This is a genomic window from Pseudomonas sp. LBUM1661 (genome assembly GCF_059695925.1).
In genome coordinates this window covers 5,730,817-5,786,516 of record NZ_CP166794.1, presented here as the reverse complement: position 1 = coordinate 5,786,516, position 55,700 = coordinate 5,730,817, and the positions used below count along the sequence as shown (strand labels likewise).

The following is a 55,700-nucleotide window of genomic DNA, read 5'->3' as shown; positions in this document are numbered from 1 at the left end:
CTGTCTGCTGTCCGATCGAACCCCCCGGCCGGTAGAAAAAACCGGACTAATGTTGCAAGGTGTTGGATCTTCTCCCGAGCCACGAAGGCGACCCACAGTATGGATATGTTCCCTCTAAGCTACGCCGCTCCCTTATTGTCATTGGCGCTGTTGTGGACGGTTGCGGTGGTGACGCCGGGGCCGAATTTTTTCAACATTGCACAATTGGCGGCCAGCCAATCCAAGCGTCACGGCGTAGTGGCCGCGCTGGGTGTGGCGACCGGCACAGTGCTTTGGGGGCTTGCGGGCGGGCTGGGAATCAAGTCGCTGTTCAGCGCGGCGCCGACGCTCTACCTGAGTTTCAAGATTGCCGGTGGGTGTTACCTGATCTATCTGGGGTTGAAGCAATTCAAGCGCAAACCAGCGTTGGTAGCGGGTGATAGCGGCTCGGTGGGCGGAGCGGGGCGCACGTTGTTGTCGGTGTATGGCCAGGGCTTCCTGGGCAACATGACCAACCCCAAATCCGCACTGTTCGTCGCGACAATCTTCGCGACGGCCATGCCCGTTTCTGTGCCGCCGATGTTGCTGGCGCTGGCGGTGCTGACCATGGCGACCTTGTCCTTCAGTTGGTATTGCAGCGTGGCGCTGCTGTTTTCCAGCCGTCGGGTTGCGGGGGGTTACGAGCGCTCGCGAAAATGGCTGGATCGCTTTGCCGGCAGTTGCTACCTGCTGTTCGGTGCACATCTGGTGGCCAGTCGCTGAGTGGCGGCAGGTCACTTCTTTCTCTGATCAACATTGAGGCCTGGTAATGAGCAAGCTGCGTGTGGGGATTATTTTTGGCGGGCGTTCGGCTGAGCACGAAGTGTCGCTGCAATCGGCGAAGAACATCGTCGACGCGCTGGATCGCTCGCGCTTCGAACCGGTGCTGATCGGTATCGACAAGCAGGGCCACTGGCACCTCAACGACCCGTCGAACTTCCTGCTCAACCAGGAAAACCCGGCGCTGATCGCCCTCAACCAGTCCAACCGCGAACTGGCCGTCGTGCCGGGCAAGGCCAGTCAACAATTGGTGGAAACCTCCGGTCAGGAACTGCTGGGCCACGTCGATGTGATCTTCCCTATTGTCCACGGCACCCTGGGGGAAGACGGTTGCCTGCAAGGCCTGCTGCGCATGGCCGATTTGCCGTTTGTCGGCTCCGATCTGCTCGGTTCGGCTGTCTGCATGGATAAGGACATCAGCAAACGCCTGCTGCGAGATGCCGGGCTGGCCGTCACGCCGTTCGTGACGCTGACCCGTGCCTCGGCGGCGCGGACCGGATTCGCCGAGGTGAAAGCCAGACTCGGTCTGCCGCTGTTCATCAAACCGGCAAACCAGGGTTCTTCCGTGGGCGTGAGCAAGGCGACCGACGAAGCTGAATACACGGCAGCGGTTGAACTGGCCCTGGGGTTCGATGAGAAAGTGCTGGTCGAATCCGCCGTCAGCGGCCGCGAGATCGAATGCGCGGTGCTCGGCAACGAGGACGCCATCGCCAGCGGCTGTGGCGAAATCGTGGTGCGCAGCGGGTTCTATTCCTACGAGAGCAAGTACATCGACGATAAGGCTGCTGAAGTGGTGGTCCCGGCCGACATCAGCGTCGAAGCCAGCGAACGCATTCGTGCCTTGGCCGTCGAGGCCTTTCAATTGCTAGGCTGCTCCGGACTGGCGCGGGTCGATGTGTTCCTGACCGACAGCGGCGAAGTGTTGATCAACGAAATCAATTCGCTGCCAGGCTTCACCCGTATCAGCATGTACCCCAAGCTCTGGCAGGCCGCCGGCATGACTTACAGCGAACTGGTCAGCCGCTTGATCGAGCTGGCGCTGGAGAAACACAAGGCACGGCAGGCGCTGAAGATCTCGCGCTAGGTTGAATATCCGAGGTGACGGCTGGTGAACGCTGAAATGGTGATCCAGCTCGACGGCGGCACCGAGATTTATTCGATCGTGACCCATGAGGCTGTTACGGAACCGGGCCTGGCGCCGGGTGTGAGCGCGATGGCGGTGAGCAAGGCGTCGCCTATTATTTTGGGTGTGCCGGCTTGAGTTGAGGTTTATCGACTGTGGCCCACCGCGATCAGTTAAGCCATTACGCGACCTGTAGCAGCTGGCGAAGCCTGCGTCCGGCTGCGCAGCAGTCGTAAACCCTGAGTGCGCGGTAGTACTGACGAACCGCACCGCCTGACTTTACGACTGCTGCGCAGCCGGACGCAGGCTTCGCCAGCTGCTACACGATATGCATTGCTACTGAAATTCGCTTCTACATACTTCTCAATCCCCCAACGCTTCCCCCTCGCGCCGCGGATCTGCTCCACCTGCCAACGAAGCCTTCCCCTGCGCATCCTTGACGCGAACAATCGCCTGGGTCCCGCTGGTCATGTCGATCTCGTTCACGTTGTGCCCTTTGTCTTTCAGCGCCTGAATCAGCGCCGGGCTGAATTGCCCTTGTTCCAGTTCGGTCGGGCCGTTGCGGCTGCCGAAGTTGGGCAGGTTGATCGCGGTTTGCGCGTCGAGGTTCCAGTCGAGCAGGCCGAGGGTGGTTTTGGCGACGTATTCAATAATCTGCGAACCGCCGGGGGAACCGAGGGTGGCGAGGAATTCGCCGCTCTGGCGGTCGAAGATCAGGGTGGGCGCCATGGACGAGCGTGGGCGTTTGCCGGGTTCGACGCGGTTGGCGACTTTTTGCCCGTTCTCTTCGGGGATGAACGAAAAGTCGGTCATCTGGTTGTTGAGGAAAAAGCCCTGGACCATCAGGTGGGAGCCGAACGCCGATTCCACGGTGGTGGTCATCGACACGGCGCCGCCTTCGTCATCGACCGCCACCACTTGCGATGTGGAGATGCGCAGTGGCGAGCGGTCCGGCGCGTAGGCGACCTGAATGCCCGGCGGGGTCCCGGGGTTGGCCGTGCCCATGCTGCGATCACCGATCAGGGCGGCGCGGCTGGCCAGGTAGGACGGGTCCATTAGGCCGTTGACGGGGACAGGCACGAAGTCGGTGTCGGCCACGTATTGCGCGCGGTCGGCGTAAGCCAGGCGTTCGGCCTCGGAGATCAGGTGCACGGCTTCAGGCGCCGGTTCGATGCCCGCCGGTGTGTGGGTTTTGAGCGGTTTCAACGGCGCCAGGGCAAAGCGTTGATCGCGCGTCTCCAGCGCTTGCAGGGTACCGAGAATCTGCGCCACGGCGATCCCGCCCGAGGACGGTGGCGGCATGCCGCACACCTGCCAGCGTTTGTAATCAGTGCACAGCGGCGCGCGTTCCTTGGCGCTGTAGCCTTTGAGGTCGTTCAGCGACAGGCTGCCGGGGTTGGCGTGGCCCTGAACCCGGCTGACGATTTCTTGGGCGATAGGACCTTTGTACAGCGCGTCCGGCCCTTCCTTGGCGATGCGTTTCAACGCGCCAGCCAGTGCCGGGTTTTTCAGTGGGGTGCCGGCCGCTTTCGGGCTGCCATCGGCATTCAGGAAATACGCGACCATCTCCGGCGAACGCTGCAGGGACGAATCTGCAGCGATCAACCGGTGCAGGCGCGGCGAGATGGCGAAGCCTTGTTCCGCGAGCTTGATGGCCGGCTCGAACAGTGTTGCCCACGGCAGGCGACCGTGTTTTTGATGGGCCAGTTCAAGCGCTCGCAATACGCCCGGCGTGCCCACCGAGCGTCCACCGATCTGCGCTTGAGTGAACCGCATCGGTTGGCCATCGGCTTGCAGGAACAGCTTCTCGGTGGCGCCGGCCGGTGCGGTTTCGCGCCCGTCGTACGTGCGTACCGTCTTGCCATCCCAGAGCACGATCAACGCGCCACCGCCAATGCCCGAGGATTGCGGCTCGACCAGGGTCAGCACGGCCTGCATCGCAATCGCGGCATCAATCGCCGAGCCACCCTGGCGCAGCATCTCCCGCCCGGCTTCGGCCGCCAGCGGGTTGGCGGCTGCCGCCATGTGTTTCGCCGCGTGCCGGGTCTGCAAGTCGGTGCGGTAACCCGAGGCGGCTTCCGGCGCGACCGGCAACGTCGAAGAGGGCGGGGCAGTGCACGCTGCGAGGGTCAATGCGGCAGCGATCAGCGACAGGGCTGACCGGCGATAGCGGCTCAAGTGGAAGGCTGAGAACACGCGGGGCACTCCATCCGTGGGAAAAGATCCTCGGACTTTATCGGCCGACAGGGTGGGACGCAAACCAGGTCCCGCGGCGACGACACTTTTGCCCTTCATGAATGGGAGGATTTTCTGTAGGGTCGAGGGCATCAGACTGGCCAGAAGATCAACAAGAGGCAGACATGCAGACCGAGTTTCCCACCCAGGCGAGTTACCGCACTCAGCGAGAACAGTTCCTGGCGGCAGCGACTGCGGCCGGCGCGACGCTGACCGAATACCCGCATCCGCTCAAAGGGCCTTTCGATGAGTCCCTGAGCACCGATGTGGCGGTGCTGGGCGATCCGCGCGCCAAGCGGCTGTTGATTGCGCTGAGCGGCACTCACGGGGTCGAAGGCTTCTACGGCTCGGGGTGTCAGATCAAGTGGATGCAGGAACTGGGCAAGCGTTCATTGCCGGCTGATGTCGCGGTGGTGATGATCCACTTGATCAACCCTTGGGGCACGGCGTGGTTGCGTCGGGTCAACGAAGACAACATTGACCTGAACCGCAATCACCTGAACTTCGATCGTCCGCTGCCGGACAACCGGGCTTACGCCGCGCTGCATGAAATCTATGCCTGCACCGAGCTGCAAGGCCCCGAACGTGATCGCGCCGACGCCCTGCTCGACGAACAGATTCGCGCCCACGGTTGGCCGGCGGTGATGTCGATTGTCGAGGGCGGTCAGCACAGCTATCCCGATGGCTTGTTTTATGGTGGACGGGCACCGAGCTGGTCGAACCGGACGCTGCACCAGATCATTCAGAAGCACGTCGCTCACGCCGACGTCGCGATGTGTTTCGACTTGCACACCGGCGCTGGCGAGTACGGTCATCCGATGTTGCTCACCATTACCGAGGCGGCCTATCCGGCGCTGGAAGAGGCCCAGGCCATTTATGGTCCGTGGCTCTACACCTTGCACACCGGCGCCGACACGCTGAGTGAAACCGGTGTGGCGGCGACCGCCACCGGTTACACCTCGCAGGCCTTGATCAATGCATTGCCGCAGGTGCGGTTGATGCCATTCGTGATCGAGTGTGGGACGTATCCGGGGGCTGAGGTTCATCGTCATCTGCGCGATGATCATTGGCTGCATCTGCATGGCAATCCGAATGATTCAACGGGGCGTGGGATCAAACTGAATCTGCTCGAGCAGTTCTATCCCGCCGACAGCGACTGGCAGGCGATGGTCTGGTTGCGTACCTGGCAGATTTGGGAGCGGAGCTTGTCCACGTTGGCAACACTTCGGACCTGATACGAATCAAGTGCTTGCCGCGTTGCGCGGCAGCACTTTTCTCGAGGCATAAAAAAACGGCCTACCTTTCGGTAAGCCGTTTTTAGTACTTGGTGGCTACACAGGGACTTGAACCCCGGACCCCAGCATTATGAATGCTATGCTCTAACCAACTGAGCTATGTAGCCAAGTGGCGCGCATTATTGGCTCGTAACGATGATGTGTCAAGCGTAAATCTAAAATATTTCTCTACGCTTTCAACCGCTTATCCTCCTGACCCGAAAAATCGGGATCGGGGAGGGCATCAACTGAGCTGAAATCTCCCGGTATTGGCACTCAAGGCCTTGCTGCCCTGGCTCAAGGTGTCTGCCGCGAGGTTCACCGCCCGCGCGCCTTCGAGCAAGCGTACCGCTGCCTGATCGACTTGCTGGATGTTGCCGCTGACCTCGTCGGCGGTGGTCGCTTGCTCGTCGACTGCTGTGGCGATCTGCGCCAAGGTGTCGGTGACGCTCTGCACGGCGCTGGCAATTTCCCCCAGGCGTTCGCCGAGACCGGTGACGGCTTGCGCGTCGGATTGCGCCTGGCCACAGGCGGCTTCCATCAGGCTCACGGCTTCATTCACCGTGCTGCGCAAGCTGTCGACTGTGCCGGCGATTTGCGCAGTCGAGGACTGGGTGCGTTGCGACAGGCTGCGCACTTCGTCGGCCACCACCGCAAAGCCGCGACCTTGTTCGCCCGCGCGGGCCGCTTCAATGGCGGCGTTGAGCGCCAACAGGTTGGTTTGTTCAGCCACTCCGCGAATGGTATCCACCACCAATTGAATCTGCTGCCCTTGTTCGCTGACCCGGCCGAGCGCTGCAGCCGTCTCGTTCAAGCGCTGATTGAGTTGCTGGATGCTCGCCGTCGTGCGCTGACTGTCACGGCTGCTGTCGGCTGCGATGCGCTGGGTGTGCTGAGCGCTGCCGGAGGCTTGTTCGCAACTCTGGGCGACCCCTTGGGAGGTGGCGGCCAATTGCGTGGCCGCAGCGGCGATCTGGCTGATCTGCATCTGCTGCGCCTCGACTTCCCCGAGGGCACCGCTGGAGTGATGGTTGAGCGTGCGCACCGCGTTGCTCAGTTGCAGGGTTTCGTGATCGACCCCCAGCAGGCTGTTGCGCAGTTGCACCACGGCGACGTTGAGGGCGGTGCTGATAGCGGCCAGTTCGTCGCGGCCCTGTACCGGCACTTGCAGGCTCAGATTGCCGTCGCGCAATGCTTCGGCCAACACAGTGATGCCGCTGGCGCTACGACGGATCGAGGCCTGCAAACAGATAAACAGGTACAGCGCGGCCAGGAGCAGACAGCCAAAGATCGTTGCCACCAGGATGAACTGGCGAATCGCCGAGCCGTGGTAATAATCCAGGCGCTGATCCAGCGACACCAACGATTGCTGGCGTAGTGAAGCAAGGTCGGTGAGCAGCGTGTCGAGGCTGCGTTCGAACTCTTCCGGCTTGAGCTTGATGCTGCCGCCGAACACACCTTCATCGAGGACTTTCAGCTCGGCGTCGAGGTGCTTGAGGCTGTCGTGGTATTGCCCGGCCCAGGCTTGCAAGGCGCTGGGCAGCCGCGCTTCGAGCAGACTGGCGGTTTTTGCCAACTGCTCCCGGGCATCACCGATGCGGCTGCGCAGGTCGCGCAATTGCAGGCGGCTTTGCAGGGTGAACTGTCCGGACACCACCGACGCCTGGCCGACGCTGGCCAGACGACCGACCCGTTCGATCAGGTCCGGCGCGTGCTGCGTGGAGATCTGCGTCAGCAAATAGGTTTCCAGCCACGGTGCGAGCGTCAGGCGATTGTCCATGGCGATCTGCTCGCGCAAGGCTTGCAGGGCGCTCAGGGCATTGGTGAAACGATCATAACCATCCGGCCACCAGCCGACGCTGCTCAGGCTTTTTGAATCCAGGCCGTTGAGCGCTGTTTGCAGGGCTTGAAAACGGGCCAGGGTTTCACCCTCGGCGCCTTCGGTTTTCAAGGCGTTGCCGAGGTCCGTGGTGGCTTGGGCGACGGCGGGCTGCACTGCATCGAACGCAGCCATCGCGGCGAGCGTGGCCGGTGTCGGTTGGCGATTGGTTTCCGTGGCACGCCAGCGGGCAGCACGGTCACGCTGGGCGGCGAGCAGGTTATCGAGCGCATCAAGGGCGAGCAGCTGACGAACCCCGGCACGCTCGCCGGAGATCAGGTTCAGTTTGTCGCGATAGTCCTGACCGATCATCAACAGGCTGCCTGCCAGCGGCAGGATAAACAGCAGAAACAACAGCTGAAATTTGCGTGCGAAGCCAAATCGCCCCAGCAGCCCGATCCCCGGTGATAAAAAAGCCTGCATGCCCCATGACTCCTGTAGACACCACGCACCATTGGCGTGCGTCGAGGTCGTTGCGACCGCGACCTGTGCCCCTTTAAAAGGCCTCGAAAGTTCACCCTCGCCAGCTCTGTAGGCCGACTCTGTGGCGAAACTTCCCATTCTCGGTCCCCTTTGTAAGGGGCCGCGTTGAAGCGGATTAACAAGGCAAGATTCAGACCATGGCGTTGCGCTATCACCGTTTCAGCGATGAAAAACGAGGTCGTTAGCAGGCTAAGGGGATGGCGCTGCTGCACTGAAAAATGGCACATTGACGCACCTGCCCGTGTGCACCCATCTGTTGTACGGAAACTCCTATGGCTATCAGCAACGCCCAAGCCGGTACCGCGCCGGCGTCCGCGACTTCACAAAGCAGCCCTTTGGTCATGCGCATCATCGGCGCGGTGGCGCTGGCGCACTTGATCAACGACCTGATTCAGTCGGTGCTGCCGTCGATTTATCCGATGCTCAAGGCCAATTACGGCCTGACGTTCACCCAGGTCGGATTGATCACCCTGACGTTCCAGCTAACGGCCTCGCTGCTGCAGCCATGGGTCGGCTACTACACCGATCGCCACCCAAAACCCTGGCTGCTACCGGCGGGGACGGTCTGCACGCTGATCGGTATCTTGATGATGTCGGTGGTCGGCACCTTCCCGTTGATTCTGCTGGCAGCGGGGTTGATCGGTATCGGCTCCTCGACCTTCCATCCCGAGGCATCTCGCGTGGCGCGACTGGCCTCCGGTGGGCGGTTCGGCCTGGCGCAATCGACCTTTCAGGTCGGCGGCAACGCGGGTTCGGCTTTCGGTCCGTTGCTGGCGGCGGCGATCATCATTCCCTACGGTCAGGGCCATGTTGCCTGGTTCGGCCTGTTCGCGGTGTTTGCGCTGTTCGTGCTTTACCGGATCAGCCGCTGGTACGCCAATCACTTGAGCCTGTTCAAGCTCAAGCAAGGCCAGGCGGCGACCCATGGCTTGTCGAAGAACCGCGTCATCAGTGCGCTGGTGGTGCTCGGGTTACTGGTGTTTTCCAAGTATTTCTACATGTCCAGCCTCACCAGTTACTTCACCTTCTACTTGATCGAGAAGTTTGACCTGTCGGTGGCGAGTTCGCAGTTGCACCTGTTCCTGTTTCTTGGCGCAGTAGCGGCGGGGACCTTCTTCGGCGGGCCGATCGGCGACAAGATCGGGCGTAAGGCGGTGATCTGGTTCTCGATCCTCGGGGTCGCGCCGTTCACGTTGCTCCTGCCGCATGTCGACCTGTTCTGGACCAGCATTCTCAGCGTGGTCATCGGCTTCATCCTGGCCTCGGCGTTCTCGGCCATTGTGGTGTATGCGCAGGAATTGGTGCCGGGCAATGTCGGGATGATTGCCGGGGTGTTCTTTGGATTGATGTTCGGTTTCGGCGGGATTGGCGCGGCGTTGCTTGGGCATCTGGCGGACATTCACGGCATTGAGTACGTGTACTTCCTGTGTTCGTTCCTGCCGTTGTTCGGAGTGCTGGCGATCTTCCTGCCGCGCACCAAAAAAGCCTGACCCCCCGCATTGGTTCGGTGGTGTGGTGGAGGAATATTTCAGGCACAAAAAAGCCGCGTATCAAACGCGGCTTTTTCGTGAGCAGAGGTTTTACACGTTGAAACGGAAGTGCATCACGTCGCCGTCTTTAACGATGTAGTCCTTGCCTTCCAGACGCCATTTACCGGCTTCTTTGGTGCCGGCTTCGCCCTTGTACTGGATGAAGTCGTCGTAGGCGATGACTTCGGCGCGGATGAAGCCTTTTTCGAAGTCGGTGTGGATCACGCCCGCAGCTTGCGGCGCGGTAGCACCGACGCGGACGGTCCAGGCGCGGACTTCTTCGACACCGGCGGTGAAGTAGGTCTGCAGGTGCAGCATTTCGTAGCCGGCGCGGATCACGCGGTTCAGGCCAGGCTCTTCGAGGCCCAGGGCTTCGAGGAACATGTCTTTTTCTTCGCCGTCTTCCAGTTCGGCGATTTCGGCTTCGATCTTGTTGCAGACCGGAACCACCATGGCGCCTTCTTCTTCGGCGATGGCCTTGACGATGTCCAGCAGCGGGTTGTTTTCGAAACCATCTTCAGCGACGTTGGCGATGTACATGACCGGCTTGGTGGTCAGCAGGTGGAAACCACGAATCACTGCCTTGTCGTCGGCGCCCATGGTCTTCATCAGGGTGCGCGCAGGCTTGCCGAGGGTGAAGTGAGCGATCAATTGCTCGAGCAGGCCTTTCTGGACCACGGCGTCCTTGTCACCACCCTTGGCGTTGCGCGCGACTTTCTGCAGTTGCTTCTCACAGCTGTCGAGGTCGGCGAAGATCAGTTCCAGGTCGATGATCTCGATGTCGCGTTTCGGGTCGACGCTGTTGGAGACGTGAATCACGTTCTCGTCTTCGAAGCAGCGGACCACGTGGGCGATGGCATCGGTTTCACGGATGTTGGCGAGGAACTTGTTGCCCAGGCCTTCACCTTTCGAGGCGCCGGCAACCAGGCCAGCGATGTCGACGAATTCCATGGTGGTCGGCAGGATGCGTTTTGGATTGACGATGGCCGCCAGGGCTTCCAGACGCGGATCCGGCATCGGCACGATACCGGTGTTCGGCTCGATGGTGCAGAAGGGGAAGTTCTCGGCCGCGATCCCGGATTTGGTCAGGGCGTTGAATAGGGTGGACTTGCCGACGTTAGGCAGGCCGACGATGCCGCAATTGAATCCCATGGTGTTTTCCCCGAGGAGTGAGTCAGGCCTTCTGGCTGTGCAGGTTTTTCATCGCGCGGTTCCATTCCCCGGCGAGGATATCCGGCAGCACGCCGAGGGCAAAATCGATGCTGGCATCGAGTTTTTCCTGTTCGGCGCGTGGCGCACGACCCAGGACGAAATTTGAAACCATACTGGCAACGCCCGGGTGGCCAATGCCAAGCCGCAAGCGGTGAAAGGTATTCTGATTGCCCAGTTGCGCAATGATGTCGCGCAACCCGTTGTGCCCGCCATGGCCGCCGCCCTGTTTGAGCTTGGCGACGCCGGGTGGCAGGTCGAGTTCGTCGTGCGCCACGAGGATTTCTTCAGGCGTGATGCGGAAGAAACCGGCGAGTGCCGCGACGGCCTGGCCGCTGCGGTTCATGTACGTGGTGGGAATCAGCAGACGAACATCCTGACCCTGATGCGAATAGCGCCCGGTCAGGCCGAAATACTTGCGATCTGCCACAAGGTTTACGCCTTGTGCGTTCGCGATGCGCTCAACAAAAAGGGCCCCTGCGTTATGCCGGGTCTGTTCGTATTCAGCGCCTGGATTTCCCAGGCCAACGATCAGTTTGATGGCGGTCACGATAGGGGCCCTTCCTTGGAGTGGTGGATAACATCGCCGCAATCAGGGAGTGCGGCGAAAGTGGACGACAAGTGCTCATTTACCATTATGTAAACTCCGCGTTCTCGCCCGCTTTCTCGCTACGCTCTAGTCCGCGATGTTTCCGGTCACTCCGGCGAACAGAGTGAAATTACTCTGCTTCGCCTTCTTCAGTAGTCGCTTCTGGAGCAACACGTGGAGCGTGGACGTTGGCAACAGCCTTGTCATCACCGTGTGCCAGAGCAACAAACTCAACGCCTTTAGGGGCTTTGAGGTCGGACAAGTGAATGATCGAGCCGATTTCGGCGTCAGCCAGGTCGACTTCGATGAATTCAGGCAGGTCTTTAGGCAGGCAGGTCACTTCGATTTCAGCAACAACGTGCGAAACTTCGCCGCCTTTCTTGATCGGAGCTTCTTCGCCAACGAAGTGTACAGGCACGATAGCGGTCAGTTTCTGGCCAGCTACAACGCGTACGAAGTCAGCGTGCATCACGTGGCCTTTAGCCGGGTGACGCTGCAGCGCTTTGATGATGACGTTTTGCTTGGTGCCGCCAACGTTCAGCTCGATGATGTGGCTGTAAGCCGCTTCGTTTTCGAGCAGTTTGGCAACTTCTTTAGCCAGCATGCTGATGGATTCAGGGGCTTTTTCGCCACCGTAAACTACAGCAGGTACCAGGCTTGCGAGACGACGCAGGCGGCGGCTCGCACCTTTCCCCAGGTCGGAACGCACTTCAGCATTCAGAGTAAAATCGTTCATGTTGTATCTCCAAAATAACCACATTCGCCCCAGCGTTTGCGACCAGCGCTAAAGGCGATATGGGCAAAAAAGCCCCGCCCCGACAGGAATGCCGGGGCGGGGCGCTTTTCGTCAACGAGATGATCGAGAAGGGCAGGGCCCTTAACGGAACATCGCGCTGATCGATTCTTCATTGCTGATGCGGCGGACCGCTTCGGCAACTACCGGCGCGATATCCAGTTGACGGATACGCGAGCAGGCTTGAGCAGCAGCGGACAACGGGATGGTGTTAGTCACCACCAGTTCGTCCAGCATGGAATTTTCAATGTTTTCGATCGCCCGACCGGACAGCACAGGGTGTGTGCAGTAGGCGAAAACCTTGGCAGCGCCATGCTCTTTCAGGGCCTTGGCCGCGTGGCACAGAGTGCCGGCGGTATCGACCATGTCATCGACCAGAATACAGGTACGCCCTTCGACATCACCGATGATATGCATCACTTCAGAGTGATTGGCTTTCTCACGGCGTTTGTCGATGATCCCGAGGTCCACGCCCAGGGACTTGGCAACAGCACGTGCACGCACGACGCCACCAATGTCCGGGGACACGATCATCAGGTTTTCGAAGCGCTGATCTTCAATGTCATCCACCAATACCGGGGAGCCGTAGATGTTATCTACCGGAATATCGAAGAAACCCTGGATTTGGTCAGCATGCAGATCAACCGTGAGAACACGGTCGATGCCGACTACGGTAAGCATGTCAGCAACGACTTTCGCGCTGATAGCCACACGTGCGGAACGCGGACGGCGATCCTGACGGGCATAACCAAAGTAAGGAATAACAGCAGTGATACGAGTAGCCGAGGAGCGGCGGAAGGCATCAGCCATCACTACCAGTTCCATCAGGTTATCGTTGGTCGGAGCGCAAGTCGGCTGAATAATGAAGACATCTTTACCGCGGACGTTTTCATTGATCTCGGCAGTAATTTCGCCGTCGGAGAACTTACCGACAGAGATGTCACCGAGAGGGATATGCAGCTGACGTACAACACGCCGAGCCAGATCGGGGTTAGCATTCCCCGTAAAGACCATCATCTTGGACACGCGCAGTACCTAGAGGCTGAGGGTAACCTGGATGAGTATAGAAAATGGCAGGGGCGGCTGGATTCGAACCAACGCATGGCAGGATCAAAACCTGCTGCCTTACCGCTTGGCGACGCCCCTGTATCTGTTGCAACGATTACCCAGTAATCGGTTCCTTTAGAGCAGACTTTGCAGCTTGCGATGCAACATCGAAACGTTGCTTCCTTTTGCTACAAACCCTGTAAGGGTCTCTGTAAGAAGGGCCGAGACTTTATCAGCTTCAGCTTTGCTTGGGAAGCCCCCAAACACACAACTTCCAGTTCCGGTGAGTTTTGCTTCGGTAAATTTACCTAACAAATTCAAAGCGTTACGTACATCTGGGTAACGCCTTGCTACCACCGGCAAGCAGTCATTACGACTGTTTCCCTTGGGAACGGGGCGCACTTTAATGGGAGAAGAGTTACGTGTCAACAACGGATCTGAAAAAATTTCTGCTGTACTTACAGATACTTGCGGCACCAGCACGAGATACCACGGTTCCTCGGGGTAAACGGGGGTGAGTTTCTCTCCCACACCCTCGGCGAAAGCCGCGTGGCCACGCACGAAAACCGGGACGTCGGCGCCGAGTGTCAGGCCCAGCACGGCCAGCCGATCTTCATCCCAGCCGAGTTGCCAGAGGTGATTCAGACCGAGAAGCGTTGTCGCGGCATTTGAACTGCCGCCACCGATACCACCGCCCATGGGCAAGATTTTTTCGATCCAGATGTCAATGCCGAGCGAACAACCGGATTGCTCCTGAAGTTTTTTCGCGGCTTTGACAATCAGGTTGCTATCGTGCGGCACGCCGTCAAATTCGGTGTGCAAACGAATCACGCCATCATCGCGAACGGCGAAGGTGATCTCATCGCCATAGTCGAGAAACTGAAAGATCGTCTGCAGTTCGTGGTAACCGTCTTCACGGCGCCCAAGAATGTGCAGCATCAAATTGAGTTTGGCAGGCGAGGGCAGGGTCAAACGAGGAGCAGTCATGTTCACTGCCCCAGTTTGCGAGGTTGCCATTCCTTGATCACCAGCGTGACATCAAGGTCGGTGCCATGCAGTTTGATCCGCTCGGGCAGCCAAAAGCCGTTTTGCTCGACATAGCTGAGGTATTCGACCTGCCAGCCATCCTGTTCCAGATTGGCCAGGCGGCTGTCGGCGTCCAGTGTCAGGCGGCTTTTGCTGGCCGGCGCCGGGAGCCCGCGAACCCACCAGGCCAGATTGGACACCGGTAACTTCCAGCCCAATTGTTCTTCGACCAACACTTCAGGTGTCGGCGCTTCATAGCGACCTTGATTGGCCACTTCCAGCGAGACTTTGCCGGGGCGACCGGTCAGGCGTGCGGCGCCGCGACCCAGTGGGCCGGAGAGGCGAATGTCGTAATAATCCTGGCGTTGCAGCCAGAACAGCGTGCCGCTGCCGGAGTCTTTCGGTGCGCGAATGCCGATCTTGCCGTTGATCTGCCAGCCGTCGAGGCTGGTCATTTGCTGTTTGTACTCGCGCCATTGGGCCGGGTTGCCTTGACCCTGGACCGATTCGCGGGCGCCGAAGCCCGCGCAACCGGCGAGCAGGGCGATGAAACTGAAAACGATAAGGTGGCGCAAAAACATAATCTTAAAGAGTCTCTGATCCGGTCAGGCGCTTGATGGTGCTGCGCAGGGTTGGGCTATCAGGCTGTTCCTTGAGGAATTTGCCCCAGATTTGCCTGGCTTCTTTTTGCTTGCCGTTGGCCCACAGGACTTCGCCCAGGTGAGCGGCGACTTCCTGGTCGGGGAAGCGCTCCAGTGCCTTGCGCAGCAGGCGTTCGGCTTCGTCGAGATTGCCCATGCGGAAGTTCACCCAGCCGAGGCTGTCGAGTACCGCCGGGTCTTCCGGATTGATCTGGTGCGCCTGTTCGATCAGGGCCTTGGCTTCGGCATAGCGCGTCGTACGGTCGGACAGGGTGTAGCCGAGGGCGTTCAATGCCATCGCGTTGTCCGGGTCGCGCTTGATGATCTGTCGCAGGTCCTTTTCCATCTGCGCCAGGTCATTGCGTTTTTCCGCTTGCATGGCGCGGGTGTAAAGCAGATTCAGATCGTCCGGGTATTGCTGCAAGCCTTGCTGCAAGACTTTCCAGGCCATGTCGCCGTGTTTGTTGGCGGACAGGGTTTCGGCTTCGATCAGGTACAGCTGAATCGCGTAATCGGGTTGTGCTTCACGCTCTGCCGCCAAACGAGTTTGGGCTTCGGCGGTCTTGCCGTTGTTCATCAGGATATCGGCCTGACGCAATTGTGCCGGCAGATAGTCGTTGCCCGGGCCGACCTGGGCGTACTCGATCAACGCGCCCTGCGGGTCGTTGCGCTCTTCGGCGATACGGCCGAGGTTCAGGTGCGCCGAGTCGACATGACTTTCCCGGGCGATCAGGTCTTCGAGGTAACCCTTGGCCTCGTCCCAGGCCTTGGCTTCCAGGCAAACCAGCGCCAGGGAGTAACGCAGTTCGTCGTCTTCCGGGTATTGCTGGACCAGGCTCGAAAACTCGGCTTTGGCGTCGTCCATGCGGTCTTGTTCGACCAGCATGCGCGCGTAGGTCAGGCGCAGGCGTTTGTCGTCCGGGTACTTTTTGATGCTTTTTTGCAGCAGCGGCAGGGCTTCATCGCCGCGGTTGAGGGTTTGCAGCAGGCGTGCGCGCAGCAGAATCGGTGCGATTTCGCCTTCGTCCGGCGGATTGTCTTCCAGCAAGGCCAGTGCGCCTTTGGAATCGCCGTCCTGTTGCAGCAGCAAGGCCTTGCCGAAAATCAGCTGGCTGTTGTTCGGATGACGCTGCAATAAACGGTCAAAACTTTTCATCAAGCCGTTGCGCGTGTCCTGGTCGGTATCGGCAGCAGACAGGGCGAGGAAGTCGAAATGGGTATCGCCCTTGCCTTGCAGGACTTTCTCCATATAGACCATGGAGTCGTCGTAACGCCCGGCGCGAGCCAGTTGCACGGCAGCGGCCCGTTGCGCTTCGAGGTCGTCCGGTGCGTTTTTCGCCCAGATCAACGCGGTATCCAGGGCGGCCTGATCGGCGCCCAGGTACTCGGCAATACGGAATGCCCGCTCGGAGATGCCCGGATCCTGAGTGTTGATGGCCTGGGTCACGTAGTTGTCCAGGGCAATGTCGAAACGATTGCGCTGGCCAGCCAGTTCGGCGCTCAACAGGCTGAAGACGGTTTCCTCACTGAATGAGCTGTAGACCTTGGGCTTTTCAGGGGCTGGAGTGCTGTCTTCGACCGGCGGCGTACCGTCCGACGAAACGGGCGCCAAGGCCTGGCAGCCGCTGAGGAAGACAAAAGCGAGGAGCAACGCGGAAGATCTATTCATATAGGAAGAGGACGACTAACCTGCGGTCGGATCATCATGACACAAGCCTTCGGCCAAACATAACCGGCCTGTCAATTTGCGCGAACGCCAGCTCCGACAGGTCTTTGCCTTCTTAATAGGCGTCCGGTATCAGGACAATAGTCAGCGGTAGTTGTTCTGGCCCCGGCGAAGTAGGACAATTGCCGGCTTCACGTCACCATCAGCGACCTTGAATGGCCTTCCTTGCACTCGGTATTAACCACAAGACTGCTTCAGTAGACGTCCGCGAGCGCGTGGCCTTTACCCCTGAGCAGCTGGTGGAGGCCTTGCAGCAGCTCTGCCGACTCACCGACAGCCGCGAAGCTGCGATCCTCTCCACCTGCAATCGCAGTGAGCTTTATATAGAGCAGGACCACCTTTCGGCGGACATCATCCTGCGCTGGCTGGCCGATTATCACCATTTGAGCCTCGACGAGCTGCGCGCGAGCGCTTATGTGCATGAAGATGATGCGGCAGTTCGTCACATGATGCGGGTGGCCTCCGGGCTCGATTCGCTGGTGTTGGGCGAACCGCAGATTCTCGGCCAGATGAAATCGGCCTACGCCGTGGCGCGCGAGGCTGGCACCATCGGCCCGCTGCTCGGGCGCTTGTTTCAGGCGACGTTCAATGCCGCCAAGCAAGTGCGCACCGACACCGCCATCGGCGAAAACCCGGTGTCCGTGGCGTTTGCCGCGGTCAGCCTGGCGAAACAGATTTTCAGCGACTTGCAACGCAGCCAGGCCTTGCTGATCGGCGCGGGCGAGACCATCACCCTGGTCGCGCGGCATCTGCACGAACTGGGTGTGAAGCGCATCGTGGTCGCCAACCGGACGCTGGAGCGCGCGAGCATCCTGGCCGAACAGTTTGGCGCCCATGCGGTGTTGCTCTCGGACATTCCGGCAGAGCTGGTGCGCAGCGACATCGTCATCAGCTCCACGGCCAGCCAGTTGCCGATTCTCGGTAAAGGCGCGGTGGAAAGCGCCTTGAAACTGCGCAAGCACAAGCCGATTTTCATGGTGGATATCGCCGTGCCCCGGGATATCGAGCCGGAAGTCGGCGAGTTGGACGACGTTTACCTGTACAGCGTCGACGACCTCCACGAAGTGGTCGCCGAGAACCTCAAGAGCCGTCAGGGTGCAGCCCAGGCGGCCGAAGAGATGGTCTCGGTCGGCGCCGAAGATTTCATGGTGCGCCTGCGTGAACTGGCGGCGGTGGATGTGCTCAAGGCCTATCGTCAGCAAAGCGAGCGCCTGCGCGACGAAGAATTGCAGAAGGCCCAGCGCATGCTGGCCAACGGCAGCAGCGCCGAAGACGTGCTGGTGCAGCTGGCGCGCGGCCTGACCAATAAACTCTTGCACGCACCGAGCGTGCAGTTGAAAAAGCTTTCTGCCGAAGGTCGCCTCGATGCACTGGCCATGGCCCAGGAACTCTTTGCCCTCGGTGAGGGCTCATCGGATAGCTTTTCGGATAAAAAACCGCAATGAAAGCGTCACTGCTCAATAAGCTGGACATCCTCCAGGACCGTTTCGAGGAATTGACCGCCTTGCTTGGCGACGGCGAGGTCATTTCCGATCAGAACAAATTCCGCACCTATTCCAAGGAATACGCGGAAGTCGAGCCGATTGTCGACACCTATAAACAGTTGCTGAAAACCCAGGATGACCTCGAAGGTGCCCAGGCACTGCTCAAGGACAGCGACCCGGACATGCGTGAAATGGCCGTGGAAGAAGTCCGCGAAGCCAAAGAGCAACTGATCGAACTCGAAGCCAGCCTGCAACGCATGCTGCTGCCCAAGGACCCGAACGACGGTCGCAACGTGTTCCTCGAAATCCGTGCCGGCACCGGCGGTGACGAAGCGGCGATTTTCTCCGGCGACCTGTTCCGCATGTATTCACGTTACGCCGAGCGTCGCGGCTGGCGCGTGGAAATCCTCTCGGAGAACATCGGCGAGCACGGTGGCTTTAAAGAAGTCATCGCTCGCGTCGAAGGCGAGAATGTCTACGGCAAGCTGAAATTCGAATCCGGCGCGCACCGCGTGCAGCGGGTTCCGGCGACTGAATCCCAGGGCCGTATCCACACCTCGGCGTGCACCGTGGCGGTGTTGCCCGAGCCGGACGAGCAGGAAGCGATCGAGATCAATCCGTCCGATTTGCGCATCGACACCTACAAGTCCTCCGGGGCTGGCGGTCAGCACGTCAACAAGACGGACTCGGCGATCCGCATCACGCACTTGCCGTCCGGTATTGTCGTGGAGTGCCAGGAAGAACGTTCCCAGCACAAGAACCGCGCCCGGGCGATGGCCTGGCTGTCGGCCAAGCTCAACGACCAGCAGACCAGCGCCGCGGCCAATGCCATCGCCAGCGAGCGTAAACTGCTGGTAGGTTCCGGCGATCGCTCCGAGCGGATCCGTACCTACAACTTTGCCCAGGGCCGGGTCACCGACCACCGGGTCAACCTGACGCTGTATTCCCTCGACGAAATCCTCGCGGGCGGCGTCGACGCAGTGATCGAGCCTTTGCTGGCCGAATACCAGGCCGACCAATTGGCGGCGATAGGTGAGTAAATGACGATCATTGCCAGTTTGTTGCGCGCCGCCGATTTGCCTGACTCGCCCACCGCGCGCCTGGATGCAGAATTATTGCTGGCGGCAGCCTTGGGCAAATCCCGCAGTTTCCTGCACACCTGGCCCGAGCGCATCGTGCCGAGTGAAGCGGCACTGACCTTCGCCGATTATTTGCAACGTCGTCGCGGCGGCGAGCCGGTGGCCTACATTCTTGGCCAGCAAGGTTTCTGGAAGCTCGACCTGGAAGTCGCGCCGCACACGCTGATTCCGCGTCCGGACACCGAACTGCTGGTGGAAGCCGCTCTGGAATTGCTGCCCGCCACACCAGCCAGCGTTCTCGATTTGGGCACCGGCAGTGGCGCCATCGCGTTGGCCCTGGCCAGCGAACGTCCGGCCTGGAAAGTGACTGCCGTGGATCGCGTGCTGGAAGCCGTGGCCCTGGCCGAGCGCAATCGTCAGCGCCTGCACCTGAACAACGCCACCGTGCTGAGCAGCCATTGGTTCAGCGCGCTGCAAGGTCAGCGTTTTCAACTGATCATCAGCAACCCGCCTTACATCGCATCGGCTGATCCGCATCTGGTGGAAGGTGATGTGCGCTTCGAACCTGCCAGTGCGTTGGTGGCCGGTATCGACGGGCTCGACGATCTGCGTCTGATCGTCGCCCAGGCGCCGGATTACCTGGGAGCGGGCGGCTGGTTGATGCTCGAACACGGTTACGATCAAGCCGAGGCCGTTCGCGATCTGCTGCTGACTCGCGGCTTTGAAGACGTGCACAGCCGCACCGATCTGGGCGGCCACCAACGCATCAGCCTGGGACGACTGCCGTGCTGAATGATCAGGAATTGTTGCGCTACAGCCGTCAGATTCTGTTGCAGCACGTCGACATCGACGGTCAGTTGCGACTCAAAGAAAGCCGTGTGCTGATCGTCGGCCTCGGCGGTCTCGGTTCGCCGGTGGCGCTTTACCTGGCCGCAGCTGGCATCGGTGAGCTGCACCTGGCGGACTTCGACACGGTCGACCTGACCAACCTGCAACGCCAGATCATTCACGACACCGACAGTGTGGGCACGAGCAAGGTTGATTCGGCGATCCGCCGTTTGAGCGCAATCAATCCCGAGATTCAATTGGTCGCCCATCGCGCCGCACTGGACGAAGATTCCCTGGCCGCTGCCGTGGCCGCCGTGGATCTGGTGCTCGACTGTTCCGATAACTTCTCCACACGCGAAGCGGTCAACGCCGCGTGTGTGGCGGCCGGCAAACCGCTGGTCAGCGGTGCGGCGATTCGTCTTGAAGGGCAGTTGTCGGTGTTCGACCCGCGCCGCCCGGAAAGTCCGTGCTACCACTGTTTGTACGGGCATGGCAGCGAAGCCGAGCTGACCTGCAGCGAAGCCGGCGTCGTTGGTCCTTTGGTTGGCCTGGTCGGTAGTCTTCAGGCGCTGGAAGCGATGAAATTGTTGGCCGGATTCGGTGAGCCGCTGGTGGGACGCCTGCTGTTGATCGATGCGCTGGGCACGCGTTTTCGTGAGTTGCGGGTCAAGCGTGATCCGGGTTGCAGCGTCTGTGGTACGGCCCATGCGTGAAGCGCCGATCGGCGTGTTCGACTCCGGCGTCGGCGGGCTTTCGGTGTTGGCCGAGATCCAGCGTTTACTGCCCAATGAATCACTGATGTACGTCGCCGATTGCGGGAATATTCCCTACGGCGAGAAAACCCCGGAATTCATCCGTCAGCGTTGCAGCGTGATGGCCGGGTTTTTTCAACAGCAGGGCGCCAAGGCGCTGGTGCTGGCTTGCAACACGGCGACGGTTGCCGGTGTTGCAGACTTGCGCCGTGATTATCCCGAGTGGCCCATTGTCGGCATGGAGCCCGCAGTCAAACCGGCGGCTGCCGCGACCCGCAGTGGTGTGGTCGGTGTGCTGGCCACCACCGGCACCTTGCAGAGTGCCAAGTTCGCCGCGCTGCTCGATCGTTTCGCCACGGATGTGCGAGTGATTACCCAGCCGTGTCCAGGCCTCGTGGAGCTGATTGAAAACGGCGATTTGCACAGCCTGGCGTTGCGCCAGTTACTGGCCCGGTATGTCGAACCGCTGCTCGGTGCCGGGTGCGACACGATAATTCTCGGCTGCACGCATTATCCCTTCCTAAAGCCATTGCTTAAGCAGATGATCCCCGATGACATCAGCTTGATCGATACCGGCGCCGCCGTAGCGCGGCAACTTCAACGTTTGCTGGCCGAGCGCGAGTTACTCGCCGAGGGGCCTGCACGCGCCGCGCAATTCTGGACGAGTGCCGATCCGGAGCATTTCAGAAATATCTTGCCGATCCTGTGGAATACCGCTGGTGTTGTGCAAAGCTTCACGGTGTGAACAGATTTTTGGGGAAAACGAATAATTGGGGTGAACTTCTGATTTAACGTCGACTTCTATAGCGATAAGAAACCAAAAAACCATACGAAATTGTTCGGAAAAGGATGTTTCTAATGAAGCGACTATTCTGCTTGGCCGCGATTGCGGCCGCATTGATGGGGCAAAGTATTACCGCACAGGCGGCAGGCGTGGAGTTCGCGGTCGGCCAGACCAGCGAGTCGACCATGACCTATCGACTGGGCATGCAATTCGATTGGGACAAGAGCTGGTTGCAAAGTGATGTCGGTCGCTTGACCGGTTACTGGAGCGGTGCCTACACCTATTGGGACGGTGACAAGACCTCCAGCAACCACAGCCTGTCGTTCTCGCCGGTGTTGGTTTACGAGTTCGCCGGGCAGAACGTCAAACCCTACGTAGAGCTGGGTGTCGGTGTGGCGGTGTTCGCCAATACCGAAGTCGAAAACAACAACCTCGGCAATGCCTTTCAGTTCGAAGACCGTTTCGGCTTTGGTCTGCGCTTTGCGGGCGGGCATGAAGTCGGGGTTCGCGCCACGCACTATTCCAATGCCGGGATCAGCACCCCGAACGACGGTGTAGAAAGCTACGCGCTTCACTACACGATGCCGCTGTAAGGTCAAAAGCTTCGCGGGCAAGGCTCGCTCCTACAGAAGTTGAGTCGATTCACGTTGCCGTGATCGACAAATTCCCTGTAGGAGCGAGGCTTGCCCGCGAAGGCGTACTCGATGACTCACCGATACGCCGTGGTAATCCCCTGGCGTTCGTCGATGCATTCCGGCGCGCCCATCTCGAATTCCCGGCAGATCAGCGGCCGTTTTTCGTAGATGGTGCACATCATGGTGTTGCGATCCAGCGCGGCGCACCAGCCGTCGTCCAGGCGCAGCATGACTTCCCCACCCCAATCATCGGTATCGATAAATCGTTCGGGCACGCCCGTGTCGGTGATCAGCATGACTTCGAGCTGACAGCAACAGGCTGCGCAGGTCGAGCAAGTGACCGCCGGTTCGGCGATTTGCGTGTGGGGAATGGTTTTCATGGGCCGCAGTGTAAGGCAGTGGACCGGTGCTGTGTGAAAGGCCTGACGGACGCTCAGTTGCTGACAATGGGCATCAGCCGCCTGAGCATGAGGCGCGGGAGCGCAAACAGCAGCGCTCGGCAGAGTCCGAGGCCAACAATCGCTATTTCACGGTATGTCCATGATCGGCGGATTGCTGCGCACCATGCGCTTGCCGATCTCCAGTTTTATCCGGTCAGGCAGTTTCGATAGCGGCCACAGGGCTGCCAATAGCATGGCCGGTAAGGCGATCTCCAGGGGACGGTTTTTGAGCTGCTCGAAAATGTGCCGTGCCGCTTTATCCAGCGGCCAGCTGAGGGGGATCGGGAAGTCGTTGTGCTCTGTCAGTGGCGTATCGACAAACCCCGGGCTGACCACGGTGACTTCGATGCCTTCGGGGGCCAGATCGATGCGCAGGGATTCGAACAGGTAACGCAGCCCGGCCTTCGACGTGCCATGCGCTTCCGCCCTTGGCAGCGGAATGTAGGTCACTGAACTGGCGACACCCACCAGATGCGGCGCGGTACCCTCGCGCAGCAGCGGCAGGGCCGCTTCGATGCAATAGCTGCTGGCAAGCAGGTTGGTGCGCACCACGTGTTCGACGATCGAGGCATCGAACTGCTTGGCATCCACGTATTCGCACGTGCCGGCATTGAGGATCACCGTGTCCAGCGAGCCCCAGGCCTGGGCAATCTGCTCGCCGATTTCGCGCACGGTCTGGCTGTTGGTCAGATCGCCAGCCACGACCAGTACTTGCCCCGGGTAACGCTGGGACAAGACTTTCAGTGGTGCCAGCGAACGCGAGCTGACCGCCAGATGCGCGCCGGTTTTCAGTATTTCCTCGGCCAGTGCGGCGCCAATGCCGTTGCTGGCGCCGGTCAGCCAATAGCGGCGTGGAGGTGCAAGACTCATCCCATTCTCCTTTTCAGCCAGGCAATCGCCCGGCCCAATACGGGTAAATGTTCATACAGCAGCGCCCCGGCATCGAAGTAATCCCGGTGGCGATAAACCTTGTCGCGCCAGAGCAAGTGCGAGCAGCCATCGACCCGAATCAACTGGCCGTCAGCCAGGCGCGGATGGCGGTAACTCATGACCCAGCGCAGATAACCTTCGCCTTCAGCAATCTGGTCGAAGCCGTGAAAATCAACGCGCAGTTCGCTGACGCCGGCGTACAGTTCGGCGAAATAGTCGTGTAGCTGCCCGAGGCCCTGTACTTCGTGCAGCGGATCGGTGTAGTGCACATCGTCGGTGTACAGCGCGTCGAGGTGTTGCAGATGGTCCTTGTCCAGCGCCGCGAACTGCCGGGCAAAGCGCCGCAGGAAATCACTCATGGCCACCTCCAGCATGCTCGCGTGGCGGCAGGTTCTTGAACGCGGCCAGCGCCCGTTGCCGCGACGTACTCAGATTGACGATGGGCGACGGATAATCCGCGACGCCGAACAACCCGCCGACATTCGCCGGGTTGTGCACCTGTTTTTTATCCAGCCCGGCCAGTTCCGGCAGCCAGTGCTTGATGAACAGGCCGTCGGCGTCGAATTTTTCCGACTGGCTCAGCGGGTTGAAAATCCGGAAGTAGGGCGCCGAATCGGTGCCAGTGGACGAACTCCACTGCCAGCCACCGTTGTTCGCGGCGAGGTCGCCATCAATCAAGTGACGCATGAAAAAGCGCTCACCTTCGCGCCAGTCGATCAGCAGATTCTTGGTCAGGAACATGGCGACCACCATGCGCAAGCGATTGTGCATCCAACCGGTTTCAAGCAATTGGCGCATGGCTGCGTCGATGATCGGCAGGCCGGTACGGGCTTCTTTCCAGGCGGCAAGTTCGTCCGGCGCATCGCGCCAGGCCAGGGCTTCGGTTTCCGGGCGAAAGGCGCGGTGACGGGACACCCGTGGATAGCCCACCAGGATATGTTTGTAGAACTCGCGCCACAGCAGTTCGTTGATCCAGGTGACAGCGCCGACCTTGCCGCTCTCGAACTCACCCTGATTACTGTGCAGGGCGGCGTGCAGGCACTGACGTGGTGAAATCACGCCTGCGGCGAGATAAGCCGAGAGCTGGCTGGTGCCGGGTTTCGCCGGGAAGTCGCGTTCGCTTTTGTAGTAGTCGATCTGGGCGTCGGCAAAGGTCTCGAGCCGGCGTCGGGCTTCGGTTTCACCGGCCGGCCAGAGAGCACGCAAACCGTCGCTGGGCGTGTCGAAGCCCTCGACGCTCGCGGGGATTGTGTCGCTGGCGATGTTCAGCGGGGCTTGAACCATCGGCTTGCTCACCCGGTTCGGCAGTGACCGGTGCAGGCGTTCGTAGCAGACCTTGCGGAACTGGCTGAAGACTTGGAAATAGGTGCCGGTCTTGGTCAGCACGGTGCCGGGCTTGAACAGCAACTGATCGAGGTAGCTGTGAAAGTCGATACCTTGAGTGTTCAGTGTTTCGGCGACCGCTGCATCGCGGCGGGTTTCATGAATGCCATATTCCTCGTTGACGTGCACCGCGTCGATGTTCAACTGCTGGCAAAGATCGAGCAGCACGGCCGGCGCTTGATCCCAACGCGATGCCTTGCGGATCAGCAGCGGGATGTTCAATTCGCCCAACGCCTGGCTCAACTCGCCGAGGTTACGCAGCCAGAAATCCACTTTGCACGGGGCGTCATCGTGTTCGCGCCATTGCTCCGGGCTCAGCAGGTACACCGCCACACTCGGGCCGCGGGCAGCGGCGGCCGAAAGCGCGGTGTTGTCATGTAGGCGCAAGTCGCTGCGCAGCCAGATCAATTGCATGGTGGTGTCCGAACGAAACATTAGATAAGCCCGCGCTGAACCAGGTCCTGATGAGCCGATAGCGGATCTTCGGCCAGGAACACGTCAGTGATCGCGGTAGTTCTTGCGGACAACTCGGCGTGGTGGATGCACACCGTTGGCCCGGCAATCATTTTTGGGCAACTGATCCCATGCAAAAGTTTCGGCAGCTGCGCAAGGTTGAGGGCTTTGCTGGAATACAGCAGTACGCCGCGGGCTTGCAGGTGATCAACCGCTAACGCGAGTTCGCCGGCGGGGAGTGGCCAGTCGAACACCTCCACCGGGCAATCGACACTGCTGATCAGCCATGCGGTGAGCCACAGGTGAGGTTCCAGCGGCAGGTCCGATTGATTGATCAACAGCAGCGGCGCACTGCGCAACTGACGGTTGTTATGGTAGATGCGCGCACCAAATTTGCTGCGTAACCAGGCGTAAAAAAATACCCGCTCCATTTGCGCGCCAAATTGACCTTGCCAGCGTTTTTCCAGTTCCGCCAGCAGCGGCATCAACAGGTGTTCGCACAAGGTCCTGGGCGGATACAGCGCCATGGCCTGATTGACGGTGTCATCAAGGACGCGCTCGTTCAGTTGCGTGACCGCTTGCAGCAGCGTCTGGCAGAGCACCTGCCAGTCATTTTCGACGGGCTCGGAGAAGGCCTGCTGGGTATCGAGCAGTTGCTTGACCTGGCTGACGGCCACGCCACGGTTGAGCCAGGTCAGGATCGTCAGGATGCGTTGAACGTGTTCGGCCGAGAACAGCCGATGGCCCTTGGGCGTGCGTTGCGGCACGATCAGGCCATATCGCCGTTCCCAGGCGCGCAGGGTGATGGCGTTGACGCCGGTCTGCCGGGCGACTTCACGGATCGGCAGCCAGCCGTCGTCGAGGGCTTTCTTGAAATCCGCGCCGAGGTCTTCGCTGGCGCTGCTGTCGAGTCGGGTTTTCATTAGATTGCGTTTCGCAGGCTGAGGTTTTCCGGGTGGGGTTGCAGGTAAACCTGCTGCGCAATGTACGGGTCCGGGTGTTGGCGAAAGTAGTGTTTGAGCAGGGTCAGCGGTACCACCAGCGGCACGATGCCGAGGCGGTATTGGCCAATGACGTGTTGCATTTCCTGCTTGTCTTCAGCGCTGATTGCCTGTTTGAGGTAGCCGCTGATGTGCTGCAAGACGTTGGTGTGAGTGCGGCGGGTGGCGCATTTTTTCAAGGCTGCCATCAATTCGCTGAAATAGCGTGGGCCGAGTTCGCTGGGGTCGGTCTGCCCCATGTTGCCCAGCAGGTTGCCCAGGGTTTTGTATTGCACCGGGTTGTGCGCCATCAGCAGGTATTTGTAGCGCGAGTGAAAGTCCGTGAGGCCGCGACGGCTCAGGCCTTCTTGCTGTAACTGTTGCCAGGCGCTGTAGGCGAACACGCGGGTGAGGAAGTTTTCCCGCAGGACCGGGTCGTTGAGTCGGCCGTCTTCTTCCACCGGTAAATCCGGGTGCAGAGCGCAGAACGCCCGGGCATAGATGCCACGGCCACCGCCGTCCACTGGCGCACCGTTGGCGTGGTAGACCTTGACCCGCTCCAGGCCGCAGGAAGGGGATTTCTGCATGAAGATGTAGCCGCAGATATCGCTCAGTTCCGCGGCCATTTTCTCGCCGTACTCGGCCAGTGGCTGGGTAACGTCAGTGGCAGGGGCGCGTGTGCCGATGGCCTGGGGGTGATCGGGATCGCCCACCAGGCGGATAGGCGCTCGCGGAATGCCGAGGCCGATCGCGACTTCCGGACACACCGGCACGAAGTCGAAGTAGTCCGTGAGGACTTGGCTGCACAACTGCGACGCCTTGTGCCCACCGTTAAAGCGCACCTCGGCACCCATCAGACAGGCGCTGATCCCGATCTTTGGTTTTACAGGGGGGTGGGGCATCGAAGCACCTCGAATCTAAACCTGTACAGAGAAATTTTTCTGTACAACATGACTTCATCATAGATTCAAAGGTGTACAAGTCAAATTATTTGTACAAGTTTTATGAGGCCCTGTAGGCGCGAGCTTGCAAGCGAAAAACCTGAGAGCGCCACGGGAAATTTGAATGACAGCGTTATCGTTGACGACCTTCGTCGGAACGCCGCCCGGAGCAAGCTCGTTCCTACAGGGGTCGGGGGAGGTTTAACGGGTGGGCTGCTGCCCATGTCGACAGCAGCAAATTGCGCGGATCGATACGCTTCACTGCAGGTGCGCATGCAGGCGGCGGGCGGCTTCCTGGCCGCTGAGCCAGGCACCTTCGACGCGGCCGGACAGGCACCAGTCGCCACACACATACAAGCCCAGATCGGCATCGGCCAGAACAGCCCATTCATGGCTGCTGGCGGGGCGGGCGTAGAGCCAGCGGTGGGCCAGGCTGAAACTCGGGGCGGGCATGGCGCTGTGCAACAGCTCGGCGAACGCACCGTGCAGTTGCTCGATCACCGCTTCCTTGGGCAGGTCGATGTGTTGCCGGCTCCAGGTGCTGGTGGCGTGCAGGACCCAGGTGTCCAGCGTGTTGTCGCGCCCGGGTTTGCTGCGGTTGCGCGCCAGCCAATCGAGCGGGCTGTCCTGTACGAAGCAGCCTTCCATGGGCGTATCCAGCGGTGTTTCGAACGCCAGCGCGACTGCCCAGGTCGGATCCATTTTTACCCCGGCGGCGGCACCGGCGAGCTTCGGCGCAGAAGCCAGCAGCGCAGTCGCTTGAGGCGCTGGCGTGGCAATCACGACGTGGCTGAAAGGACCGTGGGTGAAGCCGTCGGCGTCCTGCAGATGCCAGTGTTCTTCGCCGCGATACACCTCGGTGATCCGGCAGGCGAAATGCACTTCGAGGTCGCCGAGCAAGCCACGAGTGATCGCACTCATGCGCGGCGTGCCGACCCAACGCGTCTGCTCGTCCGGCGACAAGTTGAGCTGCCCACCGTGGTAGGTGTAGAGCTGCGGTGTCCACTCGGCGACCCAGCCATTGGCTTGCCAGCGCGTGACCTCCGTCACAAAGCGGCGATCGCGGGCCGTGAAATATTGCGCGCCCATGTCCAGAGCACCCGCATCACTGCGCTTGCTCGACATGCGCCCGCCACTGCCGCGGCTTTTATCAAATAGTTGAACGACATGCCCGGTCTCGGTGAGCGCCTGGGCGGCTGAAAGCCCGGCGATGCCGGTGCCGATGATTGCGATAGGTACAGTCATAGGGGCCTCGTTTACCTTTCTGTACAGACTACGCCGTGGTTTAAACCTGTACAATATTGTTTTTTGGTATAACTTTTAGCGTTCTCGTTCTGACAGCTTGGCCTATTGTTAAACACAGAGCCTGCCCGATACCAAAGATCCCTGCTTATAAAAATAGACTAGTCATCAGGGTAAAACGCCACGCGAGGAAGAAGTCATGCACATATTGCTGACCGGCGGTACTGGTTTGATAGGACGTCAGCTCTGCCGACACTGGTTGAGTCAGGGGCATCGGCTGACGGTCTTGAGCCGGACGCCTGATAAAGTTGCGAAACTATGCGGCGCTCAGGTACGTGGCGTCGCACTGTTCGAAGACTTGGGCCAAGAGCCGGTAGACGCCATAATCAACCTCGCGGGCGCGCCGATTGCCAATCGACCCTGGACGTCGAAACGCAAAGCGTTGCTGTGGAGCAGCCGCATCACCCTGACAGAAACCCTGCTGGCCTGGCTCGAATCCCGCGCACAGAAACCGCAGGTATTGATCTCGGGCTCTGCCATTGGCTGGTATGGCGACGGCGGCGAGCGCGAGTTGACTGAAGCGTCTCCGCCCGTCATCGACGATTTCGCCAGTCAGTTGTGCATTGCCTGGGAAGAAACCGCGCAGCGTGCCGAGGCCTTGGGCATTCGCGTGATCCTGATTCGCACGGGCCTGGTGTTGTCCGCCGAGGGCGGCTTTTTGTCGCGGCTGTTGCTGCCGTTCAAACTGGGGCTGGGCGGGCCTATCGGCAATGGTCGGCAGTGGATGCCGTGGATCCATATCAATGATCAAATCGCCCTGATTGATTTTCTTCTGCATCGCAACGAGGCCAGCGGTCCCTATAATGCCTGCGCGCCCAAACCGGTGCGCAATCGCGAGTTCGCCAAGACCTTGGCGGGCGTGCTGCACCGCCCCTCGTTCATGCCGATGCCGGCCCTGGCCTTGAAAGTCGGGCTGGGCGAGTTGTCTCTGTTGTTGCTGGGAGGCCAGAAGGCCGTCCCGGCGCGCTTGCTGGAAGCGGGTTTTACGTTCCAGTTCACCGATTTGCGCGCGGCCCTGGACGATCTGTCCAGCCGCCTTTGAAATAGGACGTTGCATGACCGATCACGCGTTGCTTCTGGTCAACCTGGGCTCACCTGCCTCCACTTCGGTGGCGGATGTGCGCAGCTACCTCAATCAATTTCTGATGGACCCGTATGTGATCGACCTGCCTTGGCCGGTGCGACGTTTGCTGGTGTCATTGATCCTGTTCAAGCGGCCGGAGCAGTCGGCCCATGCCTACGCCTCGATCTGGTGGGAGGAGGGCTCGCCGCTGGTGGTGCTCAGCCGTCGTCTGCAAAAAGCCATGAGCACGCAGTGGACCCACGGCCCGGTAGAACTGGCGATGCGTTACGGCGAGCCGTCGATTGAATCGGTGCTGGTGCGCATGGCCGGGCAGGGGATCAAGCGCATCACGCTTGCGCCGCTGTACCCGCAGTTCGCTGACAGCACCGTGACCACGGTGATTGACGAAGCCAAACGGGTTGTGCGCGAGAACAACCTCAACGTGCAGTTCTCGATTCTCCAGCCGTTCTACGATCAGCCGGAATACCTTGATGCGCTGGTGGCCAGTGCCAGGCCGCATTTGCAGCAGGATCACGATCACCTGTTGTTAAGCTTTCACGGGTTGCCCGAGCGGCACCTGACCAAGATCGATCCTACGGGTCACCATTGTTTTAAAAGCGATAATTGCTGCATGACCGCCTCGCCAGAAGTATTGGCAACCTGCTACCGCGCTCAATGCCTGCGCACGGCCGCCGAGTTTGCCAAACGCATGGGGCTGCCGGACGGCAAGTGGTCGGTGTCGTTCCAGTCGCGTCTGGGCCGAGCAAAATGGATCGAACCCTACACCGAAGCGCGCCTCGATGAGTTGGCTGGAATGGGCGTGAGGAAAGTGCTGGTGATGTGCCCGGCGTTTGTCGCCGATTGCATCGAGACACTGGAAGAGATTGGTGATCGCGGCAAAGAGCAATTCCGCGAGGCGGGGGGAGAGGAGTTGGTGCTGGTGCCGTGCCTTAACGATGATCCGCAGTGGGCGCAGGCGTTGAGCACCTTGTGCGAGCGAGCGCCGTTGGCGTTGTAAGCCCCGAAAGCATCGCGGGCAAGCCCGCTCCCACAGGTTTTGCACAGATCCTGTGGGAGCGGGCTTGCCCGCGATAGCGATGTCACTGCTAGCGAAAATCTCAAGCCATCACAACAATGACTCATTCGCCTTCTTGTGCTTCCAGCTGTCATTCCCCGGCAGCAACAGGTTCAGTGCAATCGCCGTCACCGCGCACAGCGCGATGCCTTTGAGGCCGAAGTCGTCCGGACCGGTGCCGGTGCCGACCAGCACGCCGCCAATCCCGAACACCAGCGTCACCGAGACAATCACCAGATTACGCGCTTCGCCCAGGTCGATCTTGTGGCGAATCAGCGTGTTCATGCCCACCGCCGCGATCGAACCGAACAACAGGCACAGAATCCCGCCCATCACCGGCACCGGAATGCTTTGCAGCAGCGCGCCGAACTTGCCGATGAACGCCAGGCTGATGGCAAAGATCGCCGCCCAGGTCATGATTTTCGGGTTGTAGTTCTTGGTCAGCATCACCGCGCCCGTCACTTCGGCGTAGGTGGTGTTGGGTGGACCGCCGAACAGACCGGCTGCGGTGGTGGCAATGCCATCGCCGAGCAGGGTGCGGTGCAAGCCAGGCTTCTTCAGGTAATCGCGACCGGTCACGCTACCGACCGCAATTACACCGCCGATGTGCTCGATGGCCGGGGCCAGCGCCACCGGAACGATGAACAGAATCGCCTGCCAGTTGAACTCCGGCGCGGTGAAGTGCGGAATCGCAAACCACGGCGCGGCGGCAATCTTCGCGGTATCGACCACGCCGAAATAGAACGCCATGCCAAAACCTACCAGCACGCCGGAGATGATCGGCACCAGGCGGAAAATGCCTTTGCCGAATACCGCGACGATCAGGGTGGTCAACAGCGCCGGCATCGAGATCAGCATCGCCGTCTGATAATGAATCAGCTCAGTGCCGTCGCCGGCCTTGCCCATCGCCATGTTGGCCGCGATCGGCGCCATGGCCAGGCCGATGGAGATGATCACCGGACCAATCACCACCGGTGGCAGCAAACGGTCGATGAAACCGGTGCCTTTGATCTTCACCGCGAGGCCGAGGAAGGTGTAGACGAAACCCGCCGCCATCACACCGCCCATGGTCGCCGCGAGGCCGAACTGGCCCTTGGCGAGAATGATCGGGGTGATGAAGGCAAAGCTCGACGCCAGGAATACCGGGACCTGACGCCCGGTGACGATCTGGAAAAGAATCGTCCCAAGGCCTGCGGTGAACAGCGCCACGTTCGGGTCGAGGCCGGTAATCAGCGGCATCAACACCAGGGCGCCGAAGGCCACGAACAGCATCTGAGCACCCGACAGCACCGTGCGCCAGAGCGGATCGTTGAACTCTTGCTGCATGGTCACGCGTCCTTCTGCTTGGTGCCGAAGATCTTGTCACCGGCGTCGCCCAGGCCTGGGATGATGTAACCGTGTTCGTTGAGTCGTTCGTCGATGGATGCGGTGTAGATGGTCACGTCCGGGTGAGCCTTCTCCACGGCGGCGATGCCTTCAGGCGCGGCCACCAGCACCATTGCGCGGATGTCGCGGCAACCGGCTTTTTTCAGCAGGTCGATGGTCGCGACCATGGAACTGCCGGTGGCGAGCATCGGGTCGATGATCATCGCCAGGCGTTCGTTGATTTCCGGGACCAGTTTTTCCAGGTAGGTGTGGGCCTGCAGGGTTTGTTCATTGCGAGCCACGCCGACGGCGCTGACTTTGGCGCCCGGGATCAGGCTCAGCACGCCTTCGAGCATGCCGATACCGGCGCGCAGGATCGGCACCACGGTGATTTTCTTGCCGGCGATTTTCTCGACCGACACGGTGCCGGCCCAACCCTGGATATCGTAGGTTTCAAGCGGCAGGTCTTTGGTGGCTTCATAGGTCAGCAGGGCACCGACTTCCTGAGCGAGCTCACGGAAGTTCTTGGTGCTGATGTCTGCACGGCGCATTAGGCCAAGTTTATGACGGATCAGCGGATGGCGGATCTCGAGGATGGGCATGGGAAAGGCTCCGGCGGCGGGCAAAAAAACCGGCCTAGATTAATCTATCCGAGGGTGTTGTCCTATAGACATAGAGTACGTTAGTCCACAAACGCTTGATCTGGCCTCGCTTGATGCGTACCTTTGCCGGCTTTTCCGAACCCGCCACCCACTGGAGAGCGCCATGTCCGCTGATCTCGAGCATATCCGTCAAATCATGCGAGAGGCTGACTGCCTGTACACCGAAGCTGAAGTCGAGGCGGCCATCGCCCGCGTCGGTGCACACATCAACGAACAGCTGGCCGACAGTAATCCGGTGGTGTTTTGTGTGATGAACGGCGGGCTGATTTTCGCCGGCAAGCTGCTCACCCATCTGCAATTCCCGCTGGAAGCGTCCTACTTGCACGCCACCCGTTATCGCAACGAAACCAGCGGCGGCGACCTGTTCTGGAAAGCCAAGCCGGAAGTCTCGTTCATCGACCGTGATGTGCTGATCATCGACGACATCCTCGATGAAGGTCACACCCTGGGCGCGATCATCGACTTCTGCAAACACGCCGGCGCGCGCAAAGTGCACACCGCCGTGCTGATCGACAAGGACCACGACCGCAAGGCTCGCCCGGACCTGAAAGCCGATTTCGTCGGCCTGCCGTGCATCGACCGTTACATCTTCGGTTACGGCATGGACTACAAAGGCTACTGGCGCAACGCCAACGGGATTTTTGCCGTTAAAGGGATGTAAGCAATGAGCGCGCCGAGCTTTCTTGATCAATCCTTGTTCAATGAATTGGCCGGTAAGGCTGCGGCCAATCCACGTGGACGCCAGCATCACAACTTCCATCAGATGGAAGAGGCTTGCCATCGCATGGCGGTGGGTTTGCAGCCGTCCACGTACATCCCGCCTCATCGGCATCTGGGGGACAACAAGGCTGAAACCTTGTTGGTCCTCAAAGGGCGGCTTGGCGTGCTGATTTTCGATGAAGCCGGTGCGGTCGTGCGCAAGCAAATCCTGCAGGCCGGTGGCGACTGTGTGGGTGTCGACCTGCCAACCGGTGTGTTTCATGGTTTGGTGGTGTTGGAAGCCGACAGCCTGATGTTCGAGTGCAAGGCCGGCCCTTATCGCCCGGTGGGTGAAGGTGAGCTTGCTCACTGGGCGCCGCGCGAAGGCGAGCCTGGTGTGGCTGAATATCAGGCGTGGATGCGCGCGCAGTTCGCCTGAAGCGCGCTCAATTTTCCCCGGCCAGCCAGCGTTCGCTTTTGCGACGAGCCTGTTCCAGGTTGTTCACGTAGGCCAACTGACGCTGCTCTCGATGGATGCCTGCGCGTCTGAGCTTCAGGCGCACCCGTGGGGTGGTCGCCACCAGAATCAGGCCAATGCCGTCCGTGCGGTAATCCCTCAGGATATTGTCGAAGGCCGCCAGCGCCGTCATGTCCAGCATGGGCACGGCGCTCATCTCGACGATCACCACTTTGACCTCCGGACTGAATTTGCGTAGCACCCCCAAGGCTTTTTCGGCCGCGCCGAAGAACAGCGGCCCGCGTATCGCATAGCAACGAACATGCGCCGGCATGTCCTGCAAGGCTTGATGGTAGGCGCGTGGCAGTTCGGCGGTGTCCGTCAGATCGCTCATGCGCTTGATAAATAGCCCGGCGGCCAGCAGCAGGCCGACGCCGACGGCCATCACCATGTCGAACAACACCGTCAGGCTCAAGCAGGTCAGCAATACCAGCACATCGCTGCGGGGCGCGATGCGCAAGGTATGCAGCACATGCCTGGCTTCGCTCATGTTCCACGCCACCATGACCAGCAATGCGGCCAGCGCAGCCATCGGCAGGTAGCTGAAAAGCGGTGCGAGAACGAGTATCGCCATCAGCACCACCGCGCTGTGAATAATCGCCGCCAATGGCGAAAAGGCTCCGCTGCGCACATTGGTGGCACTACGGGCAATGGCCGCCGTGGCGGTAATGCCGCCGAACAACGGTGCGATCAGGTTGCCCAGGCCCTGGCCCAGCAGTTCTGCGTTGGGGTCGTGTTTGCTGCCGGTCATGCCATCCGCGACCACCGCACACAACAAGGATTCGATGGCGCCGAGCATGGCAATGGCGAACGCCGGCGCCATTAATTGACGGATCAAGTCGTAGGACAGGTGCAGCGGCTGGCCGTCGGGACCGGGTAGATTCCACGGCCAATCGAAGCTCGGCAGGAACGGCGGAATGCCGGGATGGCTGACGCCCTCGACCATGTAGCTGAAACGCTCACCCAAGGTCGCCACCTCCAACCCGCCGTGTTCCAGCGCCAACCCCAGGAGCGCGCCGATGGTCAGCGCCACCAAATGCCCCGGAATCCTCGGCACCCACCGTGGCCAGACAATCAGCACGGCCAGGCAGGCGATGCCGATGATCCCGTCCCCCAGCCGAGCGCTGGGCAACGCGAGAATCAGTACGCCCAGCTGTTCGATGTAGTGTTGTGCCTGGCCGGCGGTGTCCAGGCCCAGCAAATCCTTCAATTGCAGGGTGGCAATGACAATGCCGATCCCGGCAGTAAAGCCCAGGGTGACCGGATACGGAATGTACTGAATCAACCGCCCGGCCCGAATCAGCCCCAGGGCAATGAGGATGACCCCGGCAAGCATGGTGCAGAGCAGCAGGCCGCCCAGGCCATATTGTTGGGTGATGGGCAGCAGGATGACCACGAACGCGGCGGTCGGCCCACTGACATTGAAACGCGAACCGCCAGTCAGGGCGATCAGGGGTGCGGCGATCAGTACCGTATACAACCCTTGCTGGGGCGGTACACCTACGGCAATCGCCAGGGCCATGGCCAATGGGATGGCGATAATCCCTACCGTCACCCCGGCACTGATGTCGCCGCGCAAGCGTCTGAGGGTGTAGCCGGCGTGCCAGGTCTGACGCCAGGCGGCGAACAACGGGGGAACGGAGAACGACATGAGCACTCCACGGTAGACGGTGCACCGTTGATCGACGGCTGAAAGCTCTTCCAGTATGGCCAGCCGGGTACTGCGAAGTATTGACCCATATCGCGAATTCGCGCGGTTGATCCTCATGCTAGAGTGCTTGGCCCCGCCCTCCGGAGCCCGTCATGAGCCTTTTGATCCGCAGCTGTGCCGCCCTGTTGCTGACCCTCAGCCTGCCGCTGGCCGCCGCGCCCGCGCCGATGCATGCGCAGTTCCTGCCGCCGGACGACCTGACCCTGCGTGATGCCGAACCCGAGCAGCAACAACTGCTGCAGGTCACCGAGTATTCGGTGGTGGTCGGTAGCCAGCGTCAGTCCAATCAACAGCCGATTCCGGTCACCTCACCGTTGCTGATCCGCCTCAAGGGCAAATCCTTGAACAAGGGCGCGACCATCACTCAAGTGTTGGTCAACTTCGATGGCGAAAGCAAAAGCCTGAAAAAGCCGATCTACGACGAAAAGAGCAAGACCCTGACGCTGTTTTACCCGATGGCGCAGTACCGGGTGGTGATCGACTTGCTGCGTAATGACACGGTGTATTGCCAGTTCCTCAGCTACGCCAATGGCCATGTCTGGGCTGATTTGCACACCGGTGCTTCTCGTCCGCGTTGAGCCCGGCGGCAAGGGAGGGGTAAACTGCCCGCCCTGTGAAATGTCTGCGAGCTGGAGTCGGCAATGCGTAAAGATAAGAAGCAAGTGATTGGTGACGAGATCGGCGATGCGCAGATCAAACTGTTCCTCGATTTCGAGCCGGTCGACGCCACTTCGCCGTCGCTGCACAAACTGATCAAGGCCTACCGCGGCTTGCGTATCGACGACTTCGAGCGTTTCCTGACGTTCTTCGTCGAAGCCGGTCTTGATCTGGATGGCAAGGATGAGCATGGCAATGACTTCGTCGCCCTGATCAAGGATCAGCGCAACGCGGCCGAGTACATCGAGCTGATCGCCAAGGCGCGCGGCTGACCTCAGACCCACTGGTTGGTCCCTGATTGGGTTGGTGTTTGTGCTGGCCTCTTCGCGAGCAAGCCCGCTCCCACATGAGACCGCGATCAAAATGTGGGAGCGGGCTTGCTCGCGAAGGCGGTGTAACCGACACCGAAGATCTAGAGTCATCAGTTTCACCGGCCATAAAAAAACGCCCCGCTCTCAATGAGAACGGGGCGTTTTTTATGCGGCCGAATCAAGCGTAGCTTTCGGTCTCATTGCTGGCTTCAACCAGTTCCAGCGCGACGTTGTTGTGTGCGTTGATCTTGCGGTACAGCGCAGCGTCGGTTTCCAGGACCTTTTCCCGAGCCGGGAAAATTTCCGCCAGCTTGGTCGCCCATTCGCCCTTGGCTTTGTTCGGGAAGCATTTTTCGATCAGCTCCAGCATGATCGAAACAGTCACCGAAGCACCTGGCGAGGCACCGAGCAGGGCGGCAAGGGTGCCGTCCTTGGCCGCGACCAGTTCGGTACCGAACTGCAGGACGCCGCCCTTTTTCGGGTCTTTCTTGATGATCTGCACCCGTTGGCCGGCCACTTCCAGGCGCCAGTCTTCGGCTTTCGCCTCAGGGTAGAAACGGCGCAGGGAATCCAGGCGCTGCTCCATCGACTGCATCACTTCGCTGACCAGGTACTTGGTCAGGTCCATGTTGTTTTTCGCCACGGCCAGCATCGGGCCGATGTTGCCGGCACGAACCGACATCGGCAGGTCCATGAAGGAACCGTGCTTGAGGAACTTGGTGGTGAAACCGGCGTAAGGTCCGAACAGCAGCGACTTCTTGCCATCCACCACGCGGGTGTCCAGGTGCGGCACCGACATCGGTGGCGAACCCACGGCAGCCTGGCTGTAGACCTTGGCCTGGTGGTGCTTGACCACTTCCGGGTTGTCGCAACGCAGCCATTGGCCACTGATCGGGAAACCGCCGAAGCCTTTGCTTTCCTCGATGCCCGACGCCTGCAACAGCGGCAATGCCGCGCCGCCAGCGCCGAGGAAGACGAACTTGGCGTCGACTTCACGGGTGTTGCCGCTGTTGACGTCCTTGATGCTGACGGTCCAGCCGCTGCCGTTGCGTTTCAGGCCGGTGACACGCTTGCAGTACTTGACCTGGGCATCGGGTGCGCTGGTCAGGTGCGAAAGCAGTTGATTGGTCAGGGCGCCGAAGTTGACGTCGGTACCGTTCATCACGCGGGTGGCGGCGACGACTTCGTCGGCCGGACGGCCCGGCATCATCAGCGGCATCCACTCGGCCATGGTGGCCTTGTCTTCGGTGTATTCCATGTCCGAGAAGGCGTGGTGCTTGCTCAGCACCTTGAAGCGTTCCTTGAGGAAGGAAACGCCACTGTCGCCCTGCACGAAGCTCAGGTGCGGCACCGGGCTGATGAACGTCTTGCACGAGCCGAAGGTGCCTTTCTTGGTCAGGTACGACCAGAACTGCTTCGACACCTCGAACTGGGTGTTGATGTGCACGGCTTTCTTGATGTCGACGGTGCCGTCGGCGGCCTGCGGCGTGTAATTGAGCTCACACAGCCCGGCGTGACCGGTACCGGCGTTGTTCCACGGGTTCGAACTCTCCGCGGCACCGGAATCCATCAGCTCGACGACTTCCAGCTTGATCGCGGGGTCGAGCTCTTTGAGCAGTACGGCAAGGGTGGCACTCATGATGCCGGCCCCAACCAGTACTACGTCGACTGCTTCGTTATGCGCCATTTAACGCGTCTCCAAAATCTGCAGCACCAAATTGTCGGCATGGCTGCCAGGCGTTCAGGGGCGTGTCAATGATGCCCCACGTACCCATGGCAGGATCGCCATGTCCGAATCTTCGCAATTTTTTGCAACTTCGACGGACGCTACCGGCCTTGTCTAAAAGAGTTACATGAACTCACTTCAACGAGCGGCTGGCAATTCGACTTATGGTCGATACATCCGTTTGTGCAACCAAATCCGTAGTGGACAGGCTTCAGGCTCCGGTGTTCGAGGCGTACTCGGTCCTGTGTCGTTGGGCTGTTTCAGACGCTAATGGTGCATATTCAGACGCAAAACTATTCATTTGCTCGCCACACTCTTGTGAAGTTGTGAATACCCGTTTTTTTCACGCTCTTTTGAAGACGTGAACCTCAAAAAGGGCTGTCCCTGCCTGGCACCGTGCCCGGATGGATTGCCGTCATGGGGTACAGGACAGGCAAAACGGGCAAACAGCTCAGTGACCGAGCGTAATGACAGCTCTGCAGATTCGCGAAAAGTGGCGGTTTTACTCAGGAAACAGCAAGCGCGCCAGCTTCACTCGATCTGTGTGGGCGGCTCTCTGTGGGCGGTGCGGGGTGCCAATACCGAGGTATTGACGATGCTGCGAGGCCCGATCAGGAGACGTCCTTATAATCGGGGGGAGATTGTAGCGAAGAAACGCAGGGGAATGGTCGTGTTTAATGACTTTTATTAGGTGTTTGGTCAGCTGGTCAACAGTTGCTGAGCGCGCGCGCGCGGCTGGCGCTGGGTGACGCGGGCGTTGGCGGGCAGCGGATGGTGCAGCCAGTTGAGGCGGATTTCTTCGATTTCGACCCAACCGTCGCCCATTGGCTGGAGGCTGCACTGCTTGAAGGCCTGGCAGTGGCCATTGCTGTCGAGCAGGGCAAAGCAGCGATGCAGTGGGCGTGGCGCGAACAGCGAGATCAGATAGCGCATGGCGAAGTACCGTGTGGGGTGACTGCTGTGAAGATTGACAGCGAGCCATGACGTCAAAGTGTATGGGCGGTGACATATCTGTGACAGGAACGCGGTCTGAAAGGCTTGTCGGACTTTTCCGTAATTGTGGCGCTGGTTCGCCGCAGTGGCCCACCGCTATACTGCGGGCCTTAGTGCCTGATTCTGGAGAGAAGCGCATGTTGCAACGCCTGTTGTTCGGTTTGATCACTGTGACCAGTTTGACCCTGGTCGGCTGCGCCCACAGCCCGCAACAACTCAACCCGGAACCGAAGCTGACGACGCAGCTGGCCCCGGTCGGCCGCGGCCAGCCAGTGGTGGTGCGCGTGGTGGACGGTCGTCCGTCGCCAACCCTGGGCACCCGGGGTGGTCTGTACCCGGAAACCAGCGCGATCACCGTGCAGGGCGCGCAGATTCTGCCGAAGTTGCAGGCGCAGGCGGAAGCAGCGGTGCGGCTGTTGGGGTTCACCCCGACGACCAATGCGCTGAACGCTCCGCAACTGACCGTGACCCTGGCCGAGCTGAAGTATCAGTCGCCCAAAGAAGGCATGTACGTGACTGAGGCGACCATTGGCGCGACGTTCCGCTCCGATGTGCAGAATGCCAACCGTCGTTACAGCGGTCGTTACGGTGCGTCCCTGGACCAGCGTTTTGGTATGGCGCCGAATCAGGACACCAACACCAAGCTGGTCAGCGATGTGCTGAGCGATGCGTTGACGCGTCTGTTCAAGGATCCGACGATTGGTCAGATTCTCAGCGAATAAGCGTTCGCTGAAGTAAAAAGCCCGGCGCCAGCAATGGCCCCGGGCTTTTTAATGCCTGGGAACCACCCGCCCCCTGTAGGAGCGAGGCTTGCCCGTGAAAGCGTTGTATCAGCTGCATTAATGTTGACTGACACACCGCCTTCGCGGGCAAGCCTCGCTCCTACAAGGGTATTGGCGCCGAGGCCGTGGCCCAGGACGGGAATCTGCCAAATGGTTTGTTATTTGTCGTAAAGCTGCGGGCAGGAGGGGAAGCTTTCGGTAGAATCCGCGGCGCGGTCGTCGGTCCGGCGTCTGCCACCTCTGTTTTTGCTTGAGGTCCGAGATGTCGTTGCATTTGATGACGCTGTTTACCAACCATCCCGCCAAACTGATCAATTTGCTGGCGTTGCTGTTTGCCTTCTCGGGCGGATGGCTGCTGCACGCTACGCGTCGTCGTGAGCAGCGCGCGTTGGCCAGCCTGGAAGCGCAAAGCCAGCGCCGGCGCATTGATGAACCGACACTGATGCTGGACGGTGCGACCCTGCGCATGAACCGGTTTTTCTATCGGTTCGGCTTCGCATGCCTGGGGTTGGCGCTGCTGGTGTCGTGGATCAGCACGCGGTTCTGAATCGCTAAACAGCAAAAGATCGCAGCCTCGTTTCACTCGACAGCTCCTTCAGAGAATGGTGTTTACCCTGTAGGAGCTGTCGAGTGAAACGAGGCTGCGATCTTTTGATCCTGTTTCAAAACCCTACAGCGGTAATCCCGCTTTCACACGGTACTGATTGCGCACCGGCGTCGCATATTGCAGCACCAGGAACGGGCGATGCTCTTCAGGGCAAGCGTCCAGGCGTTGCTGCCATTGCTCCTGGGCCTTGGCCAATTCGTCTGCGCCAAACACCTCGGCCGCTTTTGGCACCTGCAATTGCGGGTCGGCATCTTTCCACTGTGCATAAGCCAGGTAATGCACCGGGAACAGGCGATAGCCGCCGAGGATCTGCCGGTCCATCTCGATCGCCAATTGCTTGGTGTCGTCGAACAGCTCGGTGATCGGCGCGGCAAAGTTCACGTGAACGCGACCCTTGTAGCCAGTGATGCCTTTGGCGATGCTCACATCGTCCTCGCCCGGCACTTTGGTGTAGCTGCCGGTGGTGGCGCGGATGAACAGTTCGCGGGCCTTGGCCTGGTCACACGGATCGTATTCGTAACTGATCGAGACCGGCGTCAGGTTCAGTGAGCGGATCACTTCGCCGAACGGCTCGTCCTTGCGACTCATGTGGAACATCTTGAGAATCGCCGACTCGGTACGGTCGTCGCCGTCCTTGGCCCGGCCTTCGGCCTGGGCGATCCAGATCGAGGCGCAATCGTTGCGGATCGAGTGGTTGATGTAGGCCGACAACAATTGGTACGCCGCCATCTTCTCGCGGCGACCGGTGATTGAACGGTGCACGATAAAGCTCTTGTTCAGGCGCATCAGGTCACTGACAAAGGGCTTTTGCAGCAGGTTGTCGCCGATCGCGATGCGCGGTGTCGGCAGACCGGCGTGGTACACGGCGTAGTTGACGAAGGCCGGGTCCATCACGATGTCGCGGTGGTTGGCGATGAACAGGTAGGCGCTGCCGGACTTGAACTGCTCGACACCTGTGTATGTCACCCCGTCCGTGGCGCGCTCGATGGTGTGGTCGACGTACATCTCGACTTTGTCCTGCAGCGTCGCCACCGAGGTGACGCCGGCGAACTCACGGCGCAGCCGATGAGCTATAAGAGGTTTGAGCATCCAGCCGAAAGCACCGGCAAAACGCGGGAAGCGGAAATGGATGAGGATATCTAGAAACGCCTTGTCGCCTAGCAGTCGGTCCAGCACCGCTGGGACTTCGCTGTCGTCGTAAGGTCGGATGGCATCGAATTCGCCCATCATGCTCTCTTGTTAGAAACGGCTAGGGTAAGTAAAGGTTTTGATCGAAAACCAACAGGGCACGGTCTGAAAAGGTAGCCAGACAAAAATAGCCCTGCAAATAGACCGGCGATTATACGCACAAGTCACCTGGGAGGCCGCGATGCTGGAAACAGAGCGCTACGAATGTCCGTATTGTGGTGAAGAGGCTGAGGCCGTGCTTGATCTATCCGGCGGCGATCAGACCTATATCGAGGATTGTCCGGTGTGTTGTCGACCGATCACGTTCGTCCTGCAGACTGACGGTCAGGAATGGTTGCTCGAAGTTCATAGCGAAAACGAATGAAAGGGGCACCCCATGCAGCGAATTTACGAGCCGGAAAACCTCATGGAAGGCGAGTTGCTGCAAAGCATGTTGGCCAGCGAAGGCATCGAGGCGCACCTGGTGGGCCGGGATTTGGTGGGGGGCACTGGCGAATTGCCGATCTTCGGCCTGCTGGGGTTATCGGTGGATAACGACCAGGCGCAATACGCCCGGGAGTTGATCACCGCGTACAATGCCGCGCTGCCGATGCCCGGCGATGAACCGGACAGTTTTCCCGGCACGCTGGTCTGTTAGGCTGGCGTTCGTTTGATCAAGAGTCGTGTTGCCCCATGTGTGGACGTTATGCCCTGTTTCGCTGGAACCCCGCCTTCGCGGCCCTGCCTGGCTTCCCCGCCGACCAGCAGGCCCAGTGGAATATTTCGCCCAATGATTCGGTGTTGATGCTGCGTGCCGGTGCGGACGGTCAGCGTGAGTTGGCCCGTGCGCGTTGGGGGCTGACGCCGCCATGGCTGACCGACCTGTCCCGCACCCCGGCCCATGCCCGCGCCGAAACCGTGGCTGAACAACCGATGTTCCGCCAGGCCCTGCGCGAGCGCCGTTGCCTGTTGCCGGCCAATGGCTTCTACGAATGGCGCGGCACCACGCGCAAACGTCCGTATTGGCTGACGCCGGGGGAGGGCTCGGCGCTGTTTTTTGCGGCGATCTGGGAAGCGTATCCGGTGCAGGAACAGGTGTGGCTGAGCACGGCGGTGATCACCCAACCGGCGGCGAGTCAGCGTCGACCGTTGATCCTTGATGCAGCGGGGCAGGAGGCGTGGCTTGATCCCGAGACGCCGTTGCACGCCTTGCAGGCATTGCTCGCCAGTGAACCCGCGGCGTTGCGCGAGCGGGTGTTGGCCAACATGGTGAATGATCCGAAGCTCAATGGGCCGGAGTGCCTTACTCCGGGTTGAGTTCTTGGGGGCCGTAATGGCCTCATCGCGAGCAGGCTCGCTCCCACACTGGATCTTGGGTGTTCACACATGTTGTGATCACACAAATCTCCTGTGGGAGCGAGCCTGCTCGCGATAAGGTCCGCAGGACCTTCCGGCGATTCCTAAACCTTGAACTGATTGATCAACCGCCGCTGCTGTTCCGCCAATTTGGTCAAATCCGCACTGGCCGCGCTCGATTCATCCGCACCGCCCGCCACTTCATTGGCCACTTGCCCGATGTTGATCACGTTACGGTTGATGTCATCCGCCACCGCACTCTGTTCCTCGGCCGCGCTGGCGATCTGGGTGTTCATGTCGTTGATCACCGACACCGCCTGCGTGATGGTCTCCAGCGCCTCGGCCGCCTTCGCCGCATGCTGCACGCTTTCGTCGGTGCGGTTCTGGCTGTCCTCCATGACCCGCACCACATCGCGGGTGCCTTGTTGCAGTTGCTGGATCATGGTCTGGATTTCTTCAGTGGCCTTCTGGGTTTTCTGCGCCAGGTTGCGCACTTCATCGGCCACCACCGCAAAACCACGGCCCTGTTCACCGGCCCGTGCCGCTTCGATGGCCGCGTTCAAGGCCAGCAGGTTGGTCTGTTCGGCGATGCCGCGAATGGCCGTGAGGATCGCGTTGATGTTCTCGCTGTCCTTGGCCAGGGTCTGCACCACGCTGACCGCCTTGCCGATTTCTATTGCCAGGACACCAATCGAGTTCGATGTCTCGCGCACGATTTGCATGCCCTGCGCCGCGGCCTGATCCGCATGGCTGGCGGCTTGCGCGGCCTGGGTCGCGTTGCGCGCCACATCCTGGGCGGTGGCGGTCATTTCATGCACCGCGGTGGCGACCTGATCGATCTCCGCCATTTGCTTGTGCACACCGATGTTGGTGCGAATGGCGATGTCGGCCGTGTGTTCCGACGAATCACTGACGCTCTGCACCGAGGTCACGACTTGAGTGATCATCGCCTGCAACTTGGCCAGGAACGTGTTGAAACCTTTGGCGATCGAGCCCAGTTCGTCGGCGCGGTCACTGGTCAATCGGCGAGTCAGGTCGCCTTCGCCCTGAGCGATGTCGTCGAGCATGGCCACCATTTGCTTGAGCGGACGGGCGATGCCGTGGCCCACCAGCCAGATCACCAGCAAGCCGATACCGGCAATCAACAGGCCGACCATGGCCATGCCGAAGGTGTCGGATTTGCGCTGGGTGTCCAGGTCGCCCTGGAGTTTTTGCAGGTCGGCCATTACCGCGTTCAACGGCAGTTGCAGCATCAGGGTCCAGCGGGCGTCGGTCTGGCCAATGCCGAACGGCAGGTACAACTCGATCCGGCCCTGGGTCTTGTCGACGGTGTAGGTGACTTCGCCGCGCTTGAGATTGGCCATGTTGGCTATCTGCTGGCTGCCGAGGATGTCGCTGACCTTTTCGCCGAATTTGCTCGGGTCCTTGGTGTGGGCCACGATCCGCCCGTTACCGCCGATCAGGGCCATTTCACCAGCACCGCTGTAGAGTTTCTGGTTGGCGCCGAGGAGCATTTCCTGGATGAAGTTCACCGACAAGTCAGCGCCGACGATGCCCTGGAACGCGCCGTTGAGCATGATCGGTTCAATAAAGGAGGCAAGCATGACGATCTTGTCGCCGACCTTGTAGGGCGCCGGATCGATCACGCAGGATTTTTTGGTCTCTTTCGAGCACAGGTAGTACTCACTGGCGCGCACGCCGGTGGACAGGGTTTTCTGGTCGTCGACGTCCACCAGTTTGTCCAGGCCCAGGCTGCCGTCTTCATTGCGGAACCACCATGGCAGGAAACGCCCGTTGCTGGCGTCGATACCCACGACTTTAGTGTCGACGTAGGCGGCATCGTTATGGTCGAGGGCGTCTTTCTCCCAGCCGATGTAGGTACCGAGGATTTTCGTGTTCTTGGCGACGTTTTCCTTGATCAGGCTGATCAACTGTTCACGGCTGAGGCTCAGCTGCGGCTGGCCGTCGGCGCCCGGCGTACCGATCAATGCGTTGACCCGCACCAGCCCGCCGGCAATCAGCAGCGGGGCTTCGAGTTCGCGCTGGATCTGGCTGACCTGGGTTTGCGCCAATGAAGTCAGGCGCTGTTCGATGACTTGCTCGAATTGCGCCTGGGTCCTTTCCTGGACCATGTCTTGGGTCCGCGCACCGGAAAACAGTGCGTACAGCACCAGCGCTGCCACGACACTAAGAATGATGGCGCCGGCAAGGGCCGCCACGGAAAACTGGATCGACTTGAATTTCATGGGTGCTCCGCACGCAAGAGGACGTCTGCGGAGGGGTATCGGCCGGGGTCTCGAAGGTCATGAGCGAGGCAGGGCGAATTGGCTGTTTTGGAGTGCTTGATGTCGCAATTGAATCATTGCGGGCCGTTGTCGGCCGTGGCGGGAGCCATTATGTGAATTTTTTCCTACGGCCATGAGAGCTTTGTCTGAAATGTGCGTCTACTCCTCTGTTGTATCTGGCGTCGATACAATTCCACGCCTAGGATACGCGGCATGTTTTCAGGGAGTTTTTTGATGAACAAGACATTGGTTTTGTGTGCTCTAAGCGCCGGTTTGCTGCTCGCCGGTTGCCAGTCGGTCAACACCACCAGCGGTGGCGCGGTCGGCGTTGAGCGCAAGCAGTACATGTTTAGCATGCTGTCGACCGATGAGGTCAACCAGATGTACGCCCAGTCTTATCAAAAGACCGTTGGCGAGGCGACCACCAAAGGCGTGCTGGACAAGACCAGTAACGATGCCAAGCGCGTGCAGGTGATTGCCGACCGGCTGATTGCCCAGGCGCCGGTGTTTCGTCCGGATTCGGCCCAATGGAAGTGGGAAGTCAACCTGATCAAGAGTGACGAGCTCAATGCCAATTGCGGGCCTGGCGGCAAGATCATTTTCTACACCGGGTTGATCGACAGTATGAAACTGACCGACGATGAAATCGCCGCGATCATGGGCCATGAAATCGCCCACGCCCTGCGCGAGCATGGCCGTGAAGCGATGTCCAAGGCCTACGGTATCGAAATGGCCAAGCAAGGTGCGGGTGCGTTATTTGGTCTCGGTCAGGACAGCCTCGCGCTGGCGGACACCGTGGCCAACTACGGCATGACCTTGCCTAACAGTCGCTCCAACGAAAACGAAGCGGACCTGATTGGCCTGGAACTGGCCGCTCGTGCCGGTTACAACCCGAATGCCGCTATCACACTGTGGAACAAGATGGCCAAGGCTTCGGAAGGTTCGCCACCGGAGTTCATGAGCACTCACCCGGCGTCGTCCAGTCGGATTGCTTCGTTGCAGGCGGCGATTCCGAAAGTCATGCCGCTGTACGAAAAAGCCAAGAAGTCCTGATCATGTAGTGAGGCTGCTGGCGCCTTCGCGGGCGAGCCTCGCTCCTACAGATCACGCTGTCCTGTGGGAGCGGGCTTGCCCGCGAAGAACGATGACGCGGTCTATCGCCTCAAACCCAGCCGCTGCTCTGCATCGCCTTGTACACCGCCACCACCGCCAGGATGAAGAACGCCGACGCCGCCAAACGACGGATCAGCGTCAACGGCAATTTATCCGCCGCAAAGTTACCCGCCAGTACCACCGGCACGTTGGCAATCAACATGCCCAGGGTGGTGCCGATGATCACCAGCCACAACTCCGGGTATTGCGCCGCGAGCATCACGGTCGCGATCTGCGTCTTGTCGCCGATTTCCGCGAGGAAGAAGGCAATCAGCGTGGTCAGGAACGGCCCGAACTTGCGGGCGGTACTGGCTTCGTCGTCATCCATCTTGTCCGGTACCAGGGTCCACAATGCGGTCGCGGTGAAGCTCGCGGCGAGGATCCAGTGCAGCATCGCATCCGAGAAGAAACTGCCGACCCAGGCGCCTACCGCACCGGCTGCCGCGTGGTTGGCCAGGGTCGCGGCGACGATACCGGCGATGATCGGCCAGGGTTTGCGAAAGCGAGCGGCGAGAATGAGCGCGAGCAGTTGCGTCTTGTCGCCGATTTCGGCCAAGGCAACGATTGCGGTGGGAACGAGTAAAGAATCCAGCATCAGGGTTTTCCTAAGGGGCGGGTCGACACGGCTATGACACGTACAGCCTTCCCGCCCCGGGTAAGGTGTTCGTGTCATAGGTCTTGTCAAACCCTGCGAGCCGTCTGATGCGGACGCTTGGGTCGCATACGCCATGGTCTGTTGACCAAGTATGTTGACGTATGCCGGACGAGCATGGCGCTCGTGGGAGACTACTCCCCTAGGACGGAGCGGATTCTGCCTAGGCAAATCCGATTGGGCAAGAACAAATTTCTAGCCGCGTTTGGCCCGGTAAATCCTGAAACCCTGTCCTTCAGCCTTGATCGCGCAGACCCCGAGGTGCTCTTCGATCAGCGGTTGATACTTCAGGAAGCTGTTCGCGACCAAGCGCAGTTCGCCGCCGTTTTTCAGATGTTTGGCTGCTTTTCGCAGCAGGTTCTCGGTGGCGAAATAGTCGGTGTGCACGCCGACATGGAACGGCGGATTGCTCAGAATTGCACTCAAACCCATTGGCGCCGCGTCGATACCGTCGCCGGTAATCACGTCAGCTTCCAGACCGTTGGCGGCCAAAGTGAGGCGACTGCTGGCAGCGGCAAACGCATCGACATCCAGCAAGGTGACCTGGTTGTGCGGATAACGACGCTTGACCGCCGCGCCCAAAACACCGGCGCCACAACCGAAGTCCAGCAAGTGACCGCTCGGCAATTTGTCCAGATGCTCCAGCAGCAGTGCGCTGCCACGATCCAGGCGGCCATGGCTGAACACGCCCGGCAGACTGATGACTTTCAACGGCCCCTCGGCCAATGGCAGCTCATAGGTCTGAGCCAGGCTTTCCAGCGATTTGGCTTCTGGCGCGTTGGCCACAGTGACCAGCCAGAGTTGGCAATGCCGCGCGCTGTCGAGCTTGCGCGGTTTGCCGAACGGGTTAAGTTGCTTGGACGCGCCTTCGATGCCGCTGCGTTTTTCGCCCACCAGGTACAACTCTTTTCCTGCCAGTTTCGAGGCGAGGGCGTTGAGGATGTAGTCAGTCAGGTCCTTGGACTTGGGCAGAAACACCACGGCCGTGTCGAACTCGCGCTCCGGTAGGTTCACGCCAAAATGGCTGCGGGCTTCGAAACGCGCGTCCAGCGCGGCCTGATCACCGGCATGCCAGCACCAGCCGTGGGCGTCGGGCAGGCGCCCCAGCAGATCATCGGCGGGCAAACCGGCCAGCAGCACCGAACCCTGGAATAACTCGGCCTGACGAAGCAGTACTTCACTGCGCGGATCCATACTCTGCTCCTGTGAAAAAAAGTGCCGCAGTCTATCAACTGACGACCCGCAGCGCTTTACCGCTGAAGTATCCCTGCGCGTTTTCGGTCAACTGACCGACGATGCGCTGCCGTGCTTCGCGGCTGCCCCAGGCGTTGTGCGGGGTGACGATCAACCGTGGGATGTCAGCGGCCAGCAGCGGATTGCCGGCGGTCGGTGGCTCGACACTCAGCACGTCAGTGGCTGCGCCGCCGAGGTGACCGTTGCGCAAGGCATCGGCCAGGGCTTGTTCGTCGATCAAGCCGCCACGCGCGGTGTTGACCACGAATGCACCGGGCTTCATCGACGCCAGCTCGCGGGCACCGATGAAATGGCGGGTGTGTTCGTTGAGCGGGCAGTGCAGGGTCAGCGCGTCGATTTGCGGCAGCAATTCATCCAGCGGCAAACGATCCGGCCGGGCAGGGCGCCCCGGAATCTGCCCGAGCAACACGCGCATGCCAAAGGCTTCGGCCAGTCGTGCAACCGCACCGCCCAGTTCGCCGTGACCGAGCAAGCCGAGGGTTTTGCCTTCCAGTTCAACGATCGGGTAATCCAGCAGACAGAACTGTTTGGCCTGCTGCCAGCGGCCTTCACCGACGGCTTTCTGATAGTCCGCGAGGCGCGTCGCCAGATTCAGCAGCAGCATGATCGTGTGCTGCGCCACCGATGGCGTGCCGTAGCCCTGGCAGTTGCACACGGTAATGCCGTGGGCGCGGGCGGCGGCGAGGTCGACGTTGTTGGTGCCGGTGGCGGTGATCAGGATGAGCTTCAGCTCGGGGCTGGCAGCGATGGCGGCGGCGTCGATCAGGATTTTGTTGCTGATGGCGACGGTGGCGCCCTTGAGGCGGTCGATCACCTGATCCGGCGTGGTCTGTGCGAACAGCTGCAAATCGTCAAAGCAATTACGCAACGGGCTGAGGTCGAGGTCGCCCAGGTCCAGGGATGGGTGGTCGAGGAAAACGGCGCGGCGAGTGTTCGTCATCAACTGTACCTTTTGTGCAATGAACTGAAGGCGTAATCTGCCGAGCCTACCAGATGAAACAAATCGTTACGCACTAGGCCGAACGCTGAATTCTGTGGGAGCGGGCTTGCTCGCGAAGAGGGCGTATCAGTTGACATCGATGTTGTCTGAGACAGCGCATTCGCGAGCAAGCCCGCTCCCACAGGGTCGACGTCAAACCTCAGAATTTCATTTCGACCGATCTGCCCCAAAAGGACGCTCCATGTACTGGACAGAATTTTTGACCGTTGCCCTGATTCACCTGCTAGCCGTGGCCAGCCCTGGTCCGGACTTTGCCGTGGTGGTGCGTGAGAGCGTGACCCACGGTCGTCGCGCAGGCACCTGGACCGCGCTGGGTGTCGGCACGGCGATTTTCCTGCACGTCGGTTACTCGCTGCTGGGCATCGGCCTGATCGTGTCCCAGTCGATCATGCTGTTCAACGCCTTGAAATGGGCCGCCGCCGCGTACCTGCTGTACATCGGCTACAAGGCCCTGCGGGCGCAACCGGCCAAACCAGTGACAGACGATCTGCACAAGGAAGCGGGCGAGCGCACGGCGCGCGGCGCCTTCATGTCGGGGTTTGTGACCAACGGTCTGAACCCGAAAGCCACGCTGTTTTTCCTGTCGTTGTTCACCGTGGTGATCAACCCGCACACGCCGCTGGCGGTGCAGGCGGGCTACGGCCTCTACCTCGCGGCGGCCACTGCGGTCTGGTTCTGCCTGGTGGCAAGGCTGTTCAGCCAGGCGCGCGTGCGTGCCGGTTTCGCGCGCATGGGCCACTGGTTTGACCGGACCATGGGCGTGGTGCTGATCGCCATCGGTGTGAAACTCGCGTTTACCGAGATGCATTGATCGCGCCACACAAAATGGACAAGAACTCCCCGCAGATGCTGGCGCAACGCTAGCATTTGCACGACTCTGCAAATCATTCCTTCGGCTGATTTGGTTGTCATGGAAGCGCACTAGAGTGCTTACTTTCAGCCAAGACCGTGCAGTCAGAAAAGGGACTCTTATGTTGCAGACTCGCGTTATTCCCCCAGCCGAGGGCGCTTACCAGTATCCGCTGTTGATCAAACGGCTGCTGATGTCCGGTGCTCGTTACGAGAAAACCCGCGAGATCGTTTACCGCGATCAGTTGCGCTACAGCTATCCGACCCTGATCGAGCGGGTCGCGCGGCTGGCCAACGTGCTGACGGCGGCCGGGGTTAAACCCGGGGATACCGTGGCGGTGATGGACTGGGACAGCCATCGTTACCTGGAATGCATGTTTGCCATTCCGATGATCGGCGCGGTGATCCACACCATCAACGTGCGCCTGTCCCCGGAACAGATCCTCTACACCATGAACCACGCCGAGGACCGCTTCGTGCTGGTCAACAGTGAGTTCGTGGGGCTTTACAACGCAATTGCCGGGCACCTGACCACGGTCGAGAAAACCCTGCTGCTGACCGACCTGCCGGAAAAAACCGCCGACCTGCCGAACCTCATCGGCGAGTACGAGCAGTTGCTGGCGGCCGCGAGCCCGCAGTACGACTTCCAGGATTTCGACGAAAACTCGGTCGCGACCACCTTCTACACCACCGGCACCACCGGTAATCCCAAAGGCGTGTACTTCACCCATCGGCAGCTGGTGCTGCACACCATGGGCGTGTCGACCATCATGGGCGCCATCGACAGCGTGCGGCTGTTGGGCACCAACGACGTGTACATGCCGATCACACCGATGTTCCATGTGCATGCCTGGGGCCTGCCGTACGTGGCGACCATGCTCGGGCTCAAGCAGGTGTATCCCGGTCGCTACGACCCGGAATACCTGGTGGAGTTGTGGCGCCAAGAGAAGGTCACCTTTTCCCACTGCGTGCCGACCATCCTGCAAATGGTCCTCAACGCCAAGGCTGCGCAAGGCACGGATTTCGGTGGCTGGAAAATCGTGATTGGCGGCAGTGCACTGAACCGCGCGCTGTACGAAGCCGCCAAGGCCAAGGGCATTCAGCTGACCGCCGCTTACGGCATGTCGGAAACCGGGCCGCTGGTGTCGTGCGCGCACCTCAATGACGAGTTGATGGCCGGCACCGAAGACGAACGCACCACCTACCGGATCAAGGCCGGTGTGCCGGGGCCATTGGTCGAGGCGGCGATCGTCGACACCGACGGCAACTTCCTGCCCGCCGATGGCGAGACCCAGGGTGAACTGGTGCTGCGTGCGCCGTGGCTCACCGAGGGGTATTTCAATGAACCGCAGAAGGGCGCGGAGCTCTGGTCCGGGGGCTGGCTGCACACTGGCGACGTGGCGACCCTGGACAGCATGGGCGTGATCGACATCCGCGACCGGATCAAGGACGTGATCAAGACCGGCGGCGAATGGATCTCCTCCCTGGACCTGGAAGACCTGATCAGTCGCCATGTAGCGGTACGCGAAGTAGCAGTGGTGGGAATTGCCGATCCACAGTGGGGCGAGCGGCCGTTTGCCTTGCTGGTCATCCGCGAGGGCCATGTGATCGGGGCCAAGGAACTCAAGGAGCACCTCAAGCCCTTTGTGGAACAGGGCCACCTGAGCAAGTGGGCCATCCCGAGCCAGATCGCCCTTGTTACTGAAATTCCCAAGACCAGTGTCGGCAAACTCGACAAGAAGCGAATTCGCGTCGACATCACCGAATGGCAAGCCAACAACAGCACCTTCCTCTCGACGCTTTAAGCCTCATCTGGCGTGCCCGAAAAGGCACGCCAGCCCCACCAAGCAAGCGCTTGGCTTGTCAAATCTGAAAATTGAGCCATCCTTGCCGTGCCGACAGGTGTCGGACTGGCGAAAGGACTGTTCCAGAGTGGCTGGCAGCTGCAAATCACACTTTAGAGGGATCAAGCAGTACTACCTGCTGGCTATAGTCCGCTCAAGGATTTTTAAGAACGGAGCAAACGCACAAAACGGGGCGATGCAACTTTGGCATGACTTTGGGACACCTTGGTTCCCTGTCATCCACAGCGTTTTTAGAAGTGCTCACTGCCATAACAATAATGCACATGGAGAAGCGTCGATGACATCAGTAAACCAGTTCTGGCGCCGGGCGAAGCTGCCCCTGGCGGTCAGTCTTGCCTCTACGCTCGCCGGGCCAGCATTCGGCGTCAGTTTCAACGTTGGTGAAATCGAAGGTCAATTCGACTCATCCCTGTCGATCGGTGCCAGTTGGTCGACCGAGAGCGCCAACAAGAACCTCATCGGCGTCAACAACGGTGGTCACGGTCTGTCCCAGACTTCCGATGACGGTCACTTGAACTTCAAGAGCGGCGAAACGTTCTCGAAAATCTTCAAGGGCATCCATGACCTCGAGTTGAAATACGGCGACACCGGCGTCTTCGTCCGTGGCAAATACTGGTATGACTTCGAACTCAAGGACGAAAGCCGTCCGTTCAAGGACATCAGCGACAGCAACCGCAAGGAAGGCGCCAAGTCCGCTGGCGGACAGATCCTCGATGCCTTCGTCTACCACAACTACTCCATTGCCGATCAGCCGGGCTCCGTGCGTCTGGGCAAGCAGGTCGTGAGCTGGGGTGAAAGTACCTTCATCGGCAGCGGCATCAACTCGATCAACCCGATCGATGTTTCCGCGTTCCGTCGCCCAGGTGCCGAGGTCAAGGAAGGCCTGATCCCGGTCAACATGTTCTACGTCTCGCAGAGCCTCACCGATACGCTCTCGGCCGAAGCCTTCTACCAGCTGGAATGGGACCAGACCGTCGTCGATAACTGCGGTACGTTCTTCTCCCAGCCAGACATCATTGCCGACGGCTGCGACAACAACCTGCGCGTGCTGAACAAGCGTTCGACCCTGCCTGCCGCAGCACTCGGCCCGTTGACCGCCCTGGGCGTCGACGTCAACGAAGAAGGTGTGCTGGTGCGTCGTGGCCCGGATCGCGATGCGCGAGACAGCGGCCAGTGGGGCGCGTCCCTCAAATACATGTTCGAACCGCTGGACACCGAGTTCGGTGCCTACTTCATGAACTACCACAGCCGTGCGCCGATCTTCAGCGCCACCGGTGCTCCTGCAGCGGCCTACGCCCGTGCAGCGGCCTTGCCGGCGGCGCTTCGGCCCCTGGCGCCACTGGTGGTCGCGGGTAACTCGAATTACTTCGTCGAGTACCCGGAAGACATCCGCCTCTACGGCTTGAGCTTCTCCACCACCCTGCCTACCGGTACGGCGTGGAGCGGTGAGGTCAGCTACCGTCCGAACGCACCGGTGCAGCTCAACTCCACCGACATTCTGTTCGCCGGTGTTCGTCCTTTGGGCGGCGCCCTGAGCAACGCTTCGCTGCTCACCGGCGTACCGGGTCAGGACCTGCACGGTTATCGTCGCAAGGAAGTCACCCAGTTCCAGACCACCCTGACGCACTTCTTCGATCAGGTCATGGGCGCGAGCCGTCTGACCCTCGTGGGCGAAGTGGGCGTGACCCATGTCGGCGGCCTGGAAAGCAGCTCCGACGTACGTTATGGCCGCGATCCGGTCTACGGTCCGGGTGAACTGCCTCCTACCGGCGGTGCCAACACCTGCTCGGCGATCCTCAACACCAGCACCATCAACGGTGCAGGTCCAGGTGCTGCCACCAACAACCTCAGCCGTAATTGCACCAACGAAGGCTTCACCACGGCCACTTCGTGGGGCTACCGCGGTCGCGCCATCTGGGACTACAACGACGTATTTGCCGGCGTGAACCTCAAGCCGAACGTGGCCTGGTCCCACGACGTGAGCGGTTACTCGCCTGGCCCTGGCGGCAACTTCGAAGAAGGTCGCAAAGCGGTGAGCCTGGGCGTCGATGCCGAGTACCAGAACACCTACACCGCGAGCCTGGCATACACCAACTTCTTCGACGGCAAGTACACCACCGTGGATGACCGCGACTTCGTTGCGCTCAGCTTCGGCGTGAACTTCTAAGCACTGTATTTTCAGGACGAACACACATATGAAAATAACAAAGAGTCTGTTCCACGTCGGTGTTCTGGGGCTTTCGCTGCTGGCGACCGGCGTAATGGCAGCAGTCCCTGCAGCTGAAGCGGACAAACTGGGCAAGAGCCTGACCCCGATGGGCGCCGAAATGGCCGGGAATGCCGACGGTTCGATCCCGGCCTGGAAACCGATGGCGAAGAACGCTGGCAGCGTCGACAGCAAAGGTTTCCTGTCCGATCCGTTTGCCAGTGAAAAACCGTTGTTCACCATCACGGCGCAGAACGTCGATCAGTACAAGGACAAACTTGCACCGGGCCAGTACGCGATGTTCAAGCGCTACCCGGAAACCTTCAAGATGCCGGTCTACCCGTCGCATCGCGGCGCGACCGTGCCGGATGCCGTGTTTGCCTCCATCAAGAAAAACGCCACCACCACCAACCTGGTGTCCGGCGGCAACGGTCTGGAAAACTTCGAAACCGCCGTGCCGTTCCCGATTCCGAAGACCGGCGTTGAAGTCATCTGGAACCACATCACCCGCTATCGCGGTGGCAGCGTGACCCGTCTGGTGACCCAGGCCACGCCGCAGCCGAACGGCTCGTTCAGCCTGGTGTATTTCCAGGATCAGTTCGTGTTCCGCGACAAGATGAAGGATTACGATCCGGCGAACCCGGGCAACATCCTGTTCTACTTCAAGCAGAAAGTGACCGCGCCGGCACGTCTGGCCGGTGGCGTGCTGCTGGTGCACGAAACCCTCGACCAGGTCAAAGAGCCGCGTTCGGCGTGGGTCTACAACGCGGGTCAGCGTCGTGTGCGTCGTGCGCCACAAGTGTCCTATGACGGGCCGGGTACCGCTGCCGATGGCCTGCGTACCTCCGACAACCTGGACATGTACAACGGTGCGCCGGATCGTTACGACTGGAAGCTCGAAGGCAAGAAGGAGATGTACATCGCCTCCGACAGCTACAAGCTCGACTCGCCACAGCTGAAGTACGCCGACATCATCAAGGCCGGTCACATCAACCAGGACCTGGCGCGTTACGAGCTGCGTCGAGTCTGGCATGTGGTGGCGACCTTGAAGGAAGGTCAGCGTCACATCTATGCCAAGCGTGACTTCTACATCGACGAAGACACCTGGCAAGCGGCTGTGATCGACCACTACGACGGCCGTAACCAGCTCTGGCGTGTGGCGGAAGCTCATTCCCAGAACTACTACAACGTGCAAGTGCCTTGGTACACCCTGGAAACCCTGTACGACCTGCAATCGGGTCGTTACCTGGCGCTGGGTATGAAGAACGAAGAGAAATCGGCGTATGACTTCGGCTTCACCGCCACCACCAGCGACTTCACCCCGGCTGCGCTGCGTCAGGAGGGTGTTCGCTAACCTGCACTGACAGAGGCCGCATCCTCGAAAAACGCCCCGACTGGTTCGG

53 protein-coding genes, 2 tRNA genes and 1 riboswitch are annotated in these 55,700 nt (G+C 60.2%); of the genes, 27 read left to right on the top strand and 28 right to left on the bottom strand.

Annotated elements, in window-relative coordinates; translation table 11 throughout:
* Positions 1-99: 99 nt before the first annotated feature.
* Genes ACA057_RS26535 through ACA057_RS26525 form a run of 3 tightly spaced genes read left to right on the top strand, consistent with a single transcriptional unit; the run spans position 100 to position 2,059 of the window.
* Positions 100-741, top strand: coding sequence for a LysE family translocator (locus tag ACA057_RS26535; protein WP_497343629.1), 642 nt, complete (start codon positions 100-102; stop codon positions 739-741).
* A 46-nt stretch (positions 742-787) separates the two neighbouring features.
* A complete protein-coding gene (ddlA, locus tag ACA057_RS26530) occupies positions 788-1,882 on the top strand; it encodes a D-alanine--D-alanine ligase (protein ID WP_497343627.1) in 1,095 nt (364 codons plus the stop codon).
* A gap of 24 nt (positions 1,883-1,906) precedes the next feature.
* Entirely contained in the window at positions 1,907-2,059 is a 153-nt protein-coding gene (locus ACA057_RS26525) for a hypothetical protein (protein ID WP_497343625.1), read from the top strand.
* A 225-nt stretch (positions 2,060-2,284) separates the two neighbouring features.
* Here the strand turns inward: ACA057_RS26525 and ggt are convergent, their stop codons facing one another.
* Entirely contained in the window at positions 2,285-4,117 is a 1,833-nt protein-coding gene (gene ggt / locus ACA057_RS26520; RefSeq protein ID WP_497343623.1) for a gamma-glutamyltransferase, read from the bottom strand.
* Positions 4,118-4,281: 164 nt separating this feature from the next.
* On the opposite strand from ggt, the gene ACA057_RS26515 reads away from it, so the two are divergent.
* Entirely contained in the window at positions 4,282-5,391 is a 1,110-nt protein-coding gene (locus tag ACA057_RS26515) for a DUF2817 domain-containing protein (protein ID WP_497343621.1), read from the top strand.
* A gap of 90 nt (positions 5,392-5,481) precedes the next feature.
* Here ACA057_RS26515 and ACA057_RS26510 read toward each other — a convergent pair.
* Positions 5,482-5,558 (bottom strand) — tRNA-Met (locus ACA057_RS26510).
* 116 nt (positions 5,559-5,674) lie between these two features.
* Positions 5,675-7,732, bottom strand: a complete 2,058-nt coding sequence (locus ACA057_RS26505; protein WP_497343619.1) for a methyl-accepting chemotaxis protein — start codon at positions 7,730-7,732, stop codon at positions 5,675-5,677.
* 332 nt (positions 7,733-8,064) lie between these two features.
* Here ACA057_RS26505 and ACA057_RS26500 point away from each other — a divergent pair, with 332 nt between their 5' ends.
* Positions 8,065-9,282, top strand: coding sequence for an MFS transporter (locus ACA057_RS26500; protein ID WP_497343617.1), 1,218 nt, complete (start codon positions 8,065-8,067; stop codon positions 9,280-9,282).
* Positions 9,283-9,372: 90 nt separating this feature from the next.
* On the opposite strand, the gene ychF is transcribed toward ACA057_RS26500, so the two are convergent.
* From ychF to ACA057_RS26460, 8 genes are all read right to left on the bottom strand, one after another.
* Positions 9,373-10,473, bottom strand: coding sequence for a redox-regulated ATPase YchF (ychF, locus tag ACA057_RS26495; RefSeq protein ID WP_008153431.1), 1,101 nt, complete (start codon positions 10,471-10,473; stop codon positions 9,373-9,375).
* Positions 10,474-10,495: 22 nt separating this feature from the next.
* A complete protein-coding gene (gene pth / locus ACA057_RS26490) occupies positions 10,496-11,080 on the bottom strand; it encodes an aminoacyl-tRNA hydrolase (protein ID WP_008153430.1) in 585 nt (194 codons plus the stop codon).
* A gap of 169 nt (positions 11,081-11,249) precedes the next feature.
* The gene (locus ACA057_RS26485; RefSeq protein WP_497350026.1) at positions 11,250-11,855 is read right to left on the bottom strand and encodes a 50S ribosomal protein L25/general stress protein Ctc; all 606 of its coding nucleotides are present in this window, start codon (positions 11,853-11,855) and stop codon (positions 11,250-11,252) included.
* Between the two features lie 141 nt (positions 11,856-11,996).
* A complete protein-coding gene (locus tag ACA057_RS26480; RefSeq protein WP_003208392.1) occupies positions 11,997-12,938 on the bottom strand; it encodes a ribose-phosphate pyrophosphokinase in 942 nt (313 codons plus the stop codon).
* Positions 12,939-12,983: 45 nt separating this feature from the next.
* Positions 12,984-13,058 (bottom strand) — tRNA-Gln (locus ACA057_RS26475).
* A 36-nt stretch (positions 13,059-13,094) separates the two neighbouring features.
* Positions 13,095-13,946: a 4-(cytidine 5'-diphospho)-2-C-methyl-D-erythritol kinase gene (gene ispE / locus ACA057_RS26470; protein WP_497343615.1), complete on the bottom strand. Its 852-nt coding sequence runs from the start codon at positions 13,944-13,946 to the stop codon at positions 13,095-13,097.
* A gap of 2 nt (positions 13,947-13,948) precedes the next feature.
* A complete protein-coding gene (gene lolB, locus ACA057_RS26465) occupies positions 13,949-14,566 on the bottom strand; it encodes a lipoprotein insertase outer membrane protein LolB (RefSeq protein ID WP_497343613.1) in 618 nt (205 codons plus the stop codon).
* 4 nt (positions 14,567-14,570) lie between these two features.
* Entirely contained in the window at positions 14,571-16,295 is a 1,725-nt protein-coding gene (locus tag ACA057_RS26460) for a tetratricopeptide repeat protein (protein WP_497343611.1), read from the bottom strand.
* 212 nt (positions 16,296-16,507) lie between these two features.
* Here ACA057_RS26460 and hemA point away from each other — a divergent pair, with 212 nt between their 5' ends.
* The 6 genes from hemA to ACA057_RS26430 all read left to right on the top strand — a co-directional run bounded on the left by hemA (position 16,508) and on the right by ACA057_RS26430 (position 21,872).
* Complete coding sequence (hemA, locus tag ACA057_RS26455) at positions 16,508-17,797, top strand: glutamyl-tRNA reductase (RefSeq protein WP_237885248.1); 1,290 nt, start codon at positions 16,508-16,510, stop codon at positions 17,795-17,797.
* Positions 17,794-18,876 carry a peptide chain release factor 1 gene (gene prfA, locus ACA057_RS26450; RefSeq protein ID WP_497343609.1) on the top strand — a complete coding sequence of 361 codons (1,083 nt, stop codon included), beginning with the start codon at positions 17,794-17,796 and terminating at the stop codon, positions 18,874-18,876. The genes hemA and prfA overlap by 4 nt, the downstream gene beginning before the upstream one ends.
* The gene (prmC, locus tag ACA057_RS26445; RefSeq protein WP_497343607.1) at positions 18,877-19,707 is read left to right on the top strand and encodes a peptide chain release factor N(5)-glutamine methyltransferase; all 831 of its coding nucleotides are present in this window, start codon (positions 18,877-18,879) and stop codon (positions 19,705-19,707) included.
* Positions 19,701-20,456, top strand: a complete 756-nt coding sequence (locus ACA057_RS26440) for a molybdopterin-synthase adenylyltransferase MoeB (protein ID WP_497343605.1) — start codon at positions 19,701-19,703, stop codon at positions 20,454-20,456. Before prmC ends, ACA057_RS26440 begins: the two co-directional genes overlap by 7 nt.
* Positions 20,449-21,240 carry a glutamate racemase gene (murI, locus tag ACA057_RS26435; protein WP_497343603.1) on the top strand — a complete coding sequence of 264 codons (792 nt, stop codon included), beginning with the start codon at positions 20,449-20,451 and terminating at the stop codon, positions 21,238-21,240. The genes ACA057_RS26440 and murI overlap by 8 nt, the downstream gene beginning before the upstream one ends.
* A gap of 113 nt (positions 21,241-21,353) precedes the next feature.
* Positions 21,354-21,872 (top strand): acyloxyacyl hydrolase, encoded by a 519-nt coding sequence (locus tag ACA057_RS26430; protein ID WP_497343601.1) that lies wholly within the window; start codon positions 21,354-21,356, stop codon positions 21,870-21,872.
* 116 nt (positions 21,873-21,988) lie between these two features.
* Here the strand turns inward: ACA057_RS26430 and ACA057_RS26425 are convergent, their stop codons facing one another.
* The 7 genes from ACA057_RS26425 to ACA057_RS26395 form a co-directional block, all read right to left on the bottom strand.
* Positions 21,989-22,294, bottom strand: a complete 306-nt coding sequence (locus tag ACA057_RS26425) for a YkgJ family cysteine cluster protein (protein WP_008153413.1) — start codon at positions 22,292-22,294, stop codon at positions 21,989-21,991.
* Positions 22,295-22,441: 147 nt separating this feature from the next.
* Positions 22,442-23,224 (bottom strand): SDR family NAD(P)-dependent oxidoreductase, encoded by a 783-nt coding sequence (locus ACA057_RS26420; RefSeq protein ID WP_497343599.1) that lies wholly within the window; start codon positions 23,222-23,224, stop codon positions 22,442-22,444.
* Positions 23,221-23,643, bottom strand: a complete 423-nt coding sequence (locus ACA057_RS26415) for a nuclear transport factor 2 family protein (protein WP_497343597.1) — start codon at positions 23,641-23,643, stop codon at positions 23,221-23,223. Before ACA057_RS26415 ends, ACA057_RS26420 begins: the two co-directional genes overlap by 4 nt.
* Positions 23,636-25,081 (bottom strand): deoxyribodipyrimidine photo-lyase, encoded by a 1,446-nt coding sequence (gene phrB, locus ACA057_RS26410; protein WP_497343595.1) that lies wholly within the window; start codon positions 25,079-25,081, stop codon positions 23,636-23,638. Before phrB ends, ACA057_RS26415 begins: the two co-directional genes overlap by 8 nt.
* A gap of 20 nt (positions 25,082-25,101) precedes the next feature.
* Positions 25,102-26,043: a MerR family transcriptional regulator gene (locus ACA057_RS26405; RefSeq protein WP_497343593.1), complete on the bottom strand. Its 942-nt coding sequence runs from the start codon at positions 26,041-26,043 to the stop codon at positions 25,102-25,104.
* On the bottom strand, positions 26,043-27,002 hold the full coding sequence (locus ACA057_RS26400) for a YbgA family protein (protein WP_497343591.1): 960 nt from the start codon (positions 27,000-27,002) through the stop codon (positions 26,043-26,045). The genes ACA057_RS26405 and ACA057_RS26400 overlap by 1 nt, the downstream gene beginning before the upstream one ends.
* Positions 27,003-27,299: 297 nt before the next feature.
* Complete coding sequence (locus ACA057_RS26395; protein WP_497343589.1) at positions 27,300-28,286, bottom strand: NAD(P)/FAD-dependent oxidoreductase; 987 nt, start codon at positions 28,284-28,286, stop codon at positions 27,300-27,302.
* Between the two features lie 196 nt (positions 28,287-28,482).
* Between ACA057_RS26395 and ACA057_RS26390 the strand changes: the two genes are divergently transcribed.
* Entirely contained in the window at positions 28,483-29,385 is a 903-nt protein-coding gene (locus ACA057_RS26390; protein ID WP_497343587.1) for a TIGR01777 family oxidoreductase, read from the top strand.
* Between the two features lie 13 nt (positions 29,386-29,398).
* The gene (gene hemH / locus ACA057_RS26385; protein WP_497343585.1) at positions 29,399-30,424 is read left to right on the top strand and encodes a ferrochelatase; all 1,026 of its coding nucleotides are present in this window, start codon (positions 29,399-29,401) and stop codon (positions 30,422-30,424) included.
* Positions 30,425-30,532: 108 nt separating this feature from the next.
* On the opposite strand, the gene ACA057_RS26380 is transcribed toward hemH, so the two are convergent.
* Together ACA057_RS26380 and upp are read right to left on the bottom strand one after the other, a co-directional pair.
* Positions 30,533-31,807 (bottom strand): uracil-xanthine permease family protein, encoded by a 1,275-nt coding sequence (locus ACA057_RS26380; protein ID WP_401360579.1) that lies wholly within the window; start codon positions 31,805-31,807, stop codon positions 30,533-30,535.
* Between the two features lie 2 nt (positions 31,808-31,809).
* Complete coding sequence (upp, locus tag ACA057_RS26375; RefSeq protein ID WP_059406165.1) at positions 31,810-32,448, bottom strand: uracil phosphoribosyltransferase; 639 nt, start codon at positions 32,446-32,448, stop codon at positions 31,810-31,812.
* Between the two features lie 163 nt (positions 32,449-32,611).
* Here upp and ACA057_RS26370 point away from each other — a divergent pair, with 163 nt between their 5' ends.
* Both ACA057_RS26370 and ACA057_RS26365 read left to right on the top strand, forming a co-directional pair.
* Positions 32,612-33,169 carry a hypoxanthine-guanine phosphoribosyltransferase gene (locus ACA057_RS26370; protein WP_162437176.1) on the top strand — a complete coding sequence of 186 codons (558 nt, stop codon included), beginning with the start codon at positions 32,612-32,614 and terminating at the stop codon, positions 33,167-33,169.
* Between the two features lie 3 nt (positions 33,170-33,172).
* Positions 33,173-33,646, top strand: a complete 474-nt coding sequence (locus tag ACA057_RS26365; RefSeq protein ID WP_497343582.1) for a WbuC family cupin fold metalloprotein — start codon at positions 33,173-33,175, stop codon at positions 33,644-33,646.
* A 7-nt stretch (positions 33,647-33,653) separates the two neighbouring features.
* Here ACA057_RS26365 and dauA read toward each other — a convergent pair whose 3' ends face one another.
* On the bottom strand, positions 33,654-35,375 hold the full coding sequence (gene dauA / locus ACA057_RS26360) for a C4-dicarboxylic acid transporter DauA (RefSeq protein WP_497343580.1): 1,722 nt from the start codon (positions 35,373-35,375) through the stop codon (positions 33,654-33,656).
* 152 nt (positions 35,376-35,527) lie between these two features.
* Between dauA and ACA057_RS26355 the strand changes: the two genes are divergently transcribed.
* The gene (locus ACA057_RS26355; protein ID WP_497343578.1) at positions 35,528-36,013 is read left to right on the top strand and encodes a hypothetical protein; all 486 of its coding nucleotides are present in this window, start codon (positions 35,528-35,530) and stop codon (positions 36,011-36,013) included.
* 63 nt (positions 36,014-36,076) lie between these two features.
* Entirely contained in the window at positions 36,077-36,364 is a 288-nt protein-coding gene (locus tag ACA057_RS26350) for a PA4642 family protein (protein WP_059406169.1), read from the top strand.
* A 217-nt stretch (positions 36,365-36,581) separates the two neighbouring features.
* Here the strand turns inward: ACA057_RS26350 and mqo are convergent, their stop codons facing one another.
* Both mqo and ACA057_RS26340 read right to left on the bottom strand, forming a co-directional pair.
* Entirely contained in the window at positions 36,582-38,090 is a 1,509-nt protein-coding gene (mqo, locus tag ACA057_RS26345) for a malate dehydrogenase (quinone) (RefSeq protein ID WP_497343576.1), read from the bottom strand.
* A gap of 738 nt (positions 38,091-38,828) precedes the next feature.
* Complete coding sequence (locus ACA057_RS26340; RefSeq protein WP_401360572.1) at positions 38,829-39,062, bottom strand: hypothetical protein; 234 nt, start codon at positions 39,060-39,062, stop codon at positions 38,829-38,831.
* 197 nt (positions 39,063-39,259) lie between these two features.
* On the opposite strand from ACA057_RS26340, the gene ACA057_RS26335 reads away from it, so the two are divergent.
* On the top strand, positions 39,260-39,844 hold the full coding sequence (locus tag ACA057_RS26335; RefSeq protein ID WP_497343574.1) for a YajG family lipoprotein: 585 nt from the start codon (positions 39,260-39,262) through the stop codon (positions 39,842-39,844).
* Positions 39,845-40,166: 322 nt separating this feature from the next.
* Positions 40,167-40,451: a hypothetical protein gene (locus tag ACA057_RS26330; protein ID WP_497343572.1), complete on the top strand. Its 285-nt coding sequence runs from the start codon at positions 40,167-40,169 to the stop codon at positions 40,449-40,451.
* Positions 40,452-40,574: 123 nt separating this feature from the next.
* On the opposite strand, the gene ACA057_RS26325 is transcribed toward ACA057_RS26330, so the two are convergent.
* Positions 40,575-41,738, bottom strand: a complete 1,164-nt coding sequence (locus ACA057_RS26325; protein ID WP_497343570.1) for a 1-acyl-sn-glycerol-3-phosphate acyltransferase — start codon at positions 41,736-41,738, stop codon at positions 40,575-40,577.
* Between the two features lie 142 nt (positions 41,739-41,880).
* Here ACA057_RS26325 and ACA057_RS26320 point away from each other — a divergent pair, with 142 nt between their 5' ends.
* From ACA057_RS26320 to ACA057_RS26310, 3 genes are read left to right on the top strand one after another with little or no spacing between them, the layout of a single operon-like run.
* Positions 41,881-42,063, top strand: coding sequence for a CPXCG motif-containing cysteine-rich protein (locus ACA057_RS26320; protein ID WP_008153387.1), 183 nt, complete (start codon positions 41,881-41,883; stop codon positions 42,061-42,063).
* 12 nt (positions 42,064-42,075) lie between these two features.
* Entirely contained in the window at positions 42,076-42,336 is a 261-nt protein-coding gene (locus ACA057_RS26315) for a putative signal transducing protein (RefSeq protein WP_401360566.1), read from the top strand.
* Between the two features lie 35 nt (positions 42,337-42,371).
* Complete coding sequence (locus ACA057_RS26310) at positions 42,372-42,995, top strand: SOS response-associated peptidase (protein WP_401360564.1); 624 nt, start codon at positions 42,372-42,374, stop codon at positions 42,993-42,995.
* A gap of 143 nt (positions 42,996-43,138) precedes the next feature.
* Here ACA057_RS26310 and ACA057_RS26305 read toward each other — a convergent pair whose 3' ends face one another.
* A complete protein-coding gene (locus ACA057_RS26305; protein ID WP_497343567.1) occupies positions 43,139-45,280 on the bottom strand; it encodes a methyl-accepting chemotaxis protein in 2,142 nt (713 codons plus the stop codon).
* 273 nt (positions 45,281-45,553) lie between these two features.
* On the opposite strand from ACA057_RS26305, the gene ACA057_RS26300 reads away from it, so the two are divergent.
* Positions 45,554-46,372 carry a M48 family metallopeptidase gene (locus ACA057_RS26300; protein WP_497343565.1) on the top strand — a complete coding sequence of 273 codons (819 nt, stop codon included), beginning with the start codon at positions 45,554-45,556 and terminating at the stop codon, positions 46,370-46,372.
* A 109-nt stretch (positions 46,373-46,481) separates the two neighbouring features.
* Here the strand turns inward: ACA057_RS26300 and ACA057_RS26295 are convergent, their stop codons facing one another.
* The 3 genes from ACA057_RS26295 to ACA057_RS26285 form a co-directional block, all read right to left on the bottom strand.
* Positions 46,482-47,066: a TMEM165/GDT1 family protein gene (locus ACA057_RS26295; RefSeq protein ID WP_401360560.1), complete on the bottom strand. Its 585-nt coding sequence runs from the start codon at positions 47,064-47,066 to the stop codon at positions 46,482-46,484.
* A gap of 88 nt (positions 47,067-47,154) precedes the next feature.
* Positions 47,155-47,279: riboswitch (yybP-ykoY riboswitch) on the bottom strand.
* A 39-nt stretch (positions 47,280-47,318) separates the two neighbouring features.
* Positions 47,319-48,317 carry a methyltransferase gene (locus ACA057_RS26290; RefSeq protein ID WP_497343562.1) on the bottom strand — a complete coding sequence of 333 codons (999 nt, stop codon included), beginning with the start codon at positions 48,315-48,317 and terminating at the stop codon, positions 47,319-47,321.
* A 34-nt stretch (positions 48,318-48,351) separates the two neighbouring features.
* A complete protein-coding gene (locus ACA057_RS26285) occupies positions 48,352-49,317 on the bottom strand; it encodes a 2-hydroxyacid dehydrogenase (protein WP_497343560.1) in 966 nt (321 codons plus the stop codon).
* A 241-nt stretch (positions 49,318-49,558) separates the two neighbouring features.
* On the opposite strand from ACA057_RS26285, the gene ACA057_RS26280 reads away from it, so the two are divergent.
* The 4 genes from ACA057_RS26280 (at position 49,559) to ACA057_RS26265 (ending at position 55,651) form a co-directional block, all read left to right on the top strand.
* Positions 49,559-50,188 (top strand): LysE family translocator, encoded by a 630-nt coding sequence (locus tag ACA057_RS26280; RefSeq protein WP_497343558.1) that lies wholly within the window; start codon positions 49,559-49,561, stop codon positions 50,186-50,188.
* Between the two features lie 160 nt (positions 50,189-50,348).
* Positions 50,349-52,031 (top strand): fatty acid--CoA ligase, encoded by a 1,683-nt coding sequence (locus ACA057_RS26275; protein ID WP_497343556.1) that lies wholly within the window; start codon positions 50,349-50,351, stop codon positions 52,029-52,031.
* Positions 52,032-52,368: 337 nt separating this feature from the next.
* Entirely contained in the window at positions 52,369-54,258 is a 1,890-nt protein-coding gene (locus ACA057_RS26270) for a DUF1302 domain-containing protein (protein WP_497343554.1), read from the top strand.
* Positions 54,259-54,286: 28 nt separating this feature from the next.
* Positions 54,287-55,651 (top strand): DUF1329 domain-containing protein, encoded by a 1,365-nt coding sequence (locus ACA057_RS26265; protein WP_497343552.1) that lies wholly within the window; start codon positions 54,287-54,289, stop codon positions 55,649-55,651.
* The last annotated feature ends 49 nt before the right edge of the window (positions 55,652-55,700 follow it).

What these genes read in the sequence shown, in the direction of transcription:
- ACA057_RS26275 (WP_497343556.1), top strand. Translation starts at nt 50,349, where the DNA reads ATGTTGCAGACTCGCGTTATTCCCCCAGCCGAGGGCGCTTACCAGTAT.
- prfA (WP_497343609.1), top strand. Translation starts at nt 17,794, where the DNA reads ATGAAAGCGTCACTGCTCAATAAGCTGGACATCCTCCAGGACCGTTTC.
- ddlA (WP_497343627.1), top strand. Translation starts at nt 788, where the DNA reads ATGAGCAAGCTGCGTGTGGGGATTATTTTTGGCGGGCGTTCGGCTGAG.
- ACA057_RS26305 (WP_497343567.1), bottom strand. Translation starts at nt 45,280, where the DNA reads ATGAAATTCAAGTCGATCCAGTTTTCCGTGGCGGCCCTTGCCGGCGCC.
- ACA057_RS26460 (WP_497343611.1), bottom strand. Translation starts at nt 16,295, where the DNA reads ATGAATAGATCTTCCGCGTTGCTCCTCGCTTTTGTCTTCCTCAGCGGC.
- ACA057_RS26295 (WP_401360560.1), bottom strand. Translation starts at nt 47,066, where the DNA reads ATGCTGGATTCTTTACTCGTTCCCACCGCAATCGTTGCCTTGGCCGAA.
- ACA057_RS26335 (WP_497343574.1), top strand. Translation starts at nt 39,260, where the DNA reads ATGTTGCAACGCCTGTTGTTCGGTTTGATCACTGTGACCAGTTTGACC.
- ACA057_RS26425 (WP_008153413.1), bottom strand. Translation starts at nt 22,294, where the DNA reads ATGAAAACCATTCCCCACACGCAAATCGCCGAACCGGCGGTCACTTGC.
- ACA057_RS26270 (WP_497343554.1), top strand. Translation starts at nt 52,369, where the DNA reads ATGACATCAGTAAACCAGTTCTGGCGCCGGGCGAAGCTGCCCCTGGCG.
- ACA057_RS26350 (WP_059406169.1), top strand. Translation starts at nt 36,077, where the DNA reads ATGCGTAAAGATAAGAAGCAAGTGATTGGTGACGAGATCGGCGATGCG.
- ACA057_RS26515 (WP_497343621.1), top strand. Translation starts at nt 4,282, where the DNA reads ATGCAGACCGAGTTTCCCACCCAGGCGAGTTACCGCACTCAGCGAGAA.
- ACA057_RS26415 (WP_497343597.1), bottom strand. Translation starts at nt 23,643, where the DNA reads ATGAGTGATTTCCTGCGGCGCTTTGCCCGGCAGTTCGCGGCGCTGGAC.
- ACA057_RS26400 (WP_497343591.1), bottom strand. Translation starts at nt 27,002, where the DNA reads ATGCCCCACCCCCCTGTAAAACCAAAGATCGGGATCAGCGCCTGTCTG.
- ACA057_RS26430 (WP_497343601.1), top strand. Translation starts at nt 21,354, where the DNA reads ATGAAGCGACTATTCTGCTTGGCCGCGATTGCGGCCGCATTGATGGGG.
- lolB (WP_497343613.1), bottom strand. Translation starts at nt 14,566, where the DNA reads ATGTTTTTGCGCCACCTTATCGTTTTCAGTTTCATCGCCCTGCTCGCC.
- phrB (WP_497343595.1), bottom strand. Translation starts at nt 25,081, where the DNA reads ATGCAATTGATCTGGCTGCGCAGCGACTTGCGCCTACATGACAACACC.
- mqo (WP_497343576.1), bottom strand. Translation starts at nt 38,090, where the DNA reads ATGGCGCATAACGAAGCAGTCGACGTAGTACTGGTTGGGGCCGGCATC.
- ACA057_RS26485 (WP_497350026.1), bottom strand. Translation starts at nt 11,855, where the DNA reads ATGAACGATTTTACTCTGAATGCTGAAGTGCGTTCCGACCTGGGGAAA.
- ACA057_RS26325 (WP_497343570.1), bottom strand. Translation starts at nt 41,738, where the DNA reads ATGGGCGAATTCGATGCCATCCGACCTTACGACGACAGCGAAGTCCCA.
- ACA057_RS26280 (WP_497343558.1), top strand. Translation starts at nt 49,559, where the DNA reads ATGTACTGGACAGAATTTTTGACCGTTGCCCTGATTCACCTGCTAGCC.
- ACA057_RS26320 (WP_008153387.1), top strand. Translation starts at nt 41,881, where the DNA reads ATGCTGGAAACAGAGCGCTACGAATGTCCGTATTGTGGTGAAGAGGCT.
- ACA057_RS26420 (WP_497343599.1), bottom strand. Translation starts at nt 23,224, where the DNA reads ATGAGTCTTGCACCTCCACGCCGCTATTGGCTGACCGGCGCCAGCAAC.
- ACA057_RS26355 (WP_497343578.1), top strand. Translation starts at nt 35,528, where the DNA reads ATGAGCCTTTTGATCCGCAGCTGTGCCGCCCTGTTGCTGACCCTCAGC.
- ACA057_RS26365 (WP_497343582.1), top strand. Translation starts at nt 33,173, where the DNA reads ATGAGCGCGCCGAGCTTTCTTGATCAATCCTTGTTCAATGAATTGGCC.
- ACA057_RS26265 (WP_497343552.1), top strand. Translation starts at nt 54,287, where the DNA reads ATGAAAATAACAAAGAGTCTGTTCCACGTCGGTGTTCTGGGGCTTTCG.
- ychF (WP_008153431.1), bottom strand. Translation starts at nt 10,473, where the DNA reads ATGGGATTCAATTGCGGCATCGTCGGCCTGCCTAACGTCGGCAAGTCC.
- ACA057_RS26290 (WP_497343562.1), bottom strand. Translation starts at nt 48,317, where the DNA reads ATGGATCCGCGCAGTGAAGTACTGCTTCGTCAGGCCGAGTTATTCCAG.
- ispE (WP_497343615.1), bottom strand. Translation starts at nt 13,946, where the DNA reads ATGACTGCTCCTCGTTTGACCCTGCCCTCGCCTGCCAAACTCAATTTG.
- ACA057_RS26340 (WP_401360572.1), bottom strand. Translation starts at nt 39,062, where the DNA reads ATGCGCTATCTGATCTCGCTGTTCGCGCCACGCCCACTGCATCGCTGC.
- ACA057_RS26310 (WP_401360564.1), top strand. Translation starts at nt 42,372, where the DNA reads ATGTGTGGACGTTATGCCCTGTTTCGCTGGAACCCCGCCTTCGCGGCC.
- ACA057_RS26500 (WP_497343617.1), top strand. Translation starts at nt 8,065, where the DNA reads ATGGCTATCAGCAACGCCCAAGCCGGTACCGCGCCGGCGTCCGCGACT.
- ACA057_RS26405 (WP_497343593.1), bottom strand. Translation starts at nt 26,043, where the DNA reads ATGAAAACCCGACTCGACAGCAGCGCCAGCGAAGACCTCGGCGCGGAT.
- hemA (WP_237885248.1), top strand. Translation starts at nt 16,508, where the DNA reads ATGGCCTTCCTTGCACTCGGTATTAACCACAAGACTGCTTCAGTAGAC.
- murI (WP_497343603.1), top strand. Translation starts at nt 20,449, where the DNA reads ATGCGTGAAGCGCCGATCGGCGTGTTCGACTCCGGCGTCGGCGGGCTT.
- ACA057_RS26395 (WP_497343589.1), bottom strand. Translation starts at nt 28,286, where the DNA reads ATGACTGTACCTATCGCAATCATCGGCACCGGCATCGCCGGGCTTTCA.
- ACA057_RS26380 (WP_401360579.1), bottom strand. Translation starts at nt 31,807, where the DNA reads ATGCAGCAAGAGTTCAACGATCCGCTCTGGCGCACGGTGCTGTCGGGT.
- dauA (WP_497343580.1), bottom strand. Translation starts at nt 35,375, where the DNA reads ATGTCGTTCTCCGTTCCCCCGTTGTTCGCCGCCTGGCGTCAGACCTGG.
- upp (WP_059406165.1), bottom strand. Translation starts at nt 32,448, where the DNA reads ATGCCCATCCTCGAGATCCGCCATCCGCTGATCCGTCATAAACTTGGC.
- ACA057_RS26330 (WP_497343572.1), top strand. Translation starts at nt 40,167, where the DNA reads ATGTCGTTGCATTTGATGACGCTGTTTACCAACCATCCCGCCAAACTG.
- ACA057_RS26535 (WP_497343629.1), top strand. Translation starts at nt 100, where the DNA reads ATGGATATGTTCCCTCTAAGCTACGCCGCTCCCTTATTGTCATTGGCG.
- ACA057_RS26285 (WP_497343560.1), bottom strand. Translation starts at nt 49,317, where the DNA reads ATGACGAACACTCGCCGCGCCGTTTTCCTCGACCACCCATCCCTGGAC.
- ACA057_RS26505 (WP_497343619.1), bottom strand. Translation starts at nt 7,732, where the DNA reads ATGCAGGCTTTTTTATCACCGGGGATCGGGCTGCTGGGGCGATTTGGC.
- ACA057_RS26300 (WP_497343565.1), top strand. Translation starts at nt 45,554, where the DNA reads ATGAACAAGACATTGGTTTTGTGTGCTCTAAGCGCCGGTTTGCTGCTC.
- ACA057_RS26370 (WP_162437176.1), top strand. Translation starts at nt 32,612, where the DNA reads ATGTCCGCTGATCTCGAGCATATCCGTCAAATCATGCGAGAGGCTGAC.
- ACA057_RS26315 (WP_401360566.1), top strand. Translation starts at nt 42,076, where the DNA reads ATGCAGCGAATTTACGAGCCGGAAAACCTCATGGAAGGCGAGTTGCTG.
- ACA057_RS26390 (WP_497343587.1), top strand. Translation starts at nt 28,483, where the DNA reads ATGCACATATTGCTGACCGGCGGTACTGGTTTGATAGGACGTCAGCTC.
- prmC (WP_497343607.1), top strand. Translation starts at nt 18,877, where the DNA reads ATGACGATCATTGCCAGTTTGTTGCGCGCCGCCGATTTGCCTGACTCG.
- hemH (WP_497343585.1), top strand. Translation starts at nt 29,399, where the DNA reads ATGACCGATCACGCGTTGCTTCTGGTCAACCTGGGCTCACCTGCCTCC.